Below are 55443 nucleotides of genomic sequence, written 5' to 3'. Positions count from 1 at the left end.
TGGGTACGTTGCTGCAAAGCCCGAACGTTCTTAACAGGCACGAAAAAGCCGAGGGAAAATACCCGATGAGCAAACTATCGGCACTGATAGCGGAGGCAAGCGAAGGGCTCTCCCTACAGGAAAGAATCCCTGACGCAAAATGGATGGAGGTTGCGAAGAAATGCGGGCGTGAGGAAGTAGCGGATATCCAAAAACGAATAGAGTCGCTCAAAGCAGAGTTGGTATCAGTTGAAGACTGGGATGGCGACACTCAAGATGAAATAAACGTGGCGATTTTTCGGTTTTCCAACCTATTGAGACTTGCGTCTGACGACGACTGATTGGCCTCAGTTTAAGGCAGAGAGGTGTCTACGAAACCCGGGGCGATTCACCCGCTTGAGTTGCAGCGTCTTAGCAGGCAAGAATGTCCGGAATGTAATGTTGTCCAATTTATTGTTTAATAAGAAAATAATTAGGGATTGCAACTCCACCTACGCCAGTTCGATTCCAACCCCGGCCTCCACTCTTAAAAACCCCGTAGATTACCGTCTACGGGGTTTTTTATACCTGCGATTTACGATCCCTTCCGCAACGCTTCAGATGTGTTCCGCAACTTCACTGTTCTGACCGGATTACATACTGGATCACCTCTTCAAGGGTGCCTATGTCTGGAGCGTTGCTCGCTAATGCTTCTGGTTGGCACCATGGATAGTCCAGGTGGGATACCCACTCCATGATGGTGTGAAGATCGGTAGGTGGCAGGGTTTTCATATGCTCGATGGTGATAGTGAGCCGCTCGACAAGTCCCGACTCGGGATTGAACTGCCATCCATATTGACCACAACCGACTCGGACCTCGCCGGAGTTTTTGTCGGACATAGCGACCAGCCATTGGCATTGGAACGTTTTGCTATCCGGCTCCGGTGGGTGTCCCAGACAAAAGGTATAGACGTTTTCGAATGTCTGGCCGAAGCGTCTGACCAGTACGTCGCCGATGGACTCGAGGCCTTCAACGTGGGGTGGAAACGAGATAGACCCCGTGTGTACCACCATCTCCAGTTGTGCATCCGGCATAAAAGCCTGGCGCAGCAGATGCGGGCGGTTACTGTCCTTGGCGTTTATGTACTGCTGAATCGACCGTTGAGCTGTGTTCATTGTTTGTCCATTGCATCCATTCGTTGTTGTTGAGGGCAGTGCCGGCATCCAGGAGCGCTTGTTCGAAGGAAAACGAGCAGCCGATGGTGAAGGCAACCAGGTCATCCTGCCACAGGGGCTCTATGTCTGGCAGTTCTTCGCTCATGCGCTAGGGCGGCAAAAATTTCTGAAGGAGCCCCGCTTGGTTAACTGTATCGACCAGTCGACCGGCTGTGTAGGGCAGATGTTGCGTGGACGTCGGAGCTTTCACCCTTCCTGGGAAGGGCGCCTCGCATAGACGGCCAAAACAATGCGTTCGGAATGAATGAGGTATTCAAGCATTGCGTCGCGAGCTTTGGCCATCTCGTTGCGTTCAACGAGTTCAAGAATCTGAAAGTTCATATCGACGTAGGGCTCATGCAAGAACTCGGCGTCCTGCAACAGCCCAAAAGTCAGCCGTAGCTCTGCAAGTATGCGCCGGAACATGGCGTTCAAGCGTTCACTGTCCGCAAGTTCAACGACGGCCGTATGGAAGTCCATGTTAGCTGTGCCCACTGCCAGCCAGTCCCCCGCGTCCCGCGCTCGCTGGGCCTGTTCTGCCGCTGCGCGCATGTTCTTCTTCGCCGGGTGGCGCGGGTAAGCCTCTGCCAACGCCTGGCATTCGATGAGGCGTCGCACGCGGTAGATGTCGATGACGGCCGCGATGCTGGGAACCACCACGAATACCCCACGGTTGGGCTCGTGTCGTAACAGGCCGTCTTTGGCCAGCGTCCGGAATACTTCGCGCAGGGTGTTTCGCGAGATGCCGAGGTTTTCGCTGAGCACCTGCTCGGACAGCCGTTGCCCAGGTGTGAATTCGCCTTGGGTGACTTGCTGACGCAACTGTTCGGCGATCCGCTCGTTTAGCGTCTGGGCTACGAATGAAGGGGAGGCGGGAAGGGGCATCGAGCGGACTTCTGAGTGGCAGGGGCGATTGGATTCTAGCAGGTTTTGCCCTACTCGCAGTGTCGCTTTTTCCTGTAGGGCTGAAACGAATTCATATTTTGGCATGCATATTGCTTTTTATTATCCGTGTTGGATTGTTGAACAATTCTGTTGAAATGATCATTCAATCGGATGAAGATAGTTGAGTGATCTAAGAAAATAACTCAAACAACTTGGAGAAACGCCGGTGCCCACTGACATCAACTTGTGGCCCTTGCTGGGGGTCGTCGTCATCATCGTGGGCTTCGTCCTGCGCTTTAATCCCATGTTGGTCGTGATTGTCACGGCCGTCGTCACCGCCTTCGCGGCGCACTTTCCGGTCGATAGGATTCTTGCCGCCATCGGCACAGGCTTCATCAAGACACGTAACCTGCCGTTGATCATCCTGCTACCGCTGGCGGTGATTGGCTTGCTCGAGCGTTATGGTTTGCGCCAGCACGCCCAGCGATGGATCAGCAGCATCAAGTCCGCGACTGCGGGCCGCTTGCTGATTGTCTACCTTGGCGCACGCCAGATGACCGCAGCCATCGGTCTTACCAGCCTGGGCGGCCATCCACAAATGGTGCGACCGCTGCTCGCGCCAATGGCAGAAGGTGCTGCCGAAGCCCGTTTTGGGGCACTGCCGGAGAAGGTTCGCCACAAGCTGCGAGCGTATGCCGCAGCGACCGATAACGTCGGCCTGTTCTTCGGCGAAGATATCTTCGTGGCTTTCGGCGCGATCGTGTTGATGACCACGTTCTTGCGTGAGGCGGGCATCGAAGTCGAGCCGATCCGCGTCGCGCTCTGGGGGATTCCGACAGCTGTTTGCGCATTCACCATCCATGCTTGGCGCCTGCGCCGGCTTGACACTTGGTTGATGCGCGAGATGGCCGGCGGCGCCGCGGCCGCGGCGGCAACCGTCACAGTCGAAGGCAAGGAGTCCCGACCATGACGCTCACGATCACGCACCTGTACTACCTCGTCGGTGCCATCCTCGCCATCACCGCGGTGATGACGCTCATGGATCGCCAGCACTCAAAGCGCTATTCCAGTGCCTTTTTCTGGGGCCTTTATTCGCTCGTCTTCTTGCTCGGCGACCAGTTGCCGCCGGTCTGGGTCGGCGTCGGTGTTGTGGTGATGGCGCTGATTGCAGCCTTCGGCGGTGTCGGCATTGGCCGTCACGTGGCCCGCTCGGCGGCGGAGTACTCGGCCAGCGCCAATCTGCTGGGCAACAAGCTTTTCATCCCCGCCCTGGCGATCCCGGTCGTGACCATGATCGGCACGCTGTCGGCGAAGTACCTCGTGGTTGGCGGCATACCGCTGCTCGACCCGAAGAACACCACGATGGTAAGCCTAGGGCTGGGCTGTATGGTCGCGCTTGCGCTGGTCTGCAAGATGACGAACGAAACGCCGATGCAAGGCATCCGCGAATCGCGTCGGCTGACCGATGCGCTCGGTTGGGCGCTGGTACTGCCGCAGATGCTCGGCATGCTGGGCCTCGTATTCTCCGACGCCGGTGTGGGCAAGGCCGTGGCGCATATCACCACCAGCTACATCAACATGGATGTACGTTTCTTCGCGGTGATGGTGTACGTGGTTGGCATGGCGCTTTTCACCATCATCATGGGCAACGGTTTCGCCGCCTTCCCCGTGATGACAGGGGGCGTCGGGGTGCCAGTCCTGGTCGGCATGTACGACGGTAACCCGGCCCTTATGGCAGCCATCGGCATGCTCTCGGGTTATTGCGGCACCTTGCTTACGCCGATGGCAGCCAACTTTAATATCGTACCGGCGGCCCTACTCGAACTGCCCGACAAAAACGCGGTGATCCGCGCGCAGGTGCCCACGGCGCTGGCCTTGCTGACTTGCAATGTTTTCATCCTGTATTTCCTGATGTTTCGCTAAAGAAAAGAAAACAACATGAAGATAGACCTCAATAGTGACTTGGGTGAAAGCCTGGGCGCCTGGCGCATGGGTGACGACCACGCGATGCTCAGCATCGTGAGCAGTGCCAACGTGGCCTGCGGTTTCCACGCTGGCGACGCTGCCGGCATCCTGCGGACGCTACGTCAAGCGGCGGAGCGCGGCGTGGCAGTAGGCGCGCACGTCGCCTATCCCGACCTCGTCGGTTTCGGCCGCCGCCAAATGGACGTGGCAAGCGCCGACCTGCAGGCTGACGTGATCTACCAGATCGGCGCGCTGAAGGGGTTGGCTGCGGTGGCCGGCACGTCGGTACGATACGTCAAACCACACGGAGCGCTCTACAACACCATCGCGCACGATAAGCGCCAGGCACACGACGTGATTGCCGCCATCCGCGCAATCGACCCGTCACTGGTGCTGGTCGGTTTGGCCGGCTCGCCGCTACTCGGCTGGGCGCAGGCAAGCGGGCTGAGCACTGTGGCCGAAGCCTTTGCCGATCGCGCCTACATGCCGGACGGTTCGCTGGTCTCCCGTCGCGAGAAGGGCTCCGTGCTGCACGATGCGCAGGATGTTGCCGAGCGCATGCTTCGCCTGGCGACCGAGGGTGTGGTCACGGCCATTGACGGCAGCATCGTGCGCCTTAAGGCCGATTCGGTCTGCGTGCATGGTGACAGCCCCGGCGCGGTGGAGATGGCGCGGCAAGTGCGTGCGCTGCTTGAGCGTTCGGGCGTCAAGGTCGCTCCTTTCGTCGACATGGGAGTCGTACCATGATGCGATTTCTGCCCGCTAATCTCGACGCCCTGTTGGTCGAGCTAGATGACTTGTCGCAGACGCTGGCGCTGCTTGCATCACTACAGGCCGAGCCCATCGATGGCATCGTCGAACTCGTACCGGCCGCACGCACGGTCATGGTTCACTTCCGGCCTAACACGGTGACGCATGATGAACTCGTCACGCGCATCAGCCGCCGGGACCTCACGGCGCAGATCGAGCGTGCGACCACTCGCGTGGAGATTCCGGTCTCCTACGAAGGAGAGGACCTTGACGAGGTCGCGCAGATGCTTGATCTCTCGCGCGAAGAGGTGATTCGCCGCCATACCGGCTGCGACTACACCGTTGCCTTCACTGGCTTCGCACCTGGGTTCGCCTATCTGAGCGGCGGCCACCCAAGCCTCAACGTGCCGCGTCGCACTACGCCACGCACGCGCATCCCCGCGGGCGCCGTGGGGTTGGCCGGCGCTTTCAGCGGCGTCTATCCGCAGGCCAGTCCGGGGGGGTGGCAGATCATCGGCGTGACTGCCACGCCGATGTGGGACCTAAGCCGTGACGTGCCCGCGCTGCTGCAACCGGGCTTCAAGGTACGTTTCGTCGATGTTTCAGGGCGGCAGGTTTCAGCTTTGCCAGCGCCGTCGACTGGCCCCGTCGAGGTTCCGCTCCACAATGGTCCGGCGCTTGTTGTCCGTAGCACCGGCCTGCAGGCGCTGTTCCAGGATCTCGGGCGCGAGGGTCTGGCCGGGCAGGGCGTATCCGCCTCAGGGGCGATGGATAAGGGCGCACTGCGCGCGGCCAACCGTCTGGTCGGCAATGCGAGCGACATGGCCTGCGTCGAGATCGTCTACGGTGGTTTCCAAATCACGAGCCGCGCAGACACGGTGGTGGCCTTCACCGGTGCCGATGCGCCGATCGAACTCACGCGTGCGAACGGCGCTCGATATCGTGTGCCAGGCCATGAAGCCATCGCACTTTCTGATGGCGACAGTCTATCGCTTGGCGACCCGCGTGCCGGCATCCGCAGCTACCTGGCGGTGCGCGGTGGCTTCGCGATCGCGCCCGTGCTCGGAAGTCGATCGACAGACACGCTCGCGCAGGTCGGTCCGCCGCCCATCAAAGCCGGTGACATTTTGCCGGTACCTGTGGTCACGCATGGCTCCATCGTCGGCGCGCCCGAAACGCCTCGTGCCGATCTACCGACGACGACGCAGACCGTGGTGCTCGATGTCGTGATGGGGCCGCGCACCGACTGGTTCACACTGCAGGCCATTGCATTGTTGGCGAGCCAATTGTGGACTGTGACGCCGCAATCGAACCGCGTCGGCCTGCGTCTGGCCGGTGAAACGCCGTTGATGCGCGCACAGATCGCCGAACTGCCCAGTGAAGGCACCGTGTTGGGCGCGATTCAGGTGCCGCCAAGCGGCCAGCCCGTGCTCTTCCTTGCCGACCACCCGCTGACCGGTGGCTACCCAGTGATCGGCGCTGTCGCCCCTTACCATCTCGACCGTGCGGGGCAGATCCCCATCGGTGCGCAGGTGCGCTTCAACCCCATACGCGCGTTCACCGCGGCCCTCTCTTCCGACCTGCGAGAAACCCCATGAAGAAAGTTCTTATCGCCAACCGCGGCGAGATCGCTGTACGCATCGTGCGCGCCTGTGCCGATTATGGTGTGAAATCCGTCGCGGTGTATGCCGACGCCGACATCGACGCGATGCACGCTCGTATGGCCGATGAGGCCTACGGCCTTGACGGCCAGCGCCCGGCCGACACCTACTTGAACATCGAAAAGCTGCTCGCCGTGGCCGACCGCTGTGGCGCCGACGCGGTACACCCCGGATACGGTTTCCTTTCGGAAAGCGCAACTTTTGCCAGGGCCGTGATTGGCGCGGGCCTGAAGTGGATCGGCCCTTCGCCGGCAGCCATCGAGGCACTGGGTGACAAGGTGCAGGCGCGCAAGATCGCCCTGGCTGTCGGTGCGCCGTTGGTGGCTGGCACGTCGGAGCCCGCGCGCGATGCGCAGGAGGTCGTGGCCTTTGCCGAGAAGAACGGCCTGCCGATCGCCATCAAGGCGGCCTTTGGCGGTGGCGGCCGCGGCATGAAGGTCGCATGGCGGCTCGACGAAGTAGCCGAATTGTACGAGTCGGCGGTGCGTGAAGCGGTCACTGCTTTCGGCCGTGGCGAGTGTTTCGTTGAACAGTTCCTCGATCGGCCTCGTCATGTCGAGGCGCAGGTGATCGCCGATACGCACGGCCATGTCGTCGTGCTCGGCACGCGCGATTGCTCGTTGCAGCGGCGCAACCAGAAGCTGGTGGAAGAAGCCCCCGCGCCCTTCCTCAGTGATGAGCAGCGTGAGCGCATCCATCAATCGGCGCGCGATGTGTGCGCGAAGGCAGGCTACGTCGGTGCGGGGACTGTCGAGTTTCTGTTGAGTCCCTCCGGAACAATCTCGTTTCTGGAGGTCAACACGCGCCTGCAGGTCGAGCATCCAGTGACCGAAGAGACAACGGGCATCGACCTCGTCGTCGAGCAACTGCGCATCGCCGATGGCTTGCGGCTGTCGGTCACCGAGACGCCGAAGCCGCGCGGTCATTCTTTCGAGTTTCGCATCAACGCCGAGGATGTGGGGCGCGGCTTTCTACCCGCGCCGGGGTTGGTGCATCTGTTCGAGGCACCGTCGGGGCCCGGCGTGCGCGTCGATACCGGCGTGCAGTCGGGTTCTACCGTCCCAGGTACATTCGATTCGCTGATGGCCAAGTTGATCATTACTGGCGCCACCCGTGCCCAGGCTATAGCCCGCGCGCGCCGGGCGCTGAAGGAGTTCCGAATCGAAGGGGTGCCATCGGTGCTTCCTTTTCACCGGGCGGTGATGGCGCACGCCGATTTCACATCAGCCGATGCTTTCAGCGTGCATACGCGCTGGATCGAGACAGATTTTGCCGACACGCTGGCGGCCGCTGTACGGCCTGAACCGCTGGCCGATATCGCGCTGGTACGCACGGCCGTGGAGATCGATGGCCGAAGGATTGCGCTCGGGTTGCCGGCTGAACTGCTGCGCGGGCTACATTCCACTGCGCCGTCTGCTGAGCGCGAGGGGGCTGATGTGTCTTCCATTTCGACGGATGCCGCCGCCGTTGTAGCCCCGATCTCGGGCACCCTGCAGTCCTGGAACGTCGCCGACGGCGACAACGTGGCTGTGGGCGACACCCTCGCATCCATGGAGGCGATGAAGATGGAAATGCAAGTCACGGCACACCGCGCAGGACGCATCACCCTAACGGTGTCCGTGGGCTCGACCGTCGCCGCAGGCATTGCAATCGCAAAAATTGTGAGTTGATGAGAGTCGACTCGTTCGCCCTGGGCTCGGCTCAAGACGACTGAATTATTCGCTGTTGTAAATGGACGTTAACCGGCAAGAAAACAGATACGGCTTATAACGAGCTTTCAATTTTGGTTGAAGGTTGTGATTTTTTAGACGGGGTGAATAAATGATTGATGTTGCAACTCAAATGAAACGGACAGCTTTGGTTGCTTTTATGGCAGTAGCATCGGGGTGTTCGTCACCGCCAGAGCGCAGCGCTGATTCCACCAAACCTACTGAGCCACTCGCGGATTCTCACTTTCATATTTCCAACTATGCCTTCCAAGGCACAACGCTGCGCAATCTGGTAGACAACTACATGTCGACGGGTATCACGCGCTCGGTCGTGATGCCACTGCCACTGCAACAACGATGGGACAGTTTTGAGGGGTACCAAGCAAATTCCGGAGGGGATGCGTTCGGGCCGAACTACTATATTGGGCCGAAGTCAGATCTTTATTACTATGCATTCGCCGATGCCATGTACGCCAAGGAATATCTTGAACTGCCCCGGGAGTACCAAGAACGATTAGATCTCATGATCACGGGATTTAATCCCATGGATCGCTATGCCGTTCAGCATCTGAAACGGGCGATACTCACGTACCCCGGGGCATTTGTTGGAATCGGTGAGTTTACAATTCATAAAGAAGTCGTCTCCAAGAAAATCGCGGGTGAGCCAATCAGCCACACTGCCGCAGGCGATATTCCATCGGACGTTCACAGCGCTGACGAGACGATGTCCCTGACTTCAGAATCACTCTCCAGCCTTCTCCAGGAAGCTGGCGAAATAGGGCTCGTGGCGACGCTTCACAACGATGTCTATGATTCGGATGTTACACACACCGGTGAAGTAAAAGCTCTCCACCCTGAACGGAATTATGAGTCAGAACTGAAATCGCTGTGCTCAACGGCCCCCAAAACGGTCACTATTTGGGCTCATACCGGTTTGGGGCGATTCGTCAAACCTACAAAAGACCACTTGGCAATCGTTGGTCGAGTCTTGGATAGTTGCAATAATTGGCTGGTCGATATTTCTTGGGATATCGTACAGGAAACGATTCTTCATCCTGGCTCAGCAATGCCATCGACTGAAGAATGGACTGCATTTCTAGATAAATATCAGGACCGGATTCTTTGGGGCTCTGATACCGTTATTTTCGGGCGCAACAAGTTCGAGGTTCTTCCAGGTGCCGGAATGACCGTTGCCCCCGGAAAATTAATGGCCGCCCAAGACTATAAGAGTGTTTCTAAGATCCTGGATCCGGTGTTTGCGACATTGTCGCCTCAGGCTGCGGCGAAGATAAAATATGAAAACTATGTGCGCGTTTTTAACGGGGCTCGTCTAAAAGTTCGTGCGTGGGAACAGCTTCATCGAGACGCTAACGTCTGGGACATCAAAACGCCCAAGACTCCCGATCTTCGCCCTCAGTGAGTCGCACCGCTATCAGCCTATAGCGACCAGGTATTTGTAGCCTTTCCAATACATTCAATACCATCAAGTTACACGATAGGCGTGACGCACTTCATTTTGAACGGTCTTATCCATCGAGCATTAAAGCTTGTGACTAGAGAGTGTTGTGATGAAGTTGAACAACCTAACTAAGGCGGCACTGATTGTCGCGTTGTTATCGTCCCTGTCGGGCTGCTGGATATTCATGCCGCCGGGTGGTGGTGGTGGTGGTGGTGGTGGTGGTGGTGGTGGCCACGGCCAGGGCGGTGGCCATGGCGGTCCGGGCGGTCCCGGTCTGCGTTAAGTAACGGCTTATTGGGGCAAGCCACGCTATTCATCTTGATGAGGCGTGGCTTGCCTTTTTTTTGCCCGGCTTAAATCACAGGCAAAGAAAAGCCCGCGATGGGGAGAGCGGGCTAAAAGGTGTTTCTCTAGGAGCTGAAACAACACTAGGCGTTCACCTGTGAAAGCTTTGTGAAAGGCTTGAGCCAATGTGTCGATGGCCAGTTTGCTGGTGCTGTCGCTGTACCCGAGGCTGTTTTCCGTTAAGCGCCGGGGCTGCGCTGACGTCAAACGGGCGAGATGGTCGCCAGCAGACCGATGCCAATGGTCAGCACCAAAAAGCCAAACAGGAAAATTGCCATCTTGGTCATAAGGCCTCCGAAGGGAAGGGGGCGGCAGGAACATTCCTGTCGCGCTCGACAAGGGTGTCGGGAGTGGCCCTATTGTCCGCCTCGATGACATTTCGATACAGGCGCAGATAGTAAAGAAAAAACCGTATCAGATGCGCGCGCAACGCTTTGGCCTGGGGGGGTGGAGAGGGCTGGGTTTATCAAGATCAGCAGGTGAGCCATGTCTTGAGGGTACGGCGCGCCACCTGAGACAGCCGCAGCATTTCCCCCTAAGATGGCGCCCACAGCCTCAACAATAAGAGAGGGCCGACCCTCGATGGAAAGACGTCAATTCAGCGGTGGCATGAAAGGCAAGAACCTGCGCTACCTCAATGAAATACCCGGCCAGCCGGCGTCAGCCACCCGCGTTGGCTTCCTGCTGCTCGAACACTTCTCCCTGCCGGCCTTCACCCAGACCCTCGACACCTTCGTCACCGCCAACCTGTTGCGCCCCGAGTTGTTCGCATCGCGCACGTTCGGCTGGGGCGACGGCGAAGTCATCAGCGACCTGGGCCTGGTGATCCGCCCGGATGCACGCCTCGACGTGGCGGCCCTGCAAACGCTGGAGTTGTTGGTGATCTGCGGCGGCTTTCGCACCGAACTCAAGGCCAGCGACGACTTCATCCACCTGCTGCGCAATGCCGCCGAGCAGGGCGTCAGCCTGGCCGGCTTGTGGAACGGCGCCTGGTTCCTCGGCCGCGCCGGCCTGTTGCAGGGCTACCGCTGCGCCATCCACCCCGAACATCGCCCGGCACTGGCGGAAGTGTCGAAGGCGGCCCACGTCACCAGCGAACCGTATGTCATCGACCGCGACCGCCTGACCGCCTCGAGTCCGTCCGGCGCTTTCCACATGGCGCTGGATTGGATCAAGGGCCTGCACGACAAGGCCTTGGTCGAAGGTATCGAAGATATCCTGGCCTTCGAGGAGTCCCGCTACCGGCGCATCAAACCGACGGAAAACATCTGCGTCAGCGCGCCGTTACGCGAGGTGGTGAAACTGATGGACGCCAACCTCGAAGAACCCTTGGAGCTCGACCAGCTCGCCGTCTACGCCGGCCGCTCCCGCCGCCAGCTCGAACGGCTGTTCAAGGAACAACTGGGCACCACGCCGCAGCGCTATTACATGGAACTGCGGGTGACCGAGGCGCGCCGGCTGTTGCAACACACTGAGTTGTCGCAGGTGGAGGTGCTGGTGGCGTGCGGGTTTGTTTCGCCGAGTCATTTCAGCAAGTGTTATAGCTCGTATTTCGGCTACAGGCCGTCGAAGGAAAAGAGGTTGGTCAAGTAGTGCGAGTGAAGCGTATCGATGAGATCTGTGTTGCCAGGTAGGCATTTGCAGGCGCGACTGAAGCGCTTGCCAGTACCAGCAGTTCGAGCGTCTCTCCCTCCAACTCCAAGGCACCACATAAGGCACGCACCGTCGCATCCGGAGTCTCGGCGGCGGTGAGACTCACGGATTGGCGCTTGAGTTTACTCGCGACGGCATTGATGTCGGTAAAGCCGCTAACCTCTGCGCCAGCGCCGCTGTTCGGACACGTCAGCTGCCCCCGAACGATACCCATGCGTTGCTTGCTGTGGCTATGTACGCTCAAGACCAGAGACGTCCCGTCGCCAGCGACCCAATTGCCCGCCAGGGCGTTTTCAACGGGTAACAGCGTGGATGGCAAAGGGGGCTCAACGTACAGCGGTTTTTCTATCCGACGATAAACCAACTTGTCGACATAGGTTCCCGGGGCGGCAAGTTCGGGGAAGTCGCTGGTCGCGACCAACAGATGGGACAACGTCAGCGCATCGCCCGCAACCGTCATACTCAATTGCCCACTCAACCCGGAAGTCCAGTTCCAGCTAGGGTCGCAGGAGTCGGCGCCAAGAGCGTGCCAGTTGATGGCCAGCGCGATGGGTTGGTTCTTTTCACGGCTGGCGCCCGCGCCCAGGGAAAAGCCGCATACCGGATACTTGCCGGTTGAGCCTGTCGAAGAATGATAAGTGCCGTAGATTCGCTGTCCGGACACCTCCAGGTTCATGACCGAGCCGTAGTCGTTCTTCCAGGTGCCGGCGACCGACACGGTTTCATTCGAAGGGCCTGGGAGGGCGAGTTTTCCATTGACGATTGCGTGCGTTCCCGGTGTGAAACGTTTTGATGACGAGCGCGTGATGATCTGCGGGCCATCAGCACGATTGAACAGCCAGACGCCTACGGGGGCCAATGAATAGACCTCATGACTGCATTTCACGACTTGATACTCGTACACCGTGTAGCAGTGCTCCATTACCAGCGACCCCACCAGCACCAGGTCAGCCAGGCCCAATGGTGCGAACTGAGGCAAGCGCTCACCTTTTTGCGGGCCTTCTTCGATCAGGCAGTTATAGAGGTCGGCACCCAAGGTGATCTCGCCGTCGGCAAACCCCAGCACGATGTCGGGTTCTCCCCCCTGCGCAATACGAGCCAGGGTCCGGCGCATCAAACCATCGTCCCCCTTGAGCTGCGAAGAGCCTGAGTCGAGCGCAAACTTGATGTTGCTGGCCATCAGCTCTGAGCCGACCGAGTAGGATTTCAGGTCGGCCGACCAAATGTATTCCACACCCGCTAATGTGCTGTAGACCGACCACGGCAGAAATAACTGCGCGCCTTGGGTTTTCGTGGGATCCACGCCGCCCATTTGGCAGCTGCCGGTGTGGGCCTGGTTATCCCAATCAAATGCGACGAAGGGGTGATCGGGTGACAGTTGGCCTTCACGCATTAATGCCTGGAGTAAAAAGGCGCTGCGCCCCTCGACGTAAGCACTGCTGCAAGGTAAACCCAGGCCGCCGTCCCAATCGAGTTGCTTGAATTGTTCGCCGTCATAGGCTGCGGCCAGCAGCAGTTGAGTCTCCAGTGGCGTACCGCAGGGCATTGTCAAAACGTCTGAGGCGGACTCCACTTGCATCGTGCCCCAAGGGCCAAAGCTGTAAGGCCGCTGCAAGCAGTCGGTAAAGGCAAAGGTGCTCGAAGCCTGGAAGTCAAAGCGGCTACCGGCAAAATGCACGCACTGGTCAGCGGGACAAAGTGCCGAGGTGATCCAGTTCATGTTGGTGCCAGAATCGATTGCGAACTTCAGCGGTTGGCCAGGGGTGCCGAGTTCAAGCGTGCAATACCAAGGCGAAGCACCGTTGTTCTGATAAGGCCCGCGCCGCATGGGAAAAACCAGGCAGTTGTCCAAGTGTTTATTGCTCATGGGAACTCCGTTTCCATTCGGACTGATAGGCGCCCGACAGGTGTCGGTGCCCGGAATAGGGCGCTAGAATGCGCCTGGCGATATTCAGCCCGATCTGCGTGGCAGCCACTGCCAGCGGCGAACCCTTCGGGTTGTCGGATTCGACGCTGAACTCAGGTGGTTTCAGCGTAACGCCTGGCCTTCGGTTTCCGGCATGAACGCGGCAAGAATGACCGTGACCAACAGAAATGCATTGATGATGGTGGTCGTCAGGTTGAACGACGAGCCGTAGGCGATCAGCGCGCCGATCAGCGACGGCGCCAGTACGTTCGCCACACGCTGGGCGAAAATCGCCCAGCCATAACCCACAGTACGCAACGCGGTGGGATACAGCTCACCGATCCATGTACCCCACACCCCCCATGCGCCGAGGCTGAAGAAGGCCAAGGCGAAATTGCTCAGGTAGAGCATTTCCAGGGTCTGGGCGTTGGCGAAACCATACCCCGCCAGCACCGATGCGCTGATAAACGCCACGATGACTTTTTTGCGTCCAAAACGCCCCGTCAGATACGACGCGGCCATATACCCAGGGATCATGCACAGCGCCGACAGCGCAATAAAACCGTAGCTCTGCGGCAAACTCAGGCCGCGCTGCTGCAGCAAGGTGGGTAGCCAGGTTTGCAAGCCCCAGTAACCCCACGAGAAGGTAAAGTTGACGGTGATTTGCAGCAGGCTGACTTTGAGCAGGGCACGGCTGAATAGCTCACGCTGGTGTCCGGAAACCGTGCGATCAACCTGCAGTTCGCAGTCCTCAGGTATGCTCACCGCCCCTTGGCTCAATACGGCAATCGCCGCTCTGGCCTCCTGTTGCCTGCCGGCGGAGGCCAGCCAGTAAGGCGACTCCGGCACCCAGCGTGCCACGGCGATCGCCCACAACCCACCGAGCGAACTCAAGACGATGATCGCGCGCCAGCCTTGCGGCAGTAACCACACCGTGGCACCCAACGCCAGCAGCATGCCAACAGGCCAGCCAGAAGCGAGATAGACGGTCAACGAGCCGCGCTGGCGCACCGGCAGAAGTTCCTGATAATGCGCGAAGGTCACCACCATCATGCCCACGGCTGCAACCCCGGACAGCAAGCGCAAGGCATACAGGGTTGAGTAATCGGGTGCGAATGCACTGGCCAGGGAGACAGCTCCGTAAGCGCCCAGGCTCCAGACAATCGCGCGTTTTCGCCCGATGCGTTCGGCAACTTTGCCCCAGGCCAACGCACCCAGCAGCATGCCGATGAACATCGCGCCGATCAGGTGGCCCACGGCAAGGGCGTCCAGGCCAAACTCCGCGGCAATCAGTGGTGCGGTGTAGACAATGATCATCATCTCCCAGGCTTCAATCGCAAAGACAAAGAACAGCACCAGGCAACACTGCAGGTGAGTACGGGTGAGGGGGAAATTTCGGAAGACGTCGCCCACGTTGCGGGTGTGTGAGTCCGGCGTAGGTTCCGGGTGAACGGCATGTAGCGTTGAGGGAATATCACGCATGGTGGCGATCCTTTTTGCGAGTCAGGCGCTGACACGGTTGCCAATTGGCGCAGGGGCGCGGAACAAACCAAACCGCTCGATTTCAGCTTCCGGTGGCGGCTCACAACTGCCGACTCGACTCGGACGCCAGCCAAACCGGCGTTTCATACCCGCCATCGCTTCGGCCACCTTGAATGCCGCGACCACCGGATCTATCACCGGCACGCCGACTTCCCGTTGCACCTCCTCGAAAAAGCCGAACTCAATGGTGCAGCCGAGGATCACGGCTTCGGCACCGTCCTCTTCGACTGCGCGGTGGGCTTGTTCGATGATCTTGCGACGGGTCACGGCATGATCGCGCTGGAACTCGTCGACGCCCATGCCCAACGGACGCAGCGAAGCCAACCGGGAGCCGGCGCCATAGCCTTGCACGCGCGCACGCATCTGCTCGATCCATTTATTGCGCCCGACAATGATCGAAAAGCGATTGGCCAGGTGTTCCGCCACCTGCAGGCTCGCCTGGCAGGGCGCGACGACCAGGGTTTCACCGGAAATTTCCCGTGCGTCTTCCAGTGCCGGATCGTAGAAGCAACCCAGCACTAGCGCGTCTACACCCGCCTGGGCGCAATCGCGGGCGATATGCACGGTGCGTTCATACGTAAGGGCCTCGTAGGCGCGGTATTCCAGGTGCGTTGGGCTGGGCGTCATGTCGAACGACACTACCTCCACCTGAGTGGAGGGTTGTTTGATGCGGTGCAACAGCTCAGCGATGGGCGCGTCAAAGGTCGGGCAGCCGATCGGGTTGAGCCAGCGCACGGTCACTGCAATGTCTTGCGGTGCGATGTTGAAGGTTGAACTGTCCATACGGTATTCCTCGATAAGTGTGTTGAATGGCACTAGAAGAACTTCACCAGAGCCATGGTCAAACTATTGGAATAGGGCAGGTTGTCGCTGTGGTAGTAGTCGAAGTTCAGGTTGGCCGACAGGTAGAATCCCTGTTTGCTGAAACCGGTGTAGGTCATCGCCGGGCCGATCTTGCCTTCGCGGGATTCCTTGAAGTCGGACGCCGAGCGATTGTTGATGTGGTAAGAATGATGGACGCCCAGCCATACATCGTCGGTGACCAGATACCCGGCGGCGATGTCGGCCAGCCAGAAACTGACACCGCCGCGCAGGCGTGTCGGGTCGCCGCTGCCGAGATCGGTCGCGTGCCGATTGCGCGCGGCGTAGTGAATGCCGGCCGGCGTAAAGGTGGCGGCGAAACGGCCCAAGCGCAGGTAGTTGGCGACGCTGAAGCTTGCGCCATAGCGGTTGGCAAACGCGCCGTAACCCGTGCCTTCATCATTGCCGTTGGGAAACTCCAGGGAGAGCGTCGGGTTGATCCAGAAGGTGGTGAAGTCATCGGAACCATAGGCACTGGTGGGTTCCACCACGTTGTAGTAATACGCCAGGCCGAGGTTCGGTGATGCCACGCCCCACGAGCCGTTGTTGCGAGCGCTGTTGTCATTGCTGTAGCCCGTGTCGGCGCCGACCCAAAACTGCAATTGGTCGCGCTGCGTCCCGGTAAAGCCGGTTTCCGAAAAGTACGCCAGGACAGTGTTGCTGCCCGCGCGCACGCTGCCCGTTGTGGTGCGGCTGAATACAGGAAACGATTCCAGGGCCCACTGTCCGGGTACGCCCGGTTGGGCGAAACCGATGAACTGTTCAGCGTGTGCCTGGGGTGTGATCCCCAAAACCCAGGCAAGCGTAGGCGCTACCCATAAACGAGATGAGTGTTGCAGTTTCATGAGGGTGCTCTCTTTTTGTTGTTGTTCTTGACGGTCGAGCAGCAGGCGGGGCGCGGGAGGCGCCTCAAGGTCACGTCACCAGGCCGTATACCGACTGAGCGGTGGCCGCATCGAGGTAGCCGTTTTTCACGTCGTTGCGCACCGCGTCCGGATCTCGTTGGCTGGCGGGGCCATACCCTCCGCCCGCGCCGGTGCGTACCCTGACCAGATCACCCGCGCTCAACGCGATGCCGCTGGCCATCGCGTGGCGTTCGCGCTGACCGTTCCGGCGGATGACTTCGACGTAATTGGGCGTGCCTTCGGCCCCTTGTTCCAGGCCCCAAGGCGGAACGACCGAGCGGGTGTAGCCGCAGGTCATGAAGCTGCCATCGGCGCGAATCCGATAATCGATGCACACGCCACGGCCGCCTCGGAATTGCCCATGCCCGCCGGCTTCATCATTCAAGGCCATGCGCTCGACATACAAGCCATAGCGGGCTTCACAGACTTCGACGGGGCAGTTGTAGGTTTCGCCATGCAGCCCGGAGTAGACGGCATTGTTGCCATCGCGCCCGGGTTCGGCGCCCCAGCCGCCGATTTCCGGTTCGACCAGGGTGAACAGGCGGCCCGTGTCCGGGTGAATACCACCAATGATCGTGGCGCACACCGAGGCAAAATTGCCGGCGGGCAACCGGTCAGGAAAACGTTGGGCCAGACAGCACAGGATCAGGTCGTGAACCCGGATGAGGTTCTCGAAATAGAAACCTTCGGCGGCCGGTGGCAGTGCATCGAACAGCGAGCCGGGGCGGGTCAACACCCTGAGAGGGCGAAAAGTGCCGCCATTGGTAATGCCTTGGGGGGCGGTCAAGGCCTTGAATGCCATCTGTGCGGCAACGACGGTGCCGTCGCGACTAAGATTGGTTGGCCCTTGGCATTGATCGGGGTTGTCGCGCAGATCGACGACCATTTCGCTGGCGCGGATGTCGATCCGGACCTTGAACAGGCTGCCGTCATCCTGCAGTTCTTCCAGACTTAACTGCCCTGCAGGCAGTTCGCCCAGAGCCTTGAGGGACACCTTTTCGCCCAGGTCCATGAAGTCTTTCATCGCCAGCAGAAACAGTGCGCTGCCGTACTTGCTCGTCAGCTCGCGCAGGCGCGCGGCGCCACCGCGCACGGCAGCCACCCCGGCCCACAGGTCACCCTCCATGAAATCCGGCATCCGGGTATTGGCGCGCAGGATCTGCAACACCGAGCGGATTGGCTGGCCTTGGCTGATCAACTTGACCGACGCCAGGCGCAGACCTTCCTGGAAGATGTCCGTCGCTTCCGTTGACAAAGAACCCGGCACTCGCCCGCCGACATCGTTCCAGTGCGCGATATTCGCGGTCCAGGCGACCAACTGGCCTTCGGCAAAGACCGGCATGGCCAGTACCACATCGTTGAGGTGAGTCACCGCACCGTCGTGGGGGTCATTGCTGATGAAGACGTCTCCGTCCTCGATGTCCTGCGGCAACGGATGGTGCTGCAGAATTTTCTTCACGGCCTTGTCCAACACACCGACAAAGGCCGGAATACCTGCGCCGGAACTCGCAATGTCGCCGTGCGCGTCGGTAATGCCGGTGCCCATGTCCAGCACTTCATAAATCACCGGGCTCATCGCCGCGTTGCGCATGGCGGTGAACATTTCGTCGGCAATTGCCTGGAGCGAGTTCTGGATGATGTCGCGGGTAAAGATATCTAGGGTACTCATGGCAGCGCTCCTTCAGCCGTTGATCATGATGTGCAGGTTGCCAAGGCGGTCGACCTGTACGCGGTTGCCGGGGTGAACCACCACCGTGGTGCCGGCGTCCTCGACGATTGCCGGGCCGTAAAATGTCATCAGCGGTTCGAGCAAGTCGTAGTCGTAGAGGTTCGCGTTGTGGCAGCCCTCCTGGGCGTAATCCACACGGCGTTGGCCTTTGCAGGCGTCGCTGACGCGGCGGCCGGTGATCGGCAGCGCTTGGGGCGTCAACTTGCCGATCTGGGCCGTGGCGACCAGATGAAAACCGATAATTTCCAAAGGGGCTTGCAGGCGATAGGTGTAGTGCTGTTCGTAGAGACCATGAAAACGCTGCTCGATCAGTGCCCAGTCCGCGTCGAGACATTCGTGCGGGTTGAGCAGCACTTCGACTGAATGCTCCTGGTTCTGGTAGCGCAGCTTGCAATACACCTGGAGCTCGACCTGTTGTGGGGGGATCGCTTCGGCGACGAATTGCTCGCGGGCCGCACAGCTCAATTCGTCGAGAAATTGCTGTGCCTGCTCAAGCTTGTCGGCCTGGGCGGTATCGACAAAGCGGTTGATAAACAGATCGCGGCGCAAATCCGACAGCGTCATGCCCCAGGCCGAGAACACCGAGGCGCTCCGGGGGATGATGACCTTCTGCACGCCCAGCTCCTGCGCCAGTGCGACCGCGTGCATCGCGCCGCCGCCACCGAAGGCCATCAGCGTCAGTTCCCGTGGGTCATGGCCGCGGCTCAACGACACCAGTTTCAACGCGTTGACCATATTGTCGTTGGCCAAGCGCACGATGCCACGGGCGATCTCGTCGGCTGGCAAGTTCAGGCGTTGACCCAGCTCGTTCAAGCCGCGTTTAACCGCGGGCAGGTCGGCCTCCACGCGGCCGCCGCAAAAGTAGTCCGGGTTGATACGCCCGAGCATCAGGTTGGCGTCGGTCGTGGTGATGTGCGTACCGCCGTTGCCATAGGCGGCGGGGCCCGGTACTGCGCCGGCGGACTGAGGCCCCACGTGCAGTTTGTCGAAGTCGTCGACCCAGGCGATAGAACCGCCGCCGTTGCCGATCTCCACCAAGTCGACCACGGGCACCATGATCGGATAGCCGGCGTTGATCCTGTTGCGCTCGATCCAGTAATCGGTCTTGATCGATACTTGGCCGTTACGGATCAATGCACATTTGGCCGTGGTGCCGCCGATGTCGAGGCCCAATAGGTTGGGTTCGTCGATCAGTTGTCCCAGTTGCGCCGCAGCCCAAAAACCGCTGGCCGGGCCTGACTCGACCATGGTGATCGGGGTCTGTCGGGCGTGCTCTACGCTGTCGACGCCGCAGTTGGATTGCATGATGTACAAGGGCGCTGTGTAGCCGCTGTCACGCAGGCCATCGACCAGGTCATCCAGATAACGTGCAGCGATGGGTTGAACATAGGCTGAGAGCACGGTGGTACTGGAGCGTTCGTATTCGCGCCACTCACGGGTGATCTGATGGGAAGCCACCACCGATACCTGTGGCCAGAGCCTACGTACTTCGTGCAGAACCGCCTGTTCATGGGCCGGGTTGGCGTAGGCATGCAGCAGGCAGATAGCAATGGCCTGCACATTGTCGGCACGAAAGGCATCGAGGATCCGGGGCAGTTGCGAGAGGTCGAGCGGTTCACGTTCCTGGCCATTGGTGTGCAAGCGGCCTGAGACTTCGCGGCGCAGATAGCGGGGCACGAAGGGGGCTGGCTTGACCCATTTGAGATTGAAGTAGTCCGGCCGGTTGGCGCGTGCAATCTCCAGCACATCGCGAAAACCTTGGGTGGTAATCAGCGCCGTCTTGACGCCGCGACGTTCGGTCAGGGCATTGATCACTACCGTGGTGCCGTGGGCCAGAAAATCCACGCTGCTCAGGTCTACGTCGGCCTTGCCGATGACGTTGAGTACGCCTTGGGCAAAGTTCGGCGGGGTGGTGTCGACCTTGGCGGTACGAATGGTCTGTTCGCCGGTGACCGGATCGCTGTTGAAATACACCAAGTCGGTAAAGGTTCCGCCGACGTCGGTGGCCACGCGCACTGTTTTGCCGTCCGTACCCACAGGGCATCTCCTGCTGTGTTTATTGTTATGGGCGCCAGGAGAAGGGTTCTCACTGGGGTTGACGGGATGCTAGGGCGCGGCACATGGCGACGACTACACACGGGGCGGGTAGGTGGCAACGATCTAGGCAGATCGACTACCCGCACGGGTAGGTGGGTGGGTCAATGAAAAGGTATCAGCATCCCCAGGCGCAACGCGGCGGCCATGGCGGCGGTGCGGTTGTCCACGCCGAGCTTTGCGAATACATGCTTGAGGTGGAATTTCACGGTGTTTTCAGAAATGTCCATGGCCTGGGCAATGGCTTTGTTCGATTGGCCTTCGGCGAGCAGGGCGAGGATCTGCGTCTCTTTGGCGCTGAAGGGCGTGCGCGGGCGAACGGGGTGGGCGCGCCATCCGCGCAGGCGGGTGAGCACCGCGGGGGGCCTGGAACGGCTGTCGGTGCAGGCCTCCAGGGCGGCGAGCACACACGGTCCGGCCTCGAGCAGCAGGCCGGGCAGGGCCGTTGCGGGTATCGACGCCAGGGTCGCGTCCAGCGCTACCGCATGACCTTTGCCGTGAGCGGCCAGGGTCAGCACCTGCAGGCGCCATGTGGGCAGTCGCAAGCCTTGTGGTTGCAGCACCCCGACGCCTTGTTGCAGGCGATTGAGCGCCGCGCCGGACGCGCCTGTGGCGAACTGAAACCGGGCCAATGCCAACGTAGCCGCTTCCAGGTTACGCCAGTCCTCGGCGTTGTTCGCGGTGTGGTCGAGGTTGGCGGCCAGCGCTTCCTGGCGCGCCTGGGTCAATGACCCGCCTTGCACCAATAAGTCGACTCGCCAGGTGCGGACCAAGCGTTCCAGGCGCTGCCAGTTACGCGCGCTGGCCAGTTGGGCGGTGTGCTCAAGCTCCAGCAGTGCCGGTTGCAGGCCCAGGTTTCGCAGGGCGCTGCGCCACGTCACCTCGGCGGTGGCGGCCGCGATATCGAGCCAGCCGTCGGTATGTTTGAGTGACGCCCAGCCATCGCGAAACCAGGGGATCGCCTCGGCCCAGGCACCCTGCCAATACAAGTGCTGCGCCTTGAGGCAACCCACCAGTGCCCTGACCGAGCTTTCGCTGCCGAACTGGCTATCGGCAATGGCCAGTGCGTTATCGACCATCTGCGCTGATGCCGAAAGGTCACCCCCCAAGGCCAGGACCTGCGCCTCGTGGATACGGCAATAGTTCTCGCCCCGCGGGCTGGCGGCCAAGCGCATCTTGATGTGCGCCGAGCGGATGACTTGCAGGGCCAAAGGCAGTCGTCCCTGGGTCAGCGCCTGCAAGGCGTGGACGCACTCCAGCGTACCCTGTGCAAGTACATCGTCGCCTGCGGCGCCTGCGCAATGGTGCGGTTCGAAGCGATCCGTATAGGCATTCGCCAGCGTGTGGATGACGTGAAAATCCCGCGCCAGGCGAGGGTCATCCTCGACCCTGCCATGGGCGAGGTACAGCAGTTGTGTGGCGAGGGCATGATCACCGAGCTTGGCGTGCAGATAGGCCTGGAGCAGGAGCAAGTCCGGTTCTTCCCTGCGGGTTTTCTCGTCGAATAAGCCCAACAGGCTTTGCGCGTAGCGGATGCCTTTGTGCAGCACGACCTCCCAACTGCCGGCTCGCACCACCAGTTGCACCGCCAGCCGGGTATCGCTGGCGCGCAGCGCGTAGGTGATCGCCTGCACCCAATCGCTCTCCTCAGCCAGCCACTGGGCCGCTGCGTAGTGGATATCGCGCGCGACGCTGGCGTCGATGCGCTGGTTGAGAAAATCCTGGAGCAAGCGGTGCTGGCGGAACCACTGGCGGTCGGCATCCAGAGGTACCAACAGCGCATCCAGATGGACCAGTTGCATCAGCTGCTGCGCACTGTCGCTACGGCCGCGTACCGCATCTGCCAACTCAGGGTTGAAGCGCTCGAGCAGGGCCATGTCGCGTAAAAAGTCCTGGCTGTCCTGGGGCAGGCGTTGCACCACTTGCCCGGTCAGGTAGTCGGCCATATCGGCGCTGCAGCCTGAAAAGGCGTTCAGGCCGTACAACGATGCGTCGCCATTGGCGCACCACAGCCGGGCCAGTTGTACGGCAACCGGCCAACCTTCGGTTTTTTCGTGCAAATGCTGTTGTGCGCTCGGCGCAACAGTAGGGCCGAGGATTTCGCTGGTTTCGACCTGGGTGAACCTCAGCGCTTGGGCAAACACTTCGTGGACCCAACCGTTGGCCTTCCATTGGGCCAGTGGCCAGCCAGGGCGGACGCGGGCGGACACCACCCACTCGAGCCACGGAGCGGCCTGTTCCAGCAAAGCCTGTACAAGGGCGTCAAGCGCAGCGTTTGCCGCGGTGTGATAGTCGTCAAGAAACAACGTAACCCGGCGGTTTTCCCGGGCGAACGCGTGGAGAAGGGCGGTGATCGTGCGATGCGGCTGCACATCCAGCGCCTGGGCGTGCGCCAGGCGCGTCAGATGGCCGAGATCAAGCCCCGCGCGATCCAGCGTCAAGATCAGATAGGAGAGGAAACGATTCGGGTCGCCGTCGGCCTCGTCCAATGACAACCACGCGACGGTTGCCGAGGGGGTGTTCGATAGCAAGGCTTGCCGCCGTTGCATCAACAACGTGGTTTTTCCGTATCCGGCCGGTGCGACCAGCAGCACCAGCGGCCCCCTTGTCCGGGCATGCAAGGCGGCCAATAGTGCCTGGCGTGGCAAGGACGTGAGCAATGTCAACGGCGGCGCCAGTTTGCCAATCCAGCACCAGTCACTGGCGACAGCGGGAGAAACGTCTGTATTCATGGCTGCGGGCTCATGGAGAAGAGGGCCGCTTGGGGTTGTATCAATTACGTTTTGGCCTTGGGGGCGGCGAATAGTTACGTGATGTTTATTCGGTGTATGAAGCCAGGCCCGCAGTGGGTTCTGTTGTGAAAAACCTGTGCAAGCAGATGGGAGCGTCTGCGCGAAATCCTTGCCACGTCTGCGTTGGTGGGGCCCGCGCCGCTTATGTGCCACACGGTCCTACAAGAGCTGTGGGACCTTTCTGGATTTTGAGTGAAGCACGCTTGGCGCGACGCCGCTCAGAACCGCGCCAACCGATACCCCTCCAACTCCGGCAAACCCGACAGCCGCGGCCGCGTCGAAGCCAGTTGCGCGATGAGCTCCGCAGTCACCGCCGCCTGCGTCAACCCCAGATGCTGATGCCCGAACGCAAGCAACACCTTGCCGTCGGCGACCCGATCGATGATCGGCAGCGAGTCCGGCAGGCAGGGCCGGAAGCCCATCCACGGCGTGGCGTCCTGCGCATTGAGGTCTTGCCGGAACAGCCCTTTGCTCAGGCGATGCAGCTGCCAGGCGCGTTGCATATTCGCCGGGCGCTCCAGGCCGGCGAATTCCACGGTGCCGGCCAGGCGCAGGCCGCCGCGCATGGGCGTCATGATGAACTTGCGCTCCAGGGAGGTGACGGCGAAGGGCAGGCGTTCATGTTCGTGGGGCAGCATCAGGTGGTAGCCGCGTTCGGTGTCGAGGGGGACGTGCTTGCCGGTCAAGGCGGCGGTGAGTTTCGCCGAGTGGGCTCCGCAGGCGATCAGCACCTGGCGTGCGGCCAATGGGCCTTGATCGGTGGTCAGCGTGACGCCACGGGCGTCGACTTGCCCGCTCAGCACCTGGCGGGTGAGAAATTGCACGCCGTTGGCTGTGGCGGCGTTCACCAGTTCGCACACCACTTGATAGGGGTCGAGAAAGTGCCCGGTGCCCGCAAAGAACAGCCCGCCCTGGATGTGCTCGCTCAACTGCGGCGCGGCCTTGCGAATGGTGTCAGCCGACCAGAACGCCACCGGCACGCCTTGCTGCGCCATCCGTTGCTGCAGCGCGTCGATGGCCCCTCGCGAATCCGCACGCTCGAACACCAGCAACGAGCCGTCTTCGCGCAGCAGCTCCGGCCGGTCGATGCCTTGCAGCAGGCGCTGCCATGCGCCCAGGCTGCCTTCGTTCAGTGCGCGAATGCCGGCGACCGTGCGCCGGTAGCTGGCCGGGCGCAGGTTGAGCAGCAAACGCGCAAACCAGGGCAGGGCGCGGGGCAGGTATTTCCAGTCCAGGCGCAGCGGGCCCATGGGGTCCATCAGCATCGTGGGCAAGCGCTTGAGGATCGACAGGTCGGCGATAGGGAACACTTGTTCGCTCGCCAGATGGCCGGCGTTGCCATAGGAGGCGCCCATGCCGGGGGGCTGCGCGTCGATGACGACGACCTGGCGCCCTTGACGTGCCAACTGCAAGGCGCAGGCGACGCCGATGATGCCCGCGCCGACCACGGCGATGTCGGCGCTTGTGGATTCAAGCGACATTCTGTTCCGCCGACCAGTTCGCGTACCACTGGCGGAACAGCGCGTACTGGCTTTCGGCATAACGACGCTGGGCCGCGCTGAGTTGGTCGCTTTCGTTGAAGTGCAGGGCGTAGCCATGGTCACCGTTGAGCACCATCAGGTGCTTGTAATACAGCACCAGATCGCAGCCTTCGTCGAACGATGACAGCACCGCCAGCGCGGCCTCCAGCTCAAGGGCCTGGCGACGTGCCTTGGCATCGCCCTTTGCGGCTTGCTTGCTCAGCGCCACCAGTTGCAGCACTTCCCGAGGTAGGGCGTTGCCGACGCCGGTGATTGCGCCGGTCGCGTTGCAGTTGACGAAGCCGTGTACCACCTGGGTATCGACGCCGACCATCAAACTCACGTTATCGTCCTGGGAGGTGATGTGTTCGGCGGCGTAGCGCAGGTCGGCGGCGCCGCCGAACTCTTTGAAGCCGATCAGGTTCGGGTGCTCGCGGCGCAGCTCGAAAAACAGCTCGGCGCGGGTGGCGAAGCCGTAGTAGGGGCTGTTGTAGATCACCGCCGGCAGGTGGGGCGCAGCGTCGAGGATCGCGCCGAAGTGGGCCTTTTGCGCGGTGGCCGAAGCGCCACGGGACAGCACGCGGGGAATCACCATCAACCCCTGGGCGCCGACCTTGGCTGCATGCGCCGCGTGGGACACCGCTTCACGGCTGTTGACCGCGCCGGTGCCGACGATGGTCGGCACGCCGGCGGCGGCCAGGCGCGCCACGCCCTCCTGGCGCTGGGCTTCGGTGAGCAACGGCCAATCGCCCATGGAGCCGCAATAGACCACGGCGCTCATGCCGATATCGATCAATTCGCGGCCCTTGGCGACGAGGGCGTCGAAGTCCGGCTTGCGCGCGGCGGTACACGGGGTCATCAGTGCGGGAATGCAGCCGGTGAAGATGGTGTCGCTCATGGGGCTAACTCCTTGGAATATTCAGTCAAACCATGCAGGGCTCAGATGCCCCAGGCGAAAGGGTCCTGCGCATCGATCAGCAGGGTGCTGTCGGCGGTCATGTAGGCGCGACCGGTGATGTACGGGCGCACGCGTTCGCCGTCCCATTCATAGCGGCCTTCGAACTGGCTGCCGGTGATGCTGGCTTGTACCCAGGTTTCACCCGGCGCGAGTTTGTCATCGGCGGCCAGGCAGGCGAGCTTGGCGCTGGTGCCGGTGCCGCAGGGCGAGCGGTCGTAGGCTTTGCCCGGGCACATGACAAAGTTGCGGCTATCGGCATGGGCATCATCGGCGAACAACTCGATATGATCGATCAGTGCGCCGTCTTCGCCATAGATGCCTTGGCGTTCGAGGGCCTTGAGCATCGCCCAGGTGTAGTCGGTCAGGGCGTCGACGTTATCCATCTGCAGCGCCTGGCCGTGCTCCGACACCAGGAAGAACCAGTTGCCGCCCCAGGCGATATCGCCATGGACCACGCCATGCCCCGGCACTTCCACCGCTACCCGTTGGCGAAAACGGTAGGCGGGCACGTTGCGCAGGGTCACGGCGCCGTCTGCATGGAGTGTGGCCGCCACCGGCCCGACGGGCGTGTCGACGGTGTGTACGCCTGGCTCGATGCGCCCCAGATAGTGCAGCGAGGCAACCAGGCCGATTGTGCCGTGGCCGCACATGCCGAGGTAGCCGGCGTTGTTGAAGAAGATCACGCCGCAGGTGGCGCCCGGTGTGACCGGCGCGCAATACAAGGCGCCCACCAGCACATCGTTGCCCCGCGGTTCCAGCAGGCAGGCGCGGCGCCATGCGTCGTGGTGGGTGCGCAGGTTGTCGAGTTGCGCGGCGATGCTGTTGCCGGCCAGTGCGGGGAATCCGTCCATCACCAGGCGCGTGGGTTCGCCGCCGGTGTGAGAGTCGATGACGTGCAGTCGTTTCATGACACGCTCCATTCAGGGGTGAGCCTGGCCGATGGGATAGGCATGCAGTGGCCATATCGTGAACGCGTCAGCGCTGCGACGATTGATGTTTTGCGCCGGGTTGGATGACGAATTCAGCACAGTTTTCTACGCTCGACAGCATCCCGTGCATGGGGCAATCTGCTGGACGTCGAAGCGCAAAGAGGGGGGCGGAGTGATGTTGCAGAGTGCGTTTGCAGCCCTGTGCCAAGGGCGCGAGGCGAATCGCCCGCAGAGCATCGAGCAGTTATTGGCCGGCGTCATGCAACTGCTGCCGATGCTCGACGTGATCCCCAATGCCGCGATTTTCATCAAGGATCTCGACGCCCGCTATGTGCTCGCCAACCGCACCCTGGTGCAGCGTTGCGGGCTCAAGCAACTGCAACCGTTGCTCGGCAAAACCAGCGCCGAGGTGTTCCCCGCGCAATTGGGGCCGGGTTATACCGAGCAGGACCGGCGCGTGCTGGAGCAGGGGTTTGTATTGGAGGATCAGCTCGAGTTGCATCTCTACGGCAGCCGCGAACCGGGCTGGTGCCTGACCCACAAGTGGCCGCTGTACAACCACGTCGGGCAGATCATCGGCCTGGCCGGCATTTCCGTCGACCTGCAATCGGCCAGCGAAACCCACCCCGCCTACCAACGCCTGGCCGCCGTGGACGCGCACATTCGCACGCACTTCAATCGGCGCGTGACCTTGGGCGAACTGACGCGTATCGCCGGGATCTCGGTGGCGCAGCTGGAGCGCTACTGCAAGCGCGTGTTCCACCTGACGCCGCGGCAGATGATCCAGAAAGTGCGCCTGGAGCACGCCCATCGCTTGCTGCACAGCGACCTGCCGATCACCGACGTCGCGCTGCAGTGCGGTTACACCGACCACAGTGCGTTCAGCCGCCAGTTCAAGGCGTCGACGGGGTTTACGCCGAGGCAGTACCGCCAGTTGGGCTAACCGCCGGCATTGCGATGCAACGAATAGCCCCGCTCGCCGCTCCTATGCTTACGAGTAACCGTTTCACGACGACAGGTAATGGGCTTATGACGGCGGCTGACAACGATCATGTGAACTGGCTGGTGCAACAGTCGATGCTGCACGCGGCGCGCCAGCGCGCCAAGCTCTATTCGGGGCAAGGGCGCCTGTGGCAACAGCCGTATGCACATACCCGGCCGCGTGACGCTTCGGCCTTGTCGTCGGTGTGGTTCACCGCGTACCCGGCGTCGATTGTCACCCGTGAAAACGGCACGGTGCTCGAAGCGCTGGGCGATGAGGCGCTGTGGCATGCCTTGTCGAAGATCGGTATCCAGGGTATTCACAATGGTCCGCTGAAAAAGTCCGGCGGCTTGGCCGGGACGGAACACACGCCGACCATCGATGGCAATTTCGATCGCATCAGCTTCGACATCGACCCGCAGTTGGGCACCGAGGCGCAGTTGCAGGCGCTGACACGCATGGCGGCGGCTCACAATGCGGTGATCATCGACGATGTGATCCCCTCGCACACCGGCAAGGGCGCGGATTTCCGCCTGGCCGAGATGGCCTACGAGGACTACCCGGGGCTCTACCACATGGTGGAAATCCGCGAGGAAGACTGGCCGTTGCTGCCGGAGGTCGCCGACGGGCGCGATGCCCAGAACCTCAGCCCGCTGCAGGTGGACGCGCTGCGCGATAAACACTACATCGTCGGCCAGTTGCAGCGGGTGATTTTCTTCGAGCCTGGCGTGAAGGAAACCGACTGGAGCACCACCCCGGTGGTCATCGGCGTCGATGGCAAGCCGCGGCGCTGGGTCTACCTGCATTACTTCAAGGAGGGCCAACCGTCGCTTAACTGGCTCGATCCATCCTTCGCCGCGCAGCAGATGATCATTGGCGATGCGCTGCACGCGATCGATGTGATGGGCGCCAAGATCCTGCGCCTGGACGCCAACGGTTTCCTCGGTGTGGAGCGCAAGCTCGACGGCACGGCCTGGTCGGAAAGCCATCCGCTGTCGATCACCGGTAATCAATTGCTTGGCGGCGCGATTCGCAAGGCCGGCGGTTTCAGCTTCCAGGAACTGAACCTGACGCTGGACGACATCGCGTCGATGTCCCACGGCGGTGCTGATCTCTCCTACGACTTCATCACGCGTCCGGCCTATCAGCATGCGTTGCTGATGGGCGACACCGAGTTCCTGCGCCTGATGCTGCGCCAGATGCACAACCTCGGCATCGACCCCGGCTCGCTGATCCATGCCTTGCAAAACCATGACGAACTGACCCTGGAACTCGTGCATTTCTGGACCCTGCATGCCCATGACAGTTTCCTCTACCAGGGTCAGACATTTCCCGGCAACATCCTGCGCGAGCATATCCGCGAGCAGATGTACGAGCGCCTGGCCGGCGAACATGCGCCGTACAACCTCAAGTTCGTCACCAATGGCGTGTCCTGCACCACCGCCAGCATCATCACGGCGGCCCTCGGCATTCGTGACCTTGCGGCGATCACGCCGGCCGATATCGAGCAGATTCGCCAGATCCATTTGCTCCTGGTGATGTACAACGCCATGCAGCCCGGCGTGTTCGCCTTGTCCGGCTGGGACCTGGTCGGGGCATTACCGTTGGCGGCGGATGACGTCGCGCACCTGATGGCCGATGGCGATACCCGCTGGATACACCGCGGCGCCTATGACCTGGTGGACCTGAACCCGCAGGCCGAGCTTTCGGCGGGGCAGATGCCGCGTTCGAAAACCCTGTACGGCAGCCTCAACCGCCAATTGCAGGACCCGGACTCGTTCGCCTCCCAGTTGCAGAAAATCCTCGCTGTGCGCCGTGCCTATGACATCGCGGCCAGTCGCCAGATCCTGGTGCCGGACGTCGAACATCCTGGCTTGTTGGTCATGGTCCACGAACTGCCGGCCGGTAAAGGCACACAAATCACCGCGTTGAACTTCGGCAGCACGCCGATCACCGAAACCCTGCACCTGCCCAATATCGCGCCGGGGCCGGTGGTGGACATCATCAATGAACGGGTCGAGGGCGATCTGACGGCCGAAGGGGCGTTCACCATTACCCTGGACGCGTATGAAGGGTTGGCGTTGCGGGTGGTCAGCAGTTCGCCGATGCTTTAGCGCAGATCAAGTGATGACCGGCACCGAGCCGCCAAACTGGTTGGGTGCAGGTTGGCACACGGGTTGAGGGCAACCCGACACGACGCTCATCCAGCCATAAAGGAAACCCGACCATGTTGTTTGATGCATATGCTGAAGAGTCGCTGAACGGTATCGGACCTGTCGTCCAGGATATCGAGCAAGTCGCCAAGTACACTGAAGGCCTGCGAACGCGTCTTTCTGAACTCTTCACATCTACGCACAGCCGTTTTGGCGTGAGCTTTACCGTTCCGCCAGAAGGTTACTTCCAGCTTGAAGGCCATTTCGGCCTGATCAGAGCGAATCTGCTCTATGCCAATGAGGGCAGCGGCACCTTTGGTCGCGTGGTGCTTCGCAAGCACACGCTGGACGAGCAGGGGAGAGAGGCGTGGCCAGAAATCTGGGCGTTCCGCATTCTGAAAGATGGCGATGTCTGGGTGAGTGACAAAGGCCCGGTGCTCTACAACGAGTGGAATACGCCAAGCGAACACAAGTTCGTCGCTGCTCGGCGTCTCGTTGAATCAATCGTGCTGTCTGCGATGAAGCCACGCTAGACCGCGCAGGTAGTCAGCAAGCAACCCCTGCGGGAGGCGATTGAACGCGTTTACCGCTGCGGGTTGCGTCTCGCAAGCGCCACGGCCGCAGTGATGGCAGCGCGCGCTTGTGGGCTGTTCTTCCAGCACGTCGAGCCCAATGCCGCAGAGGCTTGGGCGAGGATGTCCCCCACGTTGGATTGGCTGAGTGTGTCCAGCGATTCAATGCCCATCTGTTCAAGCCGGGTAATCACCGTGGGGCCTACCCCCTTGAGTGCGAGCAACGCTGTTCTTTCTTCCAATGAGAATGGCATCGGTGAATTCCTTTTTCCAAGAGTCACGGGAGTGTGCCGGATACTGGAGAGTGCCTCAATAGGTCGTTGTTGATTGGGTATATCGAACTCCCCGGCTATCGACGACAGCGCCACGCGGGCCTCCTGTTTTTGTGCGCTGAAGAGCCATATAAAGAACGTTACATTTTTGACTGTTAAATCACTCATCATTAAAAAATAAAATAGCTGACTTTGGAGTCAATTCGCAAAAACAGGATCATATTTTAAGTAGGGAAATAAATTCCCTCTTAAAAAGGTGAGCCAATTGGAATATACGTATAAAAACCAGTTTCACGAAAAAGCCAATGTAAAAGCGGTTCTCGTGGGCGACAATAAAGTCATTAGTCCATCCGAGTATATCGAGATCTTCTTAATAACCAGAGGCTATGACACGAGCCCGGAAAATAGACTCCGAGTCGCGGAAAGCCTGGCCCACGTGCCCGCGCGCGAACGCCATTCCGCCTCTGAGCTGGACCACTGGCTTGATTGTCACTTCAAAAGCTGAGGGGCTCCGTCGCGGCACATTCAACGCAAGAGTGATAATCAAAGACAATGCCAGGTACTTATGCAGGCAGATTACGAGATACATTATATAAAGAGCGACCACAAGAAGGTCCGACGCGTCAGAGCCCAACAGATGATGGATCTTGATGCGTGGAAATTTGCAATTATTGCCGAAGGCGGCAGCCGTGAAGAGACTTCGCCGTTAGTTTGTTTGGTGCAGGTCAAAGCACTTGCCGCTAAATACGATGTAAGTTCAGTCAGGTGGAACAAGGCGATCCATGTCAACAACTTGGATACCGTCGTATCGAATAGGCGGATGGCGTTGGAGGATACCGGAGACCGTAACTTAGAGCAGGCTCAACCTCGGGATGACGTGACACCCGATCAATCTGGCTGATAGAACGCAATCGAGTGTTGTTCGACTCGAAAAAGGCCTGGACGTGTTCCAGGCCTTTTCATCGAGCAGCGCCGCTTCAGCAGTTGGCGCTCCTTGGGCTTGGCTTGGTTTTGTCGGCGCATAAAAAACCCCGCACTGGGCGGGGTTAGTCTGCATCACCGATGCAGAGGGCGGGAAATAGTGCTGGGAACTTCCCCCAGCTTGCCCCAGTGGGGCGTTTTAACAAGCCTGCCATCAGGCAGGCTTTGTCGGGACTCTGTTAGCTGTTGGAGCAACCGTTAGCCATGACACTGTATTGCATGACATGTTCGTGACCTTGGTGGTCCAGGTAGGTCATCTGGACAGGGACTACGGCACAGACATTGTCAGGGATGGAGTCCATGTGAACCACTTTGGCGATGTCGAGGTGCGAGCTGTAGCTGTATTGCTCAACGGCAGGCTCATCGGCAAACGCCATCTGGCTACCCAGCATTACAAAAGAAGCAGCAATCAACATTTTAAACAGTTTCATTTTTTCAGTGTCCCAACGATGCAAACGATTTACGTCTTCAGTCGGATTGGCTATGGCCGAAGGCTCTACGAGGCGCGGGTGGGTGGTTTGCTTGGACCCTATGGATTCGCGCTTCGTCGCTTTGTTTGGAAGCTGGGTCTAGTTTATGCCTATGGCGATTTTGATAAATCCCAAAGACTGGAAAGCATTGTTGTTGAAAAAGTAATAATTCACTCCGGCGCCTGGTAGCCACCCCAGCCAATACACTCGGTTCTGCTCCTGTCGATGACGCGAACTTGCGCTTGTTTAGTGCCGTGAGAAAGCATGGGGTTGGGGGTAGTACGAATCTCAAAACCGAGTGTCTCAGCATTAAGGCTCAGAAGTTTCATCTCGGATGGCCAGGCTTTGGCGATGTGCCGCCAACCCGTTCAGTCGCCAGCACGGATGATCTGCTAGCTCGTGCAGCGGCCGAAATAGACAGGCCAACCGCCAGGGCTTTACCCACTCGTCAGAGGTGGCCGGGTTGATCGATAAACACCTGGCTCACGGATTGGTTGAGCCATGCGTTGGCTCACAAAAAAGGCCCGCGCACGGGCCAAATGGAAAATCTTCAAAGACGCAGAGGGGGTTGTCCCTCCTCTTGGGTCAGCTGACCGTTACGCAGTCGTGTTGACTCGTGTACCTACCGATCCTGAAGTTGCTTTGGGCTGTTCGACTTTGCTTGCAGTGCTACCGTCATGATCGCCGTCGCTGTCCGCCGGCATGGCTGGCCGGACTTGAGGTTTGATTGCTACGGGTTGCGGTTGCGCGATCTGTGTCGACCCAGTGATTGCCGATGCCATGTGAATCCCCTTAAGTGACGGTGGTTTGAGTTAATGCTATCGGCATGTTATTTCAATATTTAAGCGTTCTAGTTAAAGCGCTCATGAATAAAAATAATTGAGAGTATTTCGCAGACTTAAGTTTGTTTCGGTACTTGGGCATTCAAGTGTTATGTGAAAATTTCGTGATATGTCTGTGATGCTTGGCGAGTTGCTTTTGCACTATCCCTGTCGGCGGATCGTGTTGCCGGCGTCGCACCAGGTTAATGATCAAGGTCGGGGCGGTGCCAGGGATCTACATGCGTCATAAGATTCAAAACACGATGAATCTGCATCACATTTTCCCTTGCGCAAACTGCAATGGCATGACCCTCCTCAACGGTAATTGAGGCATCCACTTCGATGTGAGCGTCGACGATGATCATGTCCCCCATTTTTCGAGTGCGTAGATCATGTACACCTTTAATGCCGGGGGTATTTTTAAGCGTATTGCGGATAGTTTCGACTTCCTGCTCATCAGCCGATCGGTCCATCAGGTCGTGCAATGAATCCCAAGTGAAACTCCAACCCATCTTGGCGATCATGCCTCCAACAACCAGCGCAGCAATCGGGTCAAGAATCGGGTAGCCCGCCAGATTGCCCACAATACCTATGCCGACAACCAAGGAGGAGGCGGCGTCGGATCTTGCGTGCCAGGCATTGGCAACCAACAGACTAGACTTAACTTTTTTGGCCACCCGCAGCATAAAGCGAAACAGCAGTTCCTTGGCCACCAGCGCTGCGATGGCAACCCATAAGGCCGCAATGTGTACCGTTGGAATCGATTCAGGGGTTTCAAGCTTGAACACTGCAGAACCGATCATGCCCACGCCCACGATCAACAACAGTATGCCCAATACCATGGATGCGGCGGTCTCGAAACGCAGATGCCCATAGGGGTGACCTTCGTCGGCATCCTCCTTGCTTTTGTGGCTGGCGAACAGCACTACGAAATCGGCGATCAAGTCTGATAGCGAGTGAATACCATCGGCTACAAGCCCCTGGGATTTTGACATCACGCCTACGACAATCTGTGTGCACGACAGCGCGATATTGACGATGACGCTCATCCAAGTGCATCGCGAGGCTGCCGCCGCGCGGGCGACTTGACTATATCCCTCGTCTTCAGATTGTTCAGAGATCTGTTGATGATTCATGTGTATTTCTCTAATTGAAATTGATACTCGTCTCGCGCGGCAAGACGCGCCACTACTTAGTACTGGTTGCGCTTTTTATCGGGGTTGGAGGGTAAGGCGTCTACCTCAATTAAAGCAAGGTGCGATGAGTTATAAAAGTGCCTATTTATCGGTATTTAGGTCTGAGTGTAATGATGTAAATGCTAATACTTCGCGTAACTAAGTTTTCCACCTGGCTGCAGAGTTTGTGAGTCAAATAGGGATGACTCTCAACTTCACTAAAGAACAGGTGGGCCGGTGCGGCGGGGTGGGTTTCATCTCTCGAGCCGAAGCGGTCAGGCGCAAGAAAAATGCACGGAAGAATAATGTGATTGTCGTGGGGTATTTGTTTGTAATAGATGTATTGGGCGGTAAGTTCAGAACCTTGCGCTACAAAGTCCAAGGACGAACTGGTTAGCGGCGATTTTTTAGGGGGTGAGGAGGATCGCGGGTCTGAGTTTTGCCTCGGTGTGCCTGCGTAGAGTAAGCAGCATGGTAGTAGATTCGGCAGGAAGCCGGGGGAGAGGGGGAATTGCGGGGAGCAAAGCGCCTCGGTCATCCCCCGATGATTGGTGACGGTAAGATTTGCATCGTCATTTCGTAACGAGACGATGGGCAAAATATGTCACGCACCTCAATCGAGTACTAAGCCTGCGCTTGCTTTACCGGTTAGAGCTGACAGCGTTTTTGATATCAAGGATGGATATGCTGACGCGGTGGCTATATCTGCTGGCTGTTTCTGTACTGTCACTGTTGTCGATGGTATGCAACGGTCAGGTTCGAGACGTCGTGATGGATCTTGGCGCACCAGATGCAGCGCGGCCAATACGCGTGGCTATCTGGTATCCCGAAGGCGTATGTTCCCCAGAAACGTCGGGGCTGTGCCTTGATGAGTCAGCGGTTGCTCACAAGGTCATCGTCGTTTCGCATGGCAGTATGGGCGCGTCAGACGATTACGCCTGGATCGGTGACGGCTTGGCAGCCAAGGGATATATCGTCATAGGTCTCAATCATTTCGGTGAGTCCCGGGTCTACGGGGAGCAGACACAGACCTTCCGAGCGACCGGTATGGTGTGGGAGCGGGCCCTGGATGTGTCGCGCGTATTAGATGCGCTGAAAAAGCTGAGCCCCTTTCAAAAACAAGTCTCCTGGGACGATGCCATCGTCATTGGCCACTCCGCCGGTGGCCAGACGGCTGCATTGCTGGTGGGAGCACGCTTTGACCTTCAGGCGTTCGCGCAGTATTGCGGTACCGGGCAAGCAGAGGGCGACCGTTCGTGTTCTTACGCCCACGACATCAAGCGCGCGCCAAGTTCATTTATCTCATTGTTCAACGGTAACTATCGCGACTCCAGGGTCAGGAAAATCGTTCTGCTGGACCCCGCCCTAGGGCCAGCATTACTTGAGCAATCCATGGCGGGCTCGCGAGTTCCAGCGCTGGTGGTGGGGGCTCTCCACGATGATTTTTTGCTTTGGAACAGTCAGGGTGCCCGTTATGCGGCCGCGATTCCTTACGTAAAAACATTGTTGTTGGAAGGCGGAGAGGGGCACTTTGTTTTTCTCTCCGTTTGCCATCATGACGCCAAGGTCAATGACGTTCCGCTCTGTGTGGACAAGGCCGGTGTGGATCGCCAAGCGGTGCATGAGCGCTTGTTGTCCACGCTCGTTGCGTTCATTGCGCCTGATGACGAAATCCCGCTATCCGGACAACCGACAACGCCCGCGACTGCCAATGCCAAGGTTGCGCAACTGACTGTGATGGAAATCCTCAGCTACACGCCGCGATGGGTCTTCGGTTTGTTTTTTGTGCTCTGCGCGTTGGGGCTGATGCAAACACGCACACGACGGGTGCGATTCAGCCTCGCCTTGCTGTTGCCCATTGGCATGCTCATGTTGTCCCTGTTGGGAGTTTTTCAGTACACCCGGTATTGGATCGCCGCAATTGGGTGTTGGCTCGTGGGGCTTGTCGCCGTCTGCATGATCGCTTCGCGGATAATGGATGGCGGTTTCGTGAAGTGGGATGACAGTTCGGCTCGACTGATAGTGCGTGGGAGCTGGGTGCCGCTGTTGGTAATCCTGGGGATTTTCATCACGCGCTATCTGTTAGGCGTGGCCCGTGCGCTGCAGTTCCAACCGCTCGATCAATGGCCGCTGCAGATGTTGGTGGCCGGCGGGTTGGGAGCTTGGAGTGGCTATTTCGCGTGCCGGGCCCGACGGTGCTGGCAAGCATCTCGTTCGTAGCCTTGCGCGTGAGGGTTGAGAGCATTCTGCTCGGCGACTTCTTGTTTTAAATTGAAATCATCGGCGTCAACATCAAGATACTTTTCAGCCGCTCAGGAGTCGCTTCTAACTTGTTCGCAGGGAGCTCTTGGCCCAGTACAATTGTCAATGCGTTGAGCCAGTCTCTTGAGTTTTGAGAGGCGCATTGGTCTGTTGGTAAATGCTCATCAGCTACATCCCATTTCTGTACAGGCCAATCCACCAGGGACGCTAGGAGACCATCTCTCAGAAGCTGAAACTGCTCGTAAGAGTCGTTTGGTGTCTGATTGAGTGCAGCTTTCAACTTCGCGAGGCGATGTGGCATTACCGTTCCTTGGCATTTCAGATAGGCACAACGCTACTACGCTGAGAGCATTGTTGGTTACTGGCATTCCGTCCACGCTGGATGCCTGGCCAGGCGCGGGGTACAGTCGACACTTTCCTGGGGAGGACCACAATGAAAGCTTGGCTGACGGTTTTGTCTGCGCTAATTCTCGCGGGCTGTGCGGACAGTGGGCCGATGAAGGTCGGGCCTGATACGTACACGATTTCAACCCGGGTACCTTTTGGCGGACCTGCGTCCGCGAAGGGGCAGGCGCTCAAAGAGGCGAACACATTCTGCGAGTCCCAAGGCCGAGAAATCCTGCTTGATCACATGCAGGCCAGTGAATGTGCATTACACGGCGGTTGCGGTGAGGCCGAGATTTACTTCTTCTGTCTGGCCAAGGGTGATCCGCAGTTGACGCGCCAAAAATACAGCCCCGATCCCACGCAGAAGATTGAAATCAATCAGCGCTGATCAGCCACGGCTTTTTGGTCCGGCAGCATACTTCGGGCTACAGTCTCGCCAAACCAACGAGGGAACGACATACGGATATTGATAACGGTGTGTCGGGCATCGTTCATGTGCTGTGTGGAAGATTGCGCTGGATGCTCAGCCCCTAGGCCTGCGGCCTCAAGAACACCACTGCATCTGGTAACCCGGTACCGCTCTGCTACGGCAAGCGGTGGGTAGGCGGGGCATTATGCCTTCGCCAGCGTGACCAAGCGTCTAGGTCATCAATGCGCTCAAGCACGCCGACCGGAGAGCGGAGTTGCGAGTCGATGCGTCAATGAGGGGGTTGTGTTTGGTCGGCAGGACGCAGGGAGAGGGGAGTTGCGGAGCAAGGCCTAAAATTGCGGAGCGCAAACATTAAGGGCCTGCATGAAGTTCATCATGCACGCCCTTGATATCCATGGTACCCGAAGCCGGAATCGAACCGTCACGCCCTTACGGGCGGGGGATTTTAAGTTCGCATGAGGGCACGTGTCGGGCGTGAACCTTTAAGCCCGGCGCCATCCGTAATTAACGGCGGAAGCGGAATTTTTGCCAGCCATACTTGAACCTGAAAGTTCCGGTATCTCCTCGTAGAACGTAGAGGCTGACCCTGTAAAAAGCAGTAAAACGAGAGAATCCAAGGTGTCTGATTTTTCTGTAGACCCAAACCCATCCGTGGCGATTGGTAGTTTTGGCGGGTCTCAACACGATTAACGCGTTCCTTCTGCTATGCGTAATTTGGCGCAGATGATAGCGATGTGCCCCATCTAGAGGCTGTCAAATAATAACGGTGCGGGAACTCGTTGTCGCAACAGCTGTATTGCCAATATTCATCTTGGTACTGCACCGCGCGCCCACGTAAACCAAGCTGCTGTTCACCTCTAATCTCCGCCGTTGTGCGGGGTTTTTTCGTAGGGAGAAAAGTCTGACTGCAACCGGAACAGACCGGGATATCTTGGCGCGCCCCCCTTTGGCGTGAGGTCCGTGGTGCAGGTCTGGACGGACAGATCGCCGTGGCCCGGACCATCCGTCACCGAGTGCTCAACGAATTCTCGCCATCACCGGTGACGGCGCTCAAGGATTGATCGCGCTGTGGGCGTGCCCGGCGTATGTGAGGAGTGTTTCAAAATAGGCGTTGGTGTTCGGTCGGCAGGACGCCGGGGAATGGAGAGTTGCGGAACAGGTCTGAAAATTGCGGAACAAAAAAGATAAGGGCTCGCATGAAGTTCATCATGCAAGCCCTTGATATCTATGGTGCCCGAAGCCGGAATCGAACCGGCACGCCCTTACGAGCGGGGGATTTTAAGTCCCATGCGTCTACCAGTTTCGCCATTCGGGCGGCAGCGCGGTGCAGCAGGGTTGGGAATATATAGATCCGGGCGTCAGGGCGCAAGGTCGGAAGTTGCCTTTCTTGCACAAACACCGGGATGAAAAAGCTCGATAGATCAGTGATCTACATCGGCTTTTGAGCACAAGCCGAAGATTCCCAGGGCCGGCGAATACGCCTCATAAATGACAGGTGCGGCAATACGCCGTCACGCTGCTTCAGAGTGGACGACTCCGCAGTGGCGGCCTTGGGCATAAGCCGCTGCGACATGCGGTCCGCAACGGCGCTGGATGCAGGTGTAAGGTAGGCCGTGCAACGCTTGGAAATCTCAGGAAACGCGAGGTGGCTATGAGCGCTCCAACACTCAAGAAGCTGCATCTGAATGGGTATGACATCGTGCAGGTCAATTTCGGGCCGTGGCGGGTGTGTACGGCTCAGGACCGGTTGGCGTCCTTCGATTCCCGCGAGCAGGCGCTGGCCTATGCGGCCACGCTGTCGGTGCGCAAGGCGCGTGGCAGGCCGGGGTCCAATCAATGATGACTGAGTGATTGATTCAGCAGAACCAAGCCCCGGCGCAACCGGGGCTTCTGCTGTTTGGGACTACACGAAGGGCTGACCACTGAAGCCGCGTGGCAGGCGCTGCAACCCTGGCAGGTCGGTCAAGTGTTGCGCCCAGGCGCTGCGCCAGTCGCTGGAGGTGTGGGTCTTGGCTGCGCGCGAAGCTCGGCGGGCGGCGTTGCGCTGGGTGCGGCGCGCTTCCTTGTAGGCCTCGGTGTTGCGGCAGGTTCGGCATTTGACGCGGTTCAGCTCGGCGCTGGAGGGGAGGCTGCTGCCGTGATGGCCGCAGGCTAAGTGCCCGGCGACTTTGAAGTGAATGACCATGTAAGCGTCTCCTTCTTGGGGGTACGCGCATCTGCAGATCCACAATGCACGCGGGGAGGGCGGGCTGCGATTGATCCCGACACCTACAATTACGACCCCGCGCTGGTCGCAGCGTTCGGTTTACGGGCCTGGCCCTTCTCAACAGCAAGGCTCGACGTTACTCTGCCTCAAGTCCAGTCATAAAAAGGAGTGAGTGATGAGCGTCGAAAACCTGCCACGTGAAGGCAGTTGCCGTTGTAACCGCGTGCGCTTCAGTGTGAGCCAGCCCCCCGTGATCACCATGGCTTGCCATTGCACCGGTTGTCAGAAGATGACCGCCAGCGCGTTCTCCCTCAGTGCGCTGATTCCCGCCAGCGCGTTCACCGTGACCCAGGGTTGCCCGGTGATCGGCGGCATCCATGGCGTGGACCGCCATTACTTTTGCCCCCATTGCATGAGCTGGCTGTTTACACGGCCCCATGGCATCGATGAGTTCGTCAATGTGCGTGCGACGATGCTGGAGAATGCCGAGGATTATCCGCCGTTCATGGAAACCTGGACCAGCGAGAAATTGCCTTGGGCCACGACGCCGGCGGTCGAGCACTTTGCACAATTGCCCGGGCCGGAGGATTTTCCGCGTTTGTTGCAGGCTTACGCCGAGTTCAGCGCCCGCTGAGTTCAGTCGATCAGCGCGAGCAGGTCGGTATCGCCCACATCGTGTCCGGCCTGGGTCAGCAGTGTCGTCAGCTGGCCCCGGTGGTGGGTCTGATGATTGAAAAAATGCACCAGCAGGCCGAAGAACGGCTTGTCTGCCGCGACCCCGCGCATGTTGTGGTAATGCAGGCGCAGGTCGAGGTCAGGCTCGCGCAGGCTTTGCGCCCAGTCGATGATCAGTCGATCCAGCCAGGTGCGGTGGGTGGCCAGTTCGTGCAGGTCGGCGAAGGCCAGTTGCTTGAGATCGGTGGGGGCGGCAATGCCGCTTAACGGTGCCAGCGCCGCATGGCTGGCGGGGTGCTGGGCAAAGCGTTTGAGCCACACGGTGTCGCCCAGTGTCAGGTGGTTCAGCGTGCCGAGGATCGAGCCGAAAAATGCGCGGCGGTCCATCCGTAGTTCGGCGTCCGTCAGCTTCGCGGCCGCGTCGTAGACTTTACGGTTCATCCACTGGTTGTAGGTCGCCATCAGGGCGATCTGTTCGATACGGTTCACGGGCTTTCTCTCTGTCTGGGCGGCGCGATGGCGCCATCATAAGGCGTGCCCACCCCGCGGTCATCGGGTTCCGCCAGAGGACGCCATCCCTGCGAAGGCGTGACGCCTAGAAACGCAACGTGGCGCCGGTGGTCAACCATTGCGCGCGTTCAGCGACCAGGCTGCGCCCAACCACCACGTCGACGTCGATCAACGGCCCAAGGTGGAACCGTGGCCCCGCTTGCCAGGCCTGCTCAGCGCCTTTTTGGCCGTAGCGCTCGACAATCAGCGTCAACGAGTGCGCTACCCGATATTCGGCGCCGGCGCCCCATGTGAGACGCTGGTTTTGCTCGCCGTCATCATACGCGTGGGTCCAGCCGGCATTCAGGTTCAGTCGCAGGGGCTCCAGCGGTTGCCACGTCAACGGCACGTTGAAGTCCGCGCCATCAAACGCATGTCGCCGGTCCAGGGCAACGTGGGCGCTGGCGGACACGGCTATCTCCAGGCGCAGGTCCTGACGTGACATTACCTGCGCCTTCACTTGCGGGCTCACTTGCGTCTCGCGGTTGGCCCGTGACAATGCCGCGCCCCATTGCACGGCGGGCAGGGCCTCGAAGGTGCAGGCAGGCGACAGTGTCTCATTGTGCGTGCCGCCGTCGTGTCGGTGGGCGCTGTACCAGGCGTCGACGTTGCATTCGCCCGGCGTATTGATCGCGCCGTCGTCGACTGCATAAGCGCCCCCTGCCGCGAAGGCCTTCGAGAGTAAGCTGATGAGCAGGACGACGCTGAGTGTAAGCCCGATAAACATCAGGTTGCGCCGTAACGCCCGCCGTTTGGCTGGCGGTAACAACAAGAGGGTATGGCGAGCGCCTCGATAGCGGGTAACCCTTTCAGAGGGTTGGCGGTGTTTTTTGTACATGTTGTGCCTCGCTTGAATTCAGCTTTCTACGGTCAGCACCGAAATGCCGCTGGCTTTGGCCTGACAGACCAGCTCTGACGTGTCATCGCCACCGGGCAGGGCGATGACCACATCAGGGCGGCTGTCGGTCAGCATGAAATGGTTGCGCTGGCGTTCCGCCTGCTTGCCATGGCGTTGCCAATTGGGCGGATAACGCACCACGTCGATGCCGATTTCCCGCGCCCACTCCTCGATCTCGCTGCCGAGGAACTGGTTGCCGCCGTGGATCAATACCTGCACCGGGCGCAGGCGGTGGTAAGCGTCCAGCACGTGGCGGGAACGTTGGGTGTCGGCGTAATGACGACCTGCACAGATCAACACGCGCATGCTTGAAATCCTTGTAATGCACGGTGGCAGCCGAGCGACCGCCACCGTCTGAACGGCGGGAGTGATCAGTACCACTGCTTGAAGCGGCGGATGTAGATCGTCTTCATCAGTTGAGCCACGCAGCAGTAGCTGAGCAAGGTGCCTGCCAGCCATGGGAAGTAAGCCAGCGGCAGCGGTTGCAGGCCCACCAGGGTGCCGAGCGGCGAGAACGGCACATAGATCCCCAGGGCGATCACCACACCGGTCATCAGCAACACCGGCCATGCCGCGGTGCTCTGGAAGAACGGGATCTTGCGGGTGCGCAGCATATGCACCACCAGGGTTTGCGAGAGCAGGCCCTCGATGAACCAGCCGGACTGGAACAGGGTCTGCATCTCCACGCTGTTGGCGGCGAACACGTACCACATCAGCGCAAAGGTGGTGATGTCGAAGATCGACGAGGTTGGCCCGATCCACAGCATGAAGCGGCCGATGTTCTTCGCGTCCCACTTGCGTGGCTTGGCCAGGTATTCCTTGTCCATCTTGTCCCACGGCAAGGCCAGTTGGGAGATGTCGTACATCAGGTTCTGCAGCAGCAGGTGGATCGCCAGCATCGGCATGAACGGAATGAACGCACTGGCCACCAGCACCGAAAACACGTTGCCGAAGTTGGAGCTGGCGGTCATGTTCAGGTACTTCATGATATTGCCGAAGGTTTCGCGGCCCTTGAGCACGCCTTCTTCCAGCACCATCAGGCTCTTTTCCAGCAGGATGATGTCGGCCGATTCCTTGGCGATGTCGGTGCCGCTGTCCACCGAGATCCCCACGTCGGCATCGCGCAGCGCCGGCGCATCGTTGATACCGTCACCGAGGAAACCGACAGTGTGGCCGTTGGCTTGCAGGGCCTTGAGCACCCGCGACTTCTGCAGCGGTGTCAGCTTGGCAAACACCGTGCGCTCTTCCACGCGGCGCAGCAGGGTCGCATCGTCCATTGCTTCGATGTCCACGCCGAGCAGCGGCTGGCCTGGGTCGAGGCCGACCTGGCGGCAGATCTTGCTGGTGACCACCGCGTTGTCGCCGGTCAGCACTTTTACCGCTACGCCGATCTGTTGCAGCGCCGCAATCGCCGGGCCTGCGGTTTCCTTCGGTGGATCAAGAAAGGTCAGGAACCCCTGGATCACCAGGTTGCGCTCATCGGCGGTGGTGTACTGCCGGCGCGCCAACGCGTTCGGGATATTGCGGGTGGCCACCACCAACACGCGAAAGCCGTCTTCGTTGTAGTCATTGGCAATCGCCAGCAACGCCTCGCGACGCCGCTGATCCAGCGGCACCGCGGCGCCGGCTTCGATCACGTGGGTGGCAATGCTCAGCATCTCTTCCACGGCACCCTTGCACACCAGCAGATGGTCGCCGGCGGCGTCCTTGACCACAATCGACAGGCGACGGCGTACAAAGTCGAACGGCAATTCATCGACCTTGCTGTAGGCAAACGGCGCCTGGAACTTGGGGTTTTGTGCCGAGAACTGCACCACGGCCTGGTCCATCAGATTCTTCATGCCGCTTTGGTGATAGCTGTTGAGCCAGGCCAGCGACAGCACCGCGTCGTCACGCTGGCCAAAGGCGTTGACGTGGTGCTCGAGGATGATCTTGTCCTGGGTCAGGGTGCCGGTCTTGTCGGTACACAGCACGTCCATCGAACCGAAGTTCTGGATCGCGTTGAGGCGCTTGACCACCACTTTGCGCTTGGCCATGGCGGTGGCGCCCTTGGCCAGGTTGGCGCTGACAATCATCGGCAGCATTTCCGGGGTCAGGCCGACGGCGACCGCCAGGGCAAACAGGAAGGCATCGCCCCAGTCACCCTTGGAGAAGCCGTTGAGGAAGAACACGATTGGCACCATCACCAGCATGAAGCGGATCAGCAGCCAGCTGACGCTGTTCACGCCGCGATCAAACGCGGTCTGCGCCCGGGAGCCGACAATCGCCTTGGCCAGCGAGCCGAAGTAGGTGCGCGGTCCGGTGGCCACCACCACGGCTTTGGCGCGGCCGCTGACCACGTTGGTGCCCATGAAGCAGATGTTCGGCAGGTCGAGCAAGTTGCCCTGGTCGGCGGCAAGGGTACTGGCGGACTTTTGCGTCACGTCCCCCAGCGTGTCGTATTTTTCCACGGGCAAGGCTTCGCCGGTCAGCACCGCCTGGCTGATGAACAAGTCACGCGATTCGATCAGGCGGATGTCGGCCGGGATCATGTCGCCGGCCGACAGTTGCACGATATCGCCGGCCACCAGTTCGCGCATCGGCACTTCGCGCAGGGTTGGCTGGGCGCCGACCTGTTCGCGGCGTAGTACGGTGGCGGTGGTGCGGACCATGGCTTTGAGCGTTTCGGCGGATTTGGCCGAACGGTGCTCCTGCCAGAACCGCAGCAGGCTGCTGAGCAGGACCATGGTCATGATGATGATGACTTTGGTCAGGTCGACTTCTTCACCGGCCTGCAACGGCAACCAGTAATCGGTGACGAAGCTGATCGCGCCCAGCGTCAGCAGCACATAGATAAACGGATTGTTCAGCGCCTGCAGGAACTGGATGAATGCGTGAGGCGGCTTGTCATGGGCGACTTCGTTATGGCCTTGCTGTTGCAGGCGTGCAGTGGCATCCAACTCGGTCAGGCCATCCAGAGTGGCTCGCACATTGGCCAGGGTGGCCGACAGGCCGTTATGGGCTTCGCGGGCGGCCCGCATTGATAGCCGAGCGTCGGCGTCGGTGCGGTTTTTGTTGGGCTGTGGCGGTTTTTTTACGGCGCTCATGGTGTGTACTCCTGTCGCCAGTTCTCGACAAAACATACCCGGTACTGACCTGATGACAGGCGAGCGAAAGCATGCCGAGCCGCGGACTTCGCGATCGGTTCAAATAAGGTGTTGAATAACTTTCAATGGGCCCGCTAAGTGCGCGTTAGTTACTGCGCGCGCAGCGGGCTACTACTGGAAAGGTTCATAAAAGAACTCCAGGGTATTGATCAGAAAGTTGCTGTTTCCAAGCGGTCAAGCGGCGCGAGTGCCCAGGTAAAGAGCGGGCATCAGGCGGGCTTCAGCCAGGTTGGAAACGTTACGTCTCTGTGGGTCTTGAGGGTCGGCGTGAGCCCAATGCTGCTGCAGTCGGCCAGTCGTCGGGCAGGCACGCCAGCGCGCCAGCGGATGGGCCGGGCGCATTCGAGGGGAGGGTACGGCAAAGGCCGGGCGGGCAACACAAACGCCTGCGGGCGCTCGGCACAGCTTGGCGCGCAGGGTCGCGGCCAGCGTTCGTACATCTTTTACAACAAAGGTTTGGAAGGTCATAACACACCTCGGGACCGGACGGGCGACCGGCGAGGCAGTTACGGTGGAGCACAAGCTCTAGCGCAGCTTACCGGACCGGAGAGGCAAGTCCTGTCATCTTCTGGGTTGGGCGCCCGATGCCCGCCAACGCGGTGCTCGGACAGCGACTAGATACTGTGTCCATTGGCTTCTTTTGTGAGGTTTAAAAAAGGCCCCAGTTGCGGGCAGGGGCAATCTACTCAGCCAGTTGCGGAATGTCAACGCATGATTAATTAAAATGCGAAGTGTTCAGAGTCTATTCAGATAAAACATATTCACAAGTTACCGGGCATATATAACTTCATATGCCTTGCGCGGCGAGAACGGCGAGATAGATCAAGACTACACCGCATGCCGCGTAACTGATGCGTTGCCAGGTCGGCGAGGCGTTCTTGCGCAGCAGATTGACCAGTGCGGCCGTCAGAAAACACGACAGCACCGAGGCCAGCATGAAACCGCCGAAAAACATCAGCGTCTGCGTGTGGCTGGGCGTAGCCCCGACGATGCCCGACAACGCACTGCCCAATGCCCCCCAGTACACAATGTTCTTCGGGTTGGCCAGCGAAATGGCTGCGCCCACCGCCAGCGCATTCGTGCCGGAGCCGGCCGGTGCGCTGTCGGCTGCGGGCAAACGCCAGGCGTCGAGCAGGCTGCGCACGCCGAGCCAGGCGAGATAGAGCGCGCAGAGGAGGGTCAGCGGCACGCGCACGGCGTCATGCTGGATCAACAGCGCGATGCCGGTCAGGCCGATCACGGCCCACACCGCATCGCCGACCAGCGAACCGACCTGCACCAGCAACGCCGGGGTGAAACCGTGTTGCAAACCACGGCGCAAGGTCTCCGCCAGCACAGCGCCGGGGGACAGGCAAAACACAAAACCGAATACCAGTGCGTAAAAGAAGATCGCCAGCATCCCTATGCTCCATCAAGTGATGGCGGGCAGTGTGCTGGCGCACGCACGCGTTGTCTTGGACCAGATTGTGCTGTTCAGCGTTTCGCCACACTCTGATAGCGGCCAGGCGTGAGGCCATAGGCGGCGCGGAAATGCCGGTTGAGGTGGCTTTGGTCGGCAAAACCGAGCTGATGGGCGACCTCGCCGGCCGCCATCCCACTGCGCAACAGGCCTTTGGCGCGGCGCGTGCGCAATTGCATGGCCCACTGGCGAGGGCTGAGCCCGGTCTCTTTTTGAAAGGTGCGCAGCAGGTGGAACTTGGACAACCCCAGCGCCTCGCCGAGGTGGTCCAGGGGCAGCGATTGATGCAACTGTGCGGCGAGCAATTCCTGGGCGCGGCCGATCAGGCTTTTGCCGGCTGCCGCGTTGCCGGGCAAGCGCACGCCGCTGAGGCGGACCACTTCTCCCAGCAGCACAACCAGGGCGTCTTCGTTCAGCTCGCGGACCAGAACGTCGCCGCTCGATGCGCCTTTTGCCACAACCGCCAGGCGCCGCGCCAGATCCGGCTGGAAACACAGCGATCGATCGAATTCGACATGCGCCAACCCCAGGTCGGCGGCCAATTGCTCGGCGCTGACGTACAGGCTGACAAACTGCCACGGCGCGCCTTCCGCTGCACCGCCGCCCTGAATCTGCCCGGGGTTGTACAAGGTGATGGCGCCTGGCCCAGCCACGAATTCACGGCGGTCCAGCCACACGTTTTCTTCGCCCACCAGGTTCACGCCGATCACGCATTCGTCGTGGCTGTGGCGGGCAAAGGTCAGGCCGGAGCAGTGGACGCTGTTGATTTCGTAGTCGCCCAGCCAGGCGTGTTGCAGGGTGCTCATGGGGTCGGCTCAGTCATGGGATGGACGTGAGCATACGCCGTCAGCCAGGCTCAGATCGACCGTTGATTGACCCGTTGCGACAGTTCTTCGGCGCTTTCCCTGCGCTCCGAGTAGCGGTCGACCAAATCCGGACGATCACGCAGCAGCACGGTGAACTTCACCAGTTCCTCCATCACGTCGACAACGCGATCATAGAGCGCCGAGGGTTTCATGCGGTCCTGATCATCGAACTCCATGAACGCCTTGGGCACCGAGGATTGATTGGGGATGGTGAACATACGCATCCAACGCCCGAGTACGCGCAGTTGGTTGACCGTGTTGAAGGACTGGGAACCGCCGCACACTTGCATCACCGCCAGGGTTTTGCCCTGGGTCGGGCGGACCGCGCCCAAGGACAACGGCACCCAGTCGATTTGCGCTTTGAACACCGCCGACATCGAACCGTGTCGTTCAGGGGAACACCAGACCTGGCCTTCCGACCATTGCATCAGTTCCAACAGCTCCTGCACCTTCGGATGCTCACGCGGGGCATCATCGGGTAATGGCAAGCCGCTCGGGTCGAAAATGCGCGTTTGTGCGCCGAAGTGCTGCAAGAGGCGCGCGGCCTCTTCCACCAGCAGGCGGCTGAACGAGCGTTCGCGGGTTGAGCCGTAGAGCAGCAGAATGCGCGGCGGCCGACTCGAATCGAGCGGGCCGGAGGTGATTAACGACGCGTCCAGATTGGGCAGGGTACTCATGGTTACTCCGCCTGCAACAGCGCAATGCGCTCGAGTTCGGCTTTCAGTTCGCCAGGGTTGAGGTCGGCAAAGGGCAGCGCGAAAAACGCCCGGCAGCGTGTGGCGATGGTGCGCAGCGTGGCGTCGAATGCGGCTTGGATGCTCGCCTCGTCGCCGTCGACATCCGAAGGGTCTGCCAACCCCCAGTGCGCCTTCAGCGCCGGGCCGAAATACACTGGGCAGGCTTCACCGGCGGCCTTGTCGCACACCGTGATCACCACATCCGGCGGGCTGCCTTCAAAGGCGTCGTTGCCCTTGCTGTACAAGCCCTGTGTGCGGATGCCCGCCGCCTGCAAGGTGCTCAGGCTGCGGGGCAGCACCTGGCCCTTGGGGAAGCTGCCGGAGCTGACCGCCTCAAACCCTTCTGGCGCCAGGTGGTTGAACATCGCTTCGGACAAAATGCTCCGGCAGCTGTTGGCGGTACACATGAACAAGACTTTCATTGGCGTATGTCCTTCAGAGGCTAAGACGCAAGGCGAGGGCGGCGAGAGTGATCAGCAACACCGGCAAGGTCAGGACGATGCCGACCTTGAAGTAGTAACCCCAAGTGATGGTGATGCCTTTGCGCGCCAGGATATGCAGCCACAGCAGGGTGGCCAGGCTGCCGATGGGGGTGATTTTCGGGCCGAGGTCGCTGCCGATCACGTTGGCGTAGATCATCGCGTCCTTGACCACGCCCGCGGCATGGCTGGATTCGATGGACAGCGCACCGATCAACACGGTCGGCAGGTTGTTCATTGCCGAGGACAACAATGCCGTCAGCACCCCGGTGCCCATCGCCGCGCCCCATACGCCGTAGGTGGCGAAGGTGTCGAGCCAGGTCGCCAGGTAAGTGGTCAGCCCGGCGTTGCGCAGCCCGTAGACCACCAGGTACATGCCCAGGGAAAAGATCACGATCTGCCAGGGCGCTTCCTTGAGCACTTTGCGCGTGGAGATCTTGTGGCCTTTGGCGGCGATCACCAGCAGCAACACCGCGCACACCGCAGAGATCGCGCTGATGGGAATCCCCAACGGTTCCAGGGCAAAGCAGCCGATCAGCAGGATACCCAGCACCCACCAGCCGGCGCGAAAAGTGGCGCGGTCGTGAATGGCGCTGGCCGGGTCCGCCAGGTCCGCCGGGTCGTAGGTCTGCGGAATATCGCGGCGGAAAAACCACAACAGCACCGCCAGGGTGGCGGCGACGCTGACCAGGTTCACCGGCACCATCACCGCTGCGTATTCATTGAAGCCGATCTTGAAATAGTCCGCCGAGACAATGTTCACCAGGTTCGACACCACCAGCGGCAGGCTCGCCGTGTCGGCGATAAACCCCGCGCCCATGACGAACGCCAGGGTCGCCGCCGGAGAAAAACGCAACGCCAGCAGCATCGACATCACAATCGGCGTGAGGATCAGTGCCGCGCCGTCATTGGCAAACAGCGCCGACACCAACGCGCCCAGCAGCACCATGTAGGCAAACAACCGCCGGCCGCGACCACGGCCCCAACGGGCCACATGCAGCGCAGCCCAGGCAAAGAACCCGGCCTCGTCCAGCAACAGGCTGATGACGATCAGCGCGACAAAGGTGCCGGTGGCATTCCAGATGATGTGCCACACCACCGGGATGTCCGCCAGGCTGATCACGCCGCAGGCCAGTGCGAGGATCGCGCCCAGGGTCGCGCTCCAACCGACACCCAGGCCTTTGGGCTGCCAGATGACCAGGATGATGGTGAAGATAAAAATCGCAATTGCGACAAGCATGAATAAACGCTCCGATGGCTCAACAGCAGGTGCTGGCTCGTTGTGGTCTGTCGCCCATTGCATCAAGACGCAGCGCGTCGTTTTGCAACCATGGCTGGTTGGCTTGCAGGGTGGTGTCCAGCACGTGAGTCACCCAGTCGGGCAGTGCCGGATTGATGCGGTAGTAGATCCATTGCCCTTGGCGACGATCCTGCAGCAACCCGCAGTTGCGCAGTTGCGCGAGGTGGCGGGAGATTTTCGGCTGGCTGTCGTCAAGTGCGTGGATCAGTTCGCACACGCAAAGTTCGCCTTCGCGCAGGATCAGCAAGGTCATTCGCACGCGAGTGGCATCGGCCAGGCATTTGAATAGGGTTGGAGGTGAGAAAGGGACTGACACGGTCAAGGCCTGCTCGTATAGGTATATCCGAATATACGTATTTCCATATATTTCAGTCAAATCCTGTTTCAATTGATATGGATCAAATGTCTGGAAACACGCCACAAGTGATTGAAATTAAAATGAAACACAAATGTCCTAAAGTGCCTGCCCATAGCTGATGAAGGAATACCACGCGTGACCCGTGCCACTCGCAATCTGCGCAAGACCCTCGATTCCGTCGCGGAAAATAACGAAACCGCGGCGTTCGATCTGATGCGTGCCGTCGAAAAACTCGGCGATGAAGTGCTGCGCCAGCGCTTGCTCAATACCATCCACCGTCTCAACCAGGACGCCTATGAACTGCGCGAAGCGCGGGACTCGGTGGAACTGGTGTCGGTAAGGCTCGCCTGAGCAAGATCGTTCAAGACAACCTGCATATTGCGCTGGCATGCTTGTCGACTGTCTGTCGATGAGCGGTTCCCATGCCTACTGCTTTACCTCACTACGCCTTCGCCCGTGGCGCGATTGCTGTCATTCCGTTGTCCCTGGCGTGCGCGCCCTGGGGCTTGCTGGCTGGCTCAATGGCCATCGAAGCGCACTTTTCTCCGCTCGAAGCCCAGGGGCTTTCCACCATCGTGTTTGCCGGTGCCGCGCAACTGGTGGCCATCGGCATGGTCAAGAGCGGCGCCAGCCTGATCTCCATCTTGCTCACGACTTTGCTGCTGACCTCACAACATCTGCTGTACGGCATGCATCTGCGCTCCACATTGTCCGTGCTCAAACCGCGCTGGCGCATGAGCCTGGGTTTCCTGATGACCGATGAGTTCTTCGCCCTGGTCAGCCAGTACGACCGCGAAACCTTCAATCGCTGGTACGCACTGGGTGTTGGCCTGACGTTCTATATTGCCTGGAACCTGTTCACCCTCGCCGGCATTGTCCTGGGCAAGAGCATTCCAGGGCTCGAACACCTGGGCCTGGAGTTCTCGATTGTCGCGACCTTTATCGCGTTGATCACGCCCGTGGTGCGCGATGTGCCCACCGTGGTGTGCGTGGCGGTGGCGCTGTTGTGCTCGGTCGGCTTGAGCTTCCTGCAGTGGGAGTCGGCCGTGGTGGTATCGGGTGTGTTGGGCATGAGTGCAGGGTATGCCTGCAAACGACTGGGAGTCGGGCAGGCATGATTTTTGTGATGATTGTTGCAATGGGCTTGATCGTATTTTTTAACCGCTACCTGTTTATCGAACCGCGCCTGCCCGTGCGGCTCACCCGCGGTGCGCGGGAGTTTCTCGGGTTCGCGGTACCGGGCATGCTCACGGCGATTTGCGGGCCGATCATTTTCTTTGCCGACCACCGGCTCAACCTGAGCCCGGCCAACCCCTACCTGCTGGCCGGGATCTGCGCGGTGGCGCTGATGGTCTGGACGCGCAATGTGCTGCTCACCGTGCTGTTGAGCATGGCGTTGTTCTACCTGTTTCGCTGGTGGTTCTAAACACACCGGCGAAAAAAAGCCCGCGGGAGGGCGGGCTGAAGGAGACTTCTAAAAATGAGCCCGGCCATTATCGGTGGCGCGTTCTCCTGTCACAGTGAAACTAAATTCATTCGGTGGTCGGCGTCGGCTTCTTTTTCGCCTTGGCCTCGGCCGCCAGGCACTCCAGCGCGAACTGCTCGGTGTAGGTCATCTGGATCGGCGTACTTTCGCCTTTCACCGTGCGCTCGCCGTCGAGAATGTAGCGAATGCGCTTGTCCGTCACGCCAATGCGCTTGGCGATCCACGTGGGCGTCTGGCCGATGCGGCTGATCAGCTTGTCGGCATAGTCGGTGGATGGGTTGTAGCGTTCGGCATTGGGTGTCATCGGTTTTCCAGGTAGAAGCGAACTCGCAAGTAGGCGACAGGGTGACGTAATAATCCGTGAGTGTCGCCTGCTAATGGTAGAGTCGCGTTTTTTTCCAAGGAGCGATGGCATGCGGAAACTGGTAATTGGCGCATTGGTACTGGCAGCACTGGCCGGCTGCGCGGGCTCGAAAATGAACGCGGCACGCACCGGCACGCCCTACAAGACCTTGGCGTCGGACAAGGCTGCGCTGGTGGTTGCCCAATGTATCCAGTTCGGCTGGCAGGACGAGGCGGTGTTTGGTGTCGACGCCGGCGGCTTCAAGGAGCCGATCGGGGCGGGCGGTTTCACGGTGTACACCACCGGCGGCGATTACTTTGCCGACGTGCGCAGCGCAGGAGCCGGTTCCTCTGTCGATTACTACACCGCCGAAGACTCCATGGTCGCCAAGCGCCGTTTGGCCGCACTTGCGACTTGTCTGTAATCCGTTGCCGTAGTGATTTTAGGAAATGCCCGGCGGGACAGTTGCAGGGCATTATCCTATGATTCCCCCGCTCGCTCGACGTAATAGCTCTTTACCAGTACACGGATGTCGAGGCCGTCACGTCGGGCGAGCCTCCCTGATCATCAGCGCGGCATATAACCCAAGTGCCAGCGCCGGGGGATCTTCAGTGACACCAGGCCCAAAACCGCAGCCAGCGCCCCGCTGACCAGCAGCGCACCCAAGCCCATGCGGTGCTCGAGCAACGCCCCGATCACCGCCCCGATGAACATCCCCGTCCAGGGGACCAACTGCACGCGCCACCCGTTGCGACGCTCCCCCAGCAGCCAGCGTCCCAACCCGCGACCAAAGCGTGACAGCGCGCCGGTGACATAGGTAAGCCCCACCGGCAAGCCGTTGACCTCTTCGACGGCGGCATTGAGCATGCCCATCGCCACAATTGCCGCGAGCAAGGCGGGCAGCATATCGGCGAACGGCCACAGCGCGCCGCCGCAGAGCAGTGCCGCGATGCACAGCAGCAGGGGCAGGGCGTGACGGCCGCTCATGCGGCTGACCACGATACCCAAGGCGTTGCCGACCACGAAGGTCGCGACCAGCAACAGCAGGCGCCCGGTCAGGCCCAGGTCACCTTCGCTGATTGCTACCGCCAGGCGCGTGGTGTTGCCGCTCATGAATGAGACAAAGTCGCCGCTGGCCATGAAACCAATGGCATCGGTCATGCCCGCCAGCACAGACAGGCTGGCCACCAGCATCATGCCGACACGACCCCGCCATTGCTGTTGACGGGCGAGTACGACGTTGGCGTAGGGCTTTTGGGACGAAGGCAGCATCGGGCCGGGTTCCTCGGTGAGATTATGCGGCCACTACCGTAAGGCGCTTTGATGTCTGGCGCAATGACCTCAGGCAGCTTCCAGCCTCCAGCCAGCGTCATGCCAGACCAAAGTATGAGAGGACTCGATCGCCTGTAAAAAACTCGAGGTGTGACACTCCCATTGCGTAGGTAATGTCCTTGCAGGTCGCGGGGCAGGTCGGCGGACGGCAGGTTACAAACAGATCAGGCCGGTCTGTCTGATTGACTGCAACGCAAGACGCTGCTGCCACAAGATTTCGCGGCTACGCCAGCACCGCCACCGCCTTGATCTGTGCCCACAGCGTCTGGCCGGGGTGCAGTTGCAACTGGTCGCGGGAGAAGCGTGTGATCCGTGCCAGCAACGGCGTACCGCCGGCATCCAGGCGCACCAGCACATGGGCGCTGTTGTCCGCCGCAATTTCCTGGGTGACCGTCACCGGCAGGCGGTTGAGGATGCTGCTGTGGGCTTCGGCCTGTAAGTTGAGGCTCACGTCCCGCGCCTGCACCTTGACCCGCAGGGCTTTGCCCAAGGCCAGCGGCGTATGGGCGACGCGCATCTGCAAGGCACTGCCGGGCAGTTGCAGGGTCAGCAATTGATAGTGCGCGTCGTAAGCGCTTACCGTGCCATTGATCACCACACCGGCGTCGTCGCCCAAGGCCAAGGGCAAATCCAGCCGCGCCAGGGTTTCACCGATGGGGCCGCTGGCCAGGGCCTGGCCGTCGCGCAGCAACACGATGTGATCGGCCAGGCGCGCCACCTCGTCCTGGGCGTGGCTGACGTAGAGCACCGGAATGTCCAGTTCGTCGTGCAGGCGTTCCAGGTAAGGCAGGATTTCACCTTTGCGTTGGCTGTCGAGTGCCGCCAGCGGTTCGTCCATCAATAACAGGCGCGGGCTGGTCAGTAGCGCGCGGGCGATACCGATGCGCTGGCGCTCGCCGCCGGACAAGTGCTGCGGATGCCGCTCAAGCAAGTGGCCGATGCCCAACAGTTCGGTGGCCTGGGCCATGTCGACGCGACGTTGCGCACGCGGGATGCGCTTGAGGCCGAATTCCAGATTGGCGCGCACCGACAGATGGGGGAACAGGCTCGCTTCCTGGAACACATAGCCCAGCGCACGTTTATGCGGCGGTACGAACAGCCCGTTGCGGCTGTCTTGCCAGACTTCGTCGTTGACCTGGACAAAACCGTCCTCGGCACGTTCCAGCCCGGCAATGCAGCGCAGGCAGGTGGTCTTGCCGGAGCCGGAATGCCCATACAGCGCGGTGACGCCGCGACCGGGCAGTTGCAGGTCCACTTTCAGGGCAAAGGCGGAATACGTGAGGTGCAGGCGTACATCGATCATCGGCATCAGCTCCAGCCCATCTTGGTTTTACGGCTGGAGTAGAGCGCCAGCAACACGAGGAACGCGAACACCACCATGGCGCCGGCCAGCCAGTGCGCCTGGGCGTATTCCATGGCTTCGACGTGGTCGTAGATCTGCACCGAGACGACCCGGGTCTTGTCCGGGATATTGCCGCCGATCATCAGCACCACGCCGAACTCGCCGACGGTATGCGCAAAGCCGAGAATCGACGCGGTGATAAACCCCGGGCGGGCGAGGGGCAGGATCACGCTGAAGAACGTGTCCCAGGGGTTGGCGCGCAAGGTCGCGGCCACTTCCAAGGGGCGTGTGCCGATGGCGGAGAAGGCGTTTTGCAACGGCTGCACCACGAACGGCATGGAATAGATCACCGAGCCGATTACCAGCCCGGCGAAACTGAAGGTCAGGGTGCCCAGGCCCAGCCATTGGGTGAACTGGCCGAAGTAACCGTGCGGTCCCATCGTCAGCAGCAGGTAGAAGCCGATGACCGTGGGCGGCAGCACCAGCGGCAGGGCGACCACCGCGCCGATAGGCCCGCGCCACCAGGAGCGCGTGCGCGACAGCCACAGGGCAATCGGAGTGCCGATGACCAGCAGGATCACCGTGGTCAGTGACGCCAGTTTGATGGTCAACCAGATTGCGGAAAAATCGGCACTCGATAGCGGCATTTAGAGCTCGTAACCGTAGGACTTGATAACGGCAGCGGCTTTCGGCCCTTTCAGGTACTCGACCAGCGCCTTGGCAGCGGCGCTGTCTTTGCCCTTGTTGAGGATCACCGCATCCTGTTTGATCGGGTCATGCATGGACGCCGGGACGATCCACGCCGAACCGCTGGTGACTTTGCCGTCTTTGTAGATCTGCGACAAGGCCACAAACCCCAACTCGGCATTGCCGGTGGAGACAAACTGATAGGCCTGGGTGATGTTCTGGCCCTCGACGAGCTTGTC

General features: G+C 60.1%; 55 protein-coding genes, 1 tRNA gene and 1 pseudogene (3 of these 57 cut by a window edge). 22 read left to right on the top strand and 35 right to left on the bottom strand.

Going from position 1 to position 55443, the window contains the following annotated elements; all coding sequences use genetic code 11:
• A protein-coding gene (locus tag TU80_RS07915; protein ID WP_057004204.1) for a hypothetical protein crosses the window boundary here: on the top strand, positions 1 to 34 show its 3' portion. It extends 422 nt beyond the left edge of the window; only the last 34 of its 456 coding nucleotides appear in the window; its start codon lies beyond the left edge, outside the window; it ends in the stop codon at positions 32 to 34.
• A protein-coding gene (locus TU80_RS07910; RefSeq protein ID WP_234427214.1) for a hypothetical protein crosses the window boundary here: on the top strand, positions 1 to 320 show its 3' portion. The gene continues 1 nt to the left of window position 1, outside the view; 320 of the gene's 321 nt are visible here — the last part of the coding sequence; its start codon straddles the left edge of the window (only 2 of its three bases are visible, at positions 1 to 2); the stop codon is at positions 318 to 320. Before TU80_RS07915 ends, TU80_RS07910 begins: the two co-directional genes overlap by 35 nt.
• A gap of 274 nt (positions 321 to 594) precedes the next feature.
• Here the strand turns inward: TU80_RS07910 and TU80_RS07905 are convergent, their stop codons facing one another.
• From TU80_RS07905 to TU80_RS07900, 3 genes and pseudogenes are all read right to left on the bottom strand, one after another.
• Positions 595 to 1134 carry a hypothetical protein gene (locus TU80_RS07905; protein WP_057004202.1) on the bottom strand — a complete coding sequence of 180 codons (540 nt, stop codon included), beginning with the start codon at positions 1132 to 1134 and terminating at the stop codon, positions 595 to 597.
• Between the two features lie 19 nt (positions 1135 to 1153).
• A pseudogene (locus TU80_RS32620) lies at positions 1154 to 1270 on the bottom strand (D-glutamate cyclase family protein); the annotation flags it as partial.
• A 110-nt stretch (positions 1271 to 1380) separates the two neighbouring features.
• Positions 1381 to 2058, bottom strand: coding sequence for a GntR family transcriptional regulator (locus tag TU80_RS07900; RefSeq protein WP_057004201.1), 678 nt, complete (start codon positions 2056 to 2058; stop codon positions 1381 to 1383).
• A 226-nt stretch (positions 2059 to 2284) separates the two neighbouring features.
• Here TU80_RS07900 and TU80_RS07895 point away from each other — a divergent pair, with 226 nt between their 5' ends.
• The 8 genes from TU80_RS07895 to TU80_RS07865 all read left to right on the top strand — a co-directional run bounded on the left by TU80_RS07895 (position 2285) and on the right by TU80_RS07865 (position 11540).
• A complete protein-coding gene (locus TU80_RS07895) occupies positions 2285 to 3028 on the top strand; it encodes a DUF969 domain-containing protein (RefSeq protein WP_017846362.1) in 744 nt (247 codons plus the stop codon).
• Positions 3025 to 3981, top strand: a complete 957-nt coding sequence (locus TU80_RS07890) for a DUF979 domain-containing protein (RefSeq protein ID WP_017846361.1) — start codon at positions 3025 to 3027, stop codon at positions 3979 to 3981. The genes TU80_RS07895 and TU80_RS07890 overlap by 4 nt, the downstream gene beginning before the upstream one ends.
• A 15-nt stretch (positions 3982 to 3996) precedes the next feature.
• Positions 3997 to 4770, top strand: coding sequence for a LamB/YcsF family protein (locus tag TU80_RS07885; protein WP_057004200.1), 774 nt, complete (start codon positions 3997 to 3999; stop codon positions 4768 to 4770).
• Positions 4770 to 6371, top strand: coding sequence for a 5-oxoprolinase subunit PxpB (gene pxpB, locus TU80_RS07880; protein WP_057004219.1), 1602 nt, complete (start codon positions 4770 to 4772; stop codon positions 6369 to 6371). The genes TU80_RS07885 and pxpB overlap by 1 nt, the downstream gene beginning before the upstream one ends.
• A complete protein-coding gene (locus tag TU80_RS07875; RefSeq protein WP_057004199.1) occupies positions 6368 to 8104 on the top strand; it encodes an acetyl/propionyl/methylcrotonyl-CoA carboxylase subunit alpha in 1737 nt (578 codons plus the stop codon). Before pxpB ends, TU80_RS07875 begins: the two co-directional genes overlap by 4 nt.
• Positions 8105 to 8255: 151 nt before the next feature.
• Positions 8256 to 9563: a hypothetical protein gene (locus TU80_RS07870; RefSeq protein ID WP_134939335.1), complete on the top strand. Its 1308-nt coding sequence runs from the start codon at positions 8256 to 8258 to the stop codon at positions 9561 to 9563.
• 154 nt (positions 9564 to 9717) lie between these two features.
• Complete coding sequence (locus TU80_RS33025) at positions 9718 to 9885, top strand: hypothetical protein (protein ID WP_169796382.1); 168 nt, start codon at positions 9718 to 9720, stop codon at positions 9883 to 9885.
• 671 nt (positions 9886 to 10556) lie between these two features.
• Positions 10557 to 11540 carry a GlxA family transcriptional regulator gene (locus tag TU80_RS07865; RefSeq protein ID WP_057004197.1) on the top strand — a complete coding sequence of 328 codons (984 nt, stop codon included), beginning with the start codon at positions 10557 to 10559 and terminating at the stop codon, positions 11538 to 11540.
• On the opposite strand, the gene TU80_RS07860 is transcribed toward TU80_RS07865, so the two are convergent.
• The 10 genes from TU80_RS07860 to TU80_RS07815 all read right to left on the bottom strand — a co-directional run bounded on the left by TU80_RS07860 (position 11533) and on the right by TU80_RS07815 (position 26815).
• Positions 11533 to 13467 (bottom strand): avidin/streptavidin family protein, encoded by a 1935-nt coding sequence (locus tag TU80_RS07860; RefSeq protein ID WP_057004196.1) that lies wholly within the window; start codon positions 13465 to 13467, stop codon positions 11533 to 11535. The two genes, TU80_RS07865 and TU80_RS07860, sit on opposite strands and share 8 nt — an antisense overlap.
• 162 nt (positions 13468 to 13629) lie before the next feature.
• Entirely contained in the window at positions 13630 to 14988 is a 1359-nt protein-coding gene (locus tag TU80_RS07855; protein ID WP_057004195.1) for an MFS transporter, read from the bottom strand.
• A gap of 21 nt (positions 14989 to 15009) precedes the next feature.
• Entirely contained in the window at positions 15010 to 15831 is an 822-nt protein-coding gene (locus TU80_RS07850; RefSeq protein WP_057004194.1) for an aspartate/glutamate racemase family protein, read from the bottom strand.
• 32 nt (positions 15832 to 15863) lie between these two features.
• Complete coding sequence (locus TU80_RS07845) at positions 15864 to 16754, bottom strand: hypothetical protein (protein ID WP_017846353.1); 891 nt, start codon at positions 16752 to 16754, stop codon at positions 15864 to 15866.
• Between the two features lie 70 nt (positions 16755 to 16824).
• A complete protein-coding gene (locus tag TU80_RS07840; RefSeq protein ID WP_057004193.1) occupies positions 16825 to 18483 on the bottom strand; it encodes a hydantoinase B/oxoprolinase family protein in 1659 nt (552 codons plus the stop codon).
• Positions 18484 to 18495: 12 nt separating this feature from the next.
• Positions 18496 to 20580 carry a hydantoinase/oxoprolinase family protein gene (locus TU80_RS07835; protein ID WP_057004192.1) on the bottom strand — a complete coding sequence of 695 codons (2085 nt, stop codon included), beginning with the start codon at positions 20578 to 20580 and terminating at the stop codon, positions 18496 to 18498.
• 161 nt (positions 20581 to 20741) lie between these two features.
• A complete protein-coding gene (locus tag TU80_RS07830; protein WP_234427213.1) occupies positions 20742 to 23369 on the bottom strand; it encodes a winged helix-turn-helix domain-containing protein in 2628 nt (875 codons plus the stop codon).
• A gap of 278 nt (positions 23370 to 23647) precedes the next feature.
• Complete coding sequence (locus TU80_RS07825; RefSeq protein ID WP_057004190.1) at positions 23648 to 24910, bottom strand: NAD(P)/FAD-dependent oxidoreductase; 1263 nt, start codon at positions 24908 to 24910, stop codon at positions 23648 to 23650.
• Positions 24900 to 25847, bottom strand: a complete 948-nt coding sequence (locus tag TU80_RS07820) for a dihydrodipicolinate synthase family protein (RefSeq protein WP_046383571.1) — start codon at positions 25845 to 25847, stop codon at positions 24900 to 24902. Before TU80_RS07820 ends, TU80_RS07825 begins: the two co-directional genes overlap by 11 nt.
• 41 nt (positions 25848 to 25888) lie before the next feature.
• Complete coding sequence (locus TU80_RS07815; protein ID WP_017846347.1) at positions 25889 to 26815, bottom strand: 4-hydroxyproline epimerase; 927 nt, start codon at positions 26813 to 26815, stop codon at positions 25889 to 25891.
• A 196-nt stretch (positions 26816 to 27011) separates the two neighbouring features.
• On the opposite strand from TU80_RS07815, the gene TU80_RS07810 reads away from it, so the two are divergent.
• The 3 genes from TU80_RS07810 (at position 27012) to TU80_RS07800 (ending at position 30504) form a co-directional block, all read left to right on the top strand.
• Entirely contained in the window at positions 27012 to 27779 is a 768-nt protein-coding gene (locus TU80_RS07810) for an AraC family transcriptional regulator (protein WP_057004189.1), read from the top strand.
• Between the two features lie 86 nt (positions 27780 to 27865).
• Positions 27866 to 29932, top strand: a complete 2067-nt coding sequence (gene treS / locus TU80_RS07805) for a maltose alpha-D-glucosyltransferase (RefSeq protein WP_057004188.1) — start codon at positions 27866 to 27868, stop codon at positions 29930 to 29932.
• Positions 29933 to 30045: 113 nt separating this feature from the next.
• Positions 30046 to 30504 (top strand): hypothetical protein, encoded by a 459-nt coding sequence (locus tag TU80_RS07800; RefSeq protein ID WP_057004187.1) that lies wholly within the window; start codon positions 30046 to 30048, stop codon positions 30502 to 30504.
• A gap of 50 nt (positions 30505 to 30554) precedes the next feature.
• On the opposite strand, the gene TU80_RS07795 is transcribed toward TU80_RS07800, so the two are convergent.
• The gene (locus TU80_RS07795) at positions 30555 to 30797 is read right to left on the bottom strand and encodes a Pathogenicity locus (protein ID WP_046383567.1); all 243 of its coding nucleotides are present in this window, start codon (positions 30795 to 30797) and stop codon (positions 30555 to 30557) included.
• 655 nt (positions 30798 to 31452) lie between these two features.
• Between TU80_RS07795 and TU80_RS07785 the strand changes: the two genes are divergently transcribed.
• The gene (locus tag TU80_RS07785) at positions 31453 to 31716 is read left to right on the top strand and encodes a hypothetical protein (protein WP_126589485.1); all 264 of its coding nucleotides are present in this window, start codon (positions 31453 to 31455) and stop codon (positions 31714 to 31716) included.
• A gap of 259 nt (positions 31717 to 31975) precedes the next feature.
• On the opposite strand, the gene TU80_RS07780 is transcribed toward TU80_RS07785, so the two are convergent.
• Together TU80_RS07780 and TU80_RS07775 are read right to left on the bottom strand one after the other, a co-directional pair.
• Entirely contained in the window at positions 31976 to 32212 is a 237-nt protein-coding gene (locus tag TU80_RS07780; protein ID WP_169850573.1) for a DUF2790 domain-containing protein, read from the bottom strand.
• 1078 nt (positions 32213 to 33290) lie between these two features.
• Complete coding sequence (locus TU80_RS07775; RefSeq protein ID WP_046383563.1) at positions 33291 to 34223, bottom strand: cation diffusion facilitator family transporter; 933 nt, start codon at positions 34221 to 34223, stop codon at positions 33291 to 33293.
• A 717-nt stretch (positions 34224 to 34940) separates the two neighbouring features.
• On the opposite strand from TU80_RS07775, the gene TU80_RS07770 reads away from it, so the two are divergent.
• Positions 34941 to 36482 (top strand): DUF6622 family protein, encoded by a 1542-nt coding sequence (locus TU80_RS07770; RefSeq protein ID WP_108524191.1) that lies wholly within the window; start codon positions 34941 to 34943, stop codon positions 36480 to 36482.
• Positions 36483 to 36528: 46 nt separating this feature from the next.
• Here the strand turns inward: TU80_RS07770 and TU80_RS07765 are convergent, their stop codons facing one another.
• Complete coding sequence (locus TU80_RS07765; RefSeq protein WP_046383561.1) at positions 36529 to 36825, bottom strand: hypothetical protein; 297 nt, start codon at positions 36823 to 36825, stop codon at positions 36529 to 36531.
• A 132-nt stretch (positions 36826 to 36957) separates the two neighbouring features.
• On the opposite strand from TU80_RS07765, the gene TU80_RS07760 reads away from it, so the two are divergent.
• Entirely contained in the window at positions 36958 to 37299 is a 342-nt protein-coding gene (locus tag TU80_RS07760; protein ID WP_046385301.1) for a hypothetical protein, read from the top strand.
• Between the two features lie 1270 nt (positions 37300 to 38569).
• Here TU80_RS07760 and TU80_RS07755 read toward each other — a convergent pair.
• A tRNA-Leu gene (locus tag TU80_RS07755) sits at positions 38570 to 38656 on the bottom strand.
• 336 nt (positions 38657 to 38992) lie between these two features.
• Here TU80_RS07755 and TU80_RS07750 point away from each other — a divergent pair.
• A complete protein-coding gene (locus TU80_RS07750; protein ID WP_046383560.1) occupies positions 38993 to 39181 on the top strand; it encodes a hypothetical protein in 189 nt (62 codons plus the stop codon).
• A gap of 63 nt (positions 39182 to 39244) precedes the next feature.
• On the opposite strand, the gene TU80_RS07745 is transcribed toward TU80_RS07750, so the two are convergent.
• The gene (locus TU80_RS07745; protein ID WP_046383559.1) at positions 39245 to 39526 is read right to left on the bottom strand and encodes a hypothetical protein; all 282 of its coding nucleotides are present in this window, start codon (positions 39524 to 39526) and stop codon (positions 39245 to 39247) included.
• Positions 39527 to 39722: 196 nt separating this feature from the next.
• Between TU80_RS07745 and TU80_RS07740 the strand changes: the two genes are divergently transcribed.
• Positions 39723 to 40181: a GFA family protein gene (locus TU80_RS07740; RefSeq protein WP_046383558.1), complete on the top strand. Its 459-nt coding sequence runs from the start codon at positions 39723 to 39725 to the stop codon at positions 40179 to 40181.
• Positions 40182 to 40183: 2 nt separating this feature from the next.
• Here the strand turns inward: TU80_RS07740 and TU80_RS07735 are convergent, their stop codons facing one another.
• The 11 genes from TU80_RS07735 to TU80_RS07690 form a co-directional block, all read right to left on the bottom strand.
• Positions 40184 to 40711 carry a DinB family protein gene (locus tag TU80_RS07735; RefSeq protein WP_046383557.1) on the bottom strand — a complete coding sequence of 176 codons (528 nt, stop codon included), beginning with the start codon at positions 40709 to 40711 and terminating at the stop codon, positions 40184 to 40186.
• A 106-nt stretch (positions 40712 to 40817) separates the two neighbouring features.
• Positions 40818 to 41609 (bottom strand): hypothetical protein, encoded by a 792-nt coding sequence (locus TU80_RS07730; protein WP_046383556.1) that lies wholly within the window; start codon positions 41607 to 41609, stop codon positions 40818 to 40820.
• An 18-nt stretch (positions 41610 to 41627) separates the two neighbouring features.
• Positions 41628 to 41975, bottom strand: a complete 348-nt coding sequence (locus tag TU80_RS07725; RefSeq protein WP_046383555.1) for a DUF2493 domain-containing protein — start codon at positions 41973 to 41975, stop codon at positions 41628 to 41630.
• 65 nt (positions 41976 to 42040) lie between these two features.
• Positions 42041 to 44755, bottom strand: coding sequence for a magnesium-translocating P-type ATPase (mgtA, locus tag TU80_RS07720; RefSeq protein ID WP_057004183.1), 2715 nt, complete (start codon positions 44753 to 44755; stop codon positions 42041 to 42043).
• Positions 44756 to 44989: 234 nt separating this feature from the next.
• Positions 44990 to 45283, bottom strand: coding sequence for a hypothetical protein (locus TU80_RS33340; protein ID WP_081610128.1), 294 nt, complete (start codon positions 45281 to 45283; stop codon positions 44990 to 44992).
• 319 nt (positions 45284 to 45602) lie between these two features.
• A complete protein-coding gene (locus tag TU80_RS07715; protein ID WP_017846331.1) occupies positions 45603 to 46214 on the bottom strand; it encodes a LysE family transporter in 612 nt (203 codons plus the stop codon).
• Between the two features lie 74 nt (positions 46215 to 46288).
• On the bottom strand, positions 46289 to 47080 hold the full coding sequence (locus tag TU80_RS07710) for an AraC family transcriptional regulator (RefSeq protein ID WP_057004182.1): 792 nt from the start codon (positions 47078 to 47080) through the stop codon (positions 46289 to 46291).
• 50 nt (positions 47081 to 47130) lie between these two features.
• Positions 47131 to 47817 (bottom strand): arsenical resistance protein ArsH, encoded by a 687-nt coding sequence (gene arsH / locus TU80_RS07705; protein WP_046383551.1) that lies wholly within the window; start codon positions 47815 to 47817, stop codon positions 47131 to 47133.
• Positions 47818 to 47819: 2 nt separating this feature from the next.
• Positions 47820 to 48299, bottom strand: coding sequence for an arsenate reductase ArsC (locus TU80_RS07700; RefSeq protein ID WP_046383550.1), 480 nt, complete (start codon positions 48297 to 48299; stop codon positions 47820 to 47822).
• A 13-nt stretch (positions 48300 to 48312) separates the two neighbouring features.
• Positions 48313 to 49596 (bottom strand): arsenic transporter, encoded by a 1284-nt coding sequence (locus TU80_RS07695; RefSeq protein ID WP_057004181.1) that lies wholly within the window; start codon positions 49594 to 49596, stop codon positions 48313 to 48315.
• 19 nt (positions 49597 to 49615) lie between these two features.
• A complete protein-coding gene (locus TU80_RS07690; protein ID WP_057004218.1) occupies positions 49616 to 49972 on the bottom strand; it encodes a metalloregulator ArsR/SmtB family transcription factor in 357 nt (118 codons plus the stop codon).
• Positions 49973 to 50149: 177 nt separating this feature from the next.
• Here TU80_RS07690 and TU80_RS07685 point away from each other — a divergent pair, with 177 nt between their 5' ends.
• The 3 genes from TU80_RS07685 (at position 50150) to TU80_RS07675 (ending at position 51440) form a co-directional block, all read left to right on the top strand.
• Entirely contained in the window at positions 50150 to 50365 is a 216-nt protein-coding gene (locus tag TU80_RS07685) for a hypothetical protein (protein WP_017846326.1), read from the top strand.
• A 71-nt stretch (positions 50366 to 50436) separates the two neighbouring features.
• Positions 50437 to 51132, top strand: a complete 696-nt coding sequence (locus TU80_RS07680; protein ID WP_057004180.1) for an AzlC family ABC transporter permease — start codon at positions 50437 to 50439, stop codon at positions 51130 to 51132.
• Complete coding sequence (locus TU80_RS07675; RefSeq protein ID WP_046383547.1) at positions 51129 to 51440, top strand: AzlD domain-containing protein; 312 nt, start codon at positions 51129 to 51131, stop codon at positions 51438 to 51440. The genes TU80_RS07680 and TU80_RS07675 overlap by 4 nt, the downstream gene beginning before the upstream one ends.
• Before the next feature lie 106 nt (positions 51441 to 51546).
• Here TU80_RS07675 and TU80_RS07670 read toward each other — a convergent pair whose 3' ends face one another.
• Positions 51547 to 51804 (bottom strand): hypothetical protein, encoded by a 258-nt coding sequence (locus TU80_RS07670; RefSeq protein WP_057004179.1) that lies wholly within the window; start codon positions 51802 to 51804, stop codon positions 51547 to 51549.
• Between the two features lie 109 nt (positions 51805 to 51913).
• On the opposite strand from TU80_RS07670, the gene TU80_RS07665 reads away from it, so the two are divergent.
• On the top strand, positions 51914 to 52267 hold the full coding sequence (locus TU80_RS07665; RefSeq protein ID WP_017846322.1) for a hypothetical protein: 354 nt from the start codon (positions 51914 to 51916) through the stop codon (positions 52265 to 52267).
• 143 nt (positions 52268 to 52410) lie between these two features.
• Here the strand turns inward: TU80_RS07665 and TU80_RS07660 are convergent, their stop codons facing one another.
• From TU80_RS07660 to modA, 4 genes are all read right to left on the bottom strand, one after another.
• Positions 52411 to 53115 (bottom strand): YoaK family protein, encoded by a 705-nt coding sequence (locus tag TU80_RS07660; RefSeq protein WP_017846321.1) that lies wholly within the window; start codon positions 53113 to 53115, stop codon positions 52411 to 52413.
• A 283-nt stretch (positions 53116 to 53398) separates the two neighbouring features.
• Complete coding sequence (modC, locus tag TU80_RS07655; protein WP_407691827.1) at positions 53399 to 54484, bottom strand: molybdenum ABC transporter ATP-binding protein; 1086 nt, start codon at positions 54482 to 54484, stop codon at positions 53399 to 53401.
• Entirely contained in the window at positions 54484 to 55164 is a 681-nt protein-coding gene (gene modB / locus TU80_RS07650; protein WP_017846319.1) for a molybdate ABC transporter permease subunit, read from the bottom strand. Before modB ends, modC begins: the two co-directional genes overlap by 1 nt.
• Positions 55165 to 55443, bottom strand: the 3' end of a protein-coding gene (modA, locus tag TU80_RS07645; RefSeq protein WP_046383545.1) for a molybdate ABC transporter substrate-binding protein. The gene runs 489 nt beyond the window's last position; only the last 279 of its 768 coding nucleotides appear in the window; its start codon lies off the right edge, out of view — the gene reads right to left on this strand; the stop codon is at positions 55165 to 55167.

It is taken from the genome of Pseudomonas veronii, assembly GCF_001439695.1.
Lineage (GTDB): Bacteria > Pseudomonadota > Gammaproteobacteria > Pseudomonadales > Pseudomonadaceae > Aquipseudomonas > Aquipseudomonas veronii.
This window is presented reverse-complemented; position numbering and strand designations above follow the sequence as displayed.

What these genes read in the sequence shown, in the direction of transcription:
- TU80_RS07765 (WP_046383561.1), bottom strand. Translation starts at nt 36,825, where the DNA reads ATGCCACATCGCCTCGCGAAGTTGAAAGCTGCACTCAATCAGACACCA.
- TU80_RS07850 (WP_057004194.1), bottom strand. Translation starts at nt 15,831, where the DNA reads ATGGACAGTTCAACCTTCAACATCGCACCGCAAGACATTGCAGTGACC.
- TU80_RS07865 (WP_057004197.1), top strand. Translation starts at nt 10,557, where the DNA reads ATGAAAGGCAAGAACCTGCGCTACCTCAATGAAATACCCGGCCAGCCG.
- TU80_RS07760 (WP_046385301.1), top strand. Translation starts at nt 36,958, where the DNA reads ATGAAAGCTTGGCTGACGGTTTTGTCTGCGCTAATTCTCGCGGGCTGT.
- TU80_RS07780 (WP_169850573.1), bottom strand. Translation starts at nt 32,212, where the DNA reads ATGTTGATTGCTGCTTCTTTTGTAATGCTGGGTAGCCAGATGGCGTTT.
- TU80_RS07730 (WP_046383556.1), bottom strand. Translation starts at nt 41,609, where the DNA reads ATGTACAAAAAACACCGCCAACCCTCTGAAAGGGTTACCCGCTATCGA.
- TU80_RS07800 (WP_057004187.1), top strand. Translation starts at nt 30,046, where the DNA reads ATGTTGTTTGATGCATATGCTGAAGAGTCGCTGAACGGTATCGGACCT.
- TU80_RS07830 (WP_234427213.1), bottom strand. Translation starts at nt 23,369, where the DNA reads ATGAATACAGACGTTTCTCCCGCTGTCGCCAGTGACTGGTGCTGGATT.
- TU80_RS07855 (WP_057004195.1), bottom strand. Translation starts at nt 14,988, where the DNA reads ATGCGTGATATTCCCTCAACGCTACATGCCGTTCACCCGGAACCTACG.
- TU80_RS07860 (WP_057004196.1), bottom strand. Translation starts at nt 13,467, where the DNA reads ATGAGCAATAAACACTTGGACAACTGCCTGGTTTTTCCCATGCGGCGC.
- TU80_RS07905 (WP_057004202.1), bottom strand. Translation starts at nt 1,134, where the DNA reads ATGAACACAGCTCAACGGTCGATTCAGCAGTACATAAACGCCAAGGAC.
- TU80_RS07745 (WP_046383559.1), bottom strand. Translation starts at nt 39,526, where the DNA reads ATGGTCATTCACTTCAAAGTCGCCGGGCACTTAGCCTGCGGCCATCAC.
- TU80_RS07820 (WP_046383571.1), bottom strand. Translation starts at nt 25,847, where the DNA reads ATGAGCGACACCATCTTCACCGGCTGCATTCCCGCACTGATGACCCCG.
- modB (WP_017846319.1), bottom strand. Translation starts at nt 55,164, where the DNA reads ATGCCGCTATCGAGTGCCGATTTTTCCGCAATCTGGTTGACCATCAAA.
- modC (WP_407691827.1), bottom strand. Translation starts at nt 54,484, where the DNA reads ATGCCGATGATCGATGTACGCCTGCACCTCACGTATTCCGCCTTTGCC.
- mgtA (WP_057004183.1), bottom strand. Translation starts at nt 44,755, where the DNA reads ATGAGCGCCGTAAAAAAACCGCCACAGCCCAACAAAAACCGCACCGAC.
- TU80_RS07815 (WP_017846347.1), bottom strand. Translation starts at nt 26,815, where the DNA reads ATGAAACGACTGCACGTCATCGACTCTCACACCGGCGGCGAACCCACG.
- arsH (WP_046383551.1), bottom strand. Translation starts at nt 47,817, where the DNA reads ATGAGTACCCTGCCCAATCTGGACGCGTCGTTAATCACCTCCGGCCCG.
- TU80_RS07665 (WP_017846322.1), top strand. Translation starts at nt 51,914, where the DNA reads ATGCGGAAACTGGTAATTGGCGCATTGGTACTGGCAGCACTGGCCGGC.
- TU80_RS07810 (WP_057004189.1), top strand. Translation starts at nt 27,012, where the DNA reads ATGTTGCAGAGTGCGTTTGCAGCCCTGTGCCAAGGGCGCGAGGCGAAT.
- TU80_RS07700 (WP_046383550.1), bottom strand. Translation starts at nt 48,299, where the DNA reads ATGAAAGTCTTGTTCATGTGTACCGCCAACAGCTGCCGGAGCATTTTG.
- pxpB (WP_057004219.1), top strand. Translation starts at nt 4,770, where the DNA reads ATGCGATTTCTGCCCGCTAATCTCGACGCCCTGTTGGTCGAGCTAGAT.
- TU80_RS07750 (WP_046383560.1), top strand. Translation starts at nt 38,993, where the DNA reads ATGAGCGCTCCAACACTCAAGAAGCTGCATCTGAATGGGTATGACATC.
- TU80_RS07885 (WP_057004200.1), top strand. Translation starts at nt 3,997, where the DNA reads ATGAAGATAGACCTCAATAGTGACTTGGGTGAAAGCCTGGGCGCCTGG.
- TU80_RS07710 (WP_057004182.1), bottom strand. Translation starts at nt 47,080, where the DNA reads ATGAGCACCCTGCAACACGCCTGGCTGGGCGACTACGAAATCAACAGC.
- TU80_RS07660 (WP_017846321.1), bottom strand. Translation starts at nt 53,115, where the DNA reads ATGCTGCCTTCGTCCCAAAAGCCCTACGCCAACGTCGTACTCGCCCGT.
- treS (WP_057004188.1), top strand. Translation starts at nt 27,866, where the DNA reads ATGACGGCGGCTGACAACGATCATGTGAACTGGCTGGTGCAACAGTCG.
- TU80_RS07680 (WP_057004180.1), top strand. Translation starts at nt 50,437, where the DNA reads ATGCCTACTGCTTTACCTCACTACGCCTTCGCCCGTGGCGCGATTGCT.
- TU80_RS07785 (WP_126589485.1), top strand. Translation starts at nt 31,453, where the DNA reads ATGATGGATCTTGATGCGTGGAAATTTGCAATTATTGCCGAAGGCGGC.
- TU80_RS07845 (WP_017846353.1), bottom strand. Translation starts at nt 16,754, where the DNA reads ATGAAACTGCAACACTCATCTCGTTTATGGGTAGCGCCTACGCTTGCC.
- TU80_RS07795 (WP_046383567.1), bottom strand. Translation starts at nt 30,797, where the DNA reads ATGCCATTCTCATTGGAAGAAAGAACAGCGTTGCTCGCACTCAAGGGG.
- TU80_RS07840 (WP_057004193.1), bottom strand. Translation starts at nt 18,483, where the DNA reads ATGAGTACCCTAGATATCTTTACCCGCGACATCATCCAGAACTCGCTC.
- TU80_RS07695 (WP_057004181.1), bottom strand. Translation starts at nt 49,596, where the DNA reads ATGCTTGTCGCAATTGCGATTTTTATCTTCACCATCATCCTGGTCATC.
- TU80_RS07675 (WP_046383547.1), top strand. Translation starts at nt 51,129, where the DNA reads ATGATTTTTGTGATGATTGTTGCAATGGGCTTGATCGTATTTTTTAAC.
- TU80_RS07725 (WP_046383555.1), bottom strand. Translation starts at nt 41,975, where the DNA reads ATGCGCGTGTTGATCTGTGCAGGTCGTCATTACGCCGACACCCAACGT.
- TU80_RS07825 (WP_057004190.1), bottom strand. Translation starts at nt 24,910, where the DNA reads ATGTCGCTTGAATCCACAAGCGCCGACATCGCCGTGGTCGGCGCGGGC.
- TU80_RS33340 (WP_081610128.1), bottom strand. Translation starts at nt 45,283, where the DNA reads ATGACCTTCCAAACCTTTGTTGTAAAAGATGTACGAACGCTGGCCGCG.
- TU80_RS07740 (WP_046383558.1), top strand. Translation starts at nt 39,723, where the DNA reads ATGAGCGTCGAAAACCTGCCACGTGAAGGCAGTTGCCGTTGTAACCGC.
- TU80_RS07770 (WP_108524191.1), top strand. Translation starts at nt 34,941, where the DNA reads ATGGATATGCTGACGCGGTGGCTATATCTGCTGGCTGTTTCTGTACTG.
- TU80_RS07715 (WP_017846331.1), bottom strand. Translation starts at nt 46,214, where the DNA reads ATGCTGGCGATCTTCTTTTACGCACTGGTATTCGGTTTTGTGTTTTGC.
- TU80_RS07775 (WP_046383563.1), bottom strand. Translation starts at nt 34,223, where the DNA reads ATGAATCATCAACAGATCTCTGAACAATCTGAAGACGAGGGATATAGT.
- TU80_RS07900 (WP_057004201.1), bottom strand. Translation starts at nt 2,058, where the DNA reads ATGCCCCTTCCCGCCTCCCCTTCATTCGTAGCCCAGACGCTAAACGAG.
- TU80_RS07890 (WP_017846361.1), top strand. Translation starts at nt 3,025, where the DNA reads ATGACGCTCACGATCACGCACCTGTACTACCTCGTCGGTGCCATCCTC.
- TU80_RS07870 (WP_134939335.1), top strand. Translation starts at nt 8,256, where the DNA reads ATGATTGATGTTGCAACTCAAATGAAACGGACAGCTTTGGTTGCTTTT.
- TU80_RS07670 (WP_057004179.1), bottom strand. Translation starts at nt 51,804, where the DNA reads ATGACACCCAATGCCGAACGCTACAACCCATCCACCGACTATGCCGAC.
- TU80_RS07875 (WP_057004199.1), top strand. Translation starts at nt 6,368, where the DNA reads ATGAAGAAAGTTCTTATCGCCAACCGCGGCGAGATCGCTGTACGCATC.